Below are 54,872 nucleotides of genomic sequence, written 5' to 3' on the forward strand. Positions count from 1 at the left end.
CTCGGAGTTACTGCATTATCAGCGTCGGCGGTGCGCCGCTCTCGGTGCTGAAGCACTACATCGAGCAACAGGAAGCGCCGGAGTGATCGCGCTGCGCGCCATGCGCCGCTTCACCACCCCCTAAGCCGCATAGCGGCTATAGGCGGAGCACTGCGGCGCGGATTGGTAGTGCAAGATCAGGGGATGGTCACGGTAACAAGGGAGTCAGGGTGATGAGCGACGCGCCGGATGACGAGAAGACCTCCACTGCCCGTTTGCAGACGCTGCTTGAGCCGGTCACCCGGGCGCCGTCCAGCCACAACACCCAACCCTGGAGGTTCCGTATTCGAGATGGCGTCATTGAGCTGTATGCGGATCGCACCCGGGCGCTGCCGGTGAACGACCCGGAGGATCGGGAGCTGACTATCAGCTGCGGCTGTGCGTTGATGAACCTGCGGGTGGCGGCGGCGCAGGCAGGCCTTCGGGTGGATTGCACGCTGCTGCCAGAAGCGGAGGACGAGGACCTGTTTGCCCGAGTCTCCTTGCAGCCGGGGGAGGCGGAGGCCTCGGCGGCCGATGCCGGACTGTTCCCCGCCATCGATATCCGGCGCACGTTCCGGAAGCGTTTCTCTGACGGCGACGTCCCGGCAGATGTGCTGGAACCGCTTTCCCGCGCGTCGGAGGCGGAGGGTGCCTGGCTGCATGTGGTGGAGCCTGACGACCAACGCCATGGACTCGCGGCGCTGGTGGCCGAGGGCGACGGCATCCAATGGTCGGACCGGCATTGGCGCCGGGAGCTCGCCGCGTGGATGCACCCGCGGCGGCGTGGTGACGGGCTGACGGTCCCGGGGCTGGTGGCTCCGTTCGCCCAGGCCGTGGTCCGCACCTTTGATATGGGCAACGGTGTCGGTGCCAAGGACCGGGAGCTCGCGGATGCCTCTCCGGTGCTGGCGGTCCTCGGCACGGGTGGGGACGGCGTCGCGGACTGGCTCCATGCCGGCCAGGCCCTGGAGCGGTTGCTGCTCACCGCCGCCGGCGCGGGGCTGCAGGCTTCCTATCTCAATCAACCGGTGCAGGTGGCCTCCCTGCGGCCTAAACTCCAGCACCTGCTCGGCCGGGACGGATTCCCTCAGGCGGTCCTGCGCCTGGGCTACCCGATGGAGGAGCTACCCGCTGCGCCGCGCCGTCCCCTCGAGGCGGTGATCGATCCCTCCTGAGCTGGCGGGAACGATCTGGGCCATGCATTCCGAAGGGGCGTCATCGCAGGGAGGACGTTCCCCATGGGGTCGCGCTGGCGCTGGCCGGATTCAGCGCCCTGCGTCCAGCTTGTCCAGGGACTGCTGCAGCGTCGCGCGGGAGAGCTCGCCGAGGTGCACGTCGGCGAGCTTTCCGCTGGCGTCGTAGAACAGGGTGGTTGGCAGCCCACCGGCGCCGACGGTTTCGCCGAGCTCGCGGTGGCGGTCCATGAGGACGTTGTCCAGGCCCAGTCCCTCGTTGTCCAGGTAATTACGGATGGTCCCCGGACCTTCGCCCTGGTTGGCGAATACGAAGGTGATATCGGTGCGCTGGCGTTGCGCGGCCTCGAGCACCGGCATCTCGCGGCGGCAGGGCGGGCACCAGGAGGCCCAAAGATTCACCACCAGGGGTTGCTCCGAGAGCTCCGCCAGGGTCACGGTTTTGTTGTTTAGCGTGGTCATTTCCGTGGCCGGCAGCGCCCGGCTCTCGGACTCGATCATGGTGATGACGCCCGCCGTCAGTCCCCAGGTCAGGCCGCCGGCGAACAGGGCATTGGCGAGCGGCCGGCACTTCACGGGCGCCTGCCAGAGCCGCCAGGCCAGGAAGGGGGCGGCGGCGAGCCCACCCCAGACGGGCAGGAAGCCGCCGTCGCGGATGTCGAGCATCCCTAGCCAATCCTGCTGGTACTGAGGCAGGTAGCGCACCACGAAGGCGATGCGGGCGGCCGCCAAGCCGATAAGCAGCGCGTCCACCAGGAGGTGGGCCACCCGCTCCTCGGGCCGCCGGGCACTCGCCCAGGCGGTGAGCAGTGCCACGGCCAGCGCGCATGCGAGGAGTAGCTGACCAACCGAGATGGCTATCGGCCCGATGGCGGTCGAGAGCATCAGCGCTCCTCCCGGCGCACTATACTGCGTGGCGGTCCAGCCGGGGCCGCAGCACCGCCTTTTCCGCCTCCACCATCAGCAGCAGTGCAATGCCGAAGCCAACCACCCGTAGCCATTCGGCGGCGCCCATGGCGGTGGTGCCGAAGAGGTATTGCAGCGGCGGGGCGTAGGTGAAGGCGAGTTGCAGCGCCACCAGCGCGGCGATGGCGAGTAGCACCGGCCGGCTGCCGAACAGGCCGCGGCGGCTGAGCACCGGCTCGAGGACATGGCGGCTGTTGAAGAGATAGAACATCTCTCCGACCACCAGGGTGTTGATGGCCACCGTTCGTGCCAACGGCACATCGGCCCCCTGCCATTCGATCATCCAGGCATAGTGGCCGAAGGTGCCGATCAGCAGCAGCGCGGAGACGAACAGCACTCGCCAGATCAGGAAGCCGGTGAGCAGGGGGACGCCGGGCGGTCGTGGCGGCCGTGCCATCAGCCCCGGCTCCGGGGGTTCGAAGGCCAGCGCCAGGGCGAGGGTCACGGCAGTGACCATGTTGACCCATAGGACCTGGACCGGCTCCAGGGGCAGGGCGAGGCCCAAGAGCACGGCCGCGACGATAGTGAAGGCCTGGCCGCCGTTGGTGGGGAGGATGAAGAGGATGGCCTTCTTGAGGTTGTCGTAGACCGTGCGGCCTTCCTCGACGGCGTGGGCGATGGAGGCGAAGTTGTCGTCGGCGAGGACCATCTCCGAGGCCTCCTTGGCCGCCTCGGTGCCCTTCACGCCCATGGCCACGCCCACATCGGCGCGCTTGAGCGCCGGGGCGTCGTTGACGCCGTCCCCGGTCATGGCCACGACCTGGTTGTCCGCCTGCAATGCGGTGACCAGGCGCAGCTTGTGCTCCGGGGTGGTGCGGGCGAACACCGCCACTTCCCGGGCCCGTTCTCGCAGGGTGTCGTCGTCCAGGTCGTGGATCTCGTGGCCGGCCAGGGCCCTGTCGGCACCCTGCAGGCCGAGCGCCTCACCGATGGCCCGGGCGGTGGCCAGGTGATCGCCGGTGATCATCCGTACCCGAATGCCCGCCTGCTGGCACTCGGCCACCGCATGGATCGCCTCCTCCCGGGGCGGATCGATGATGCCCACCACGCCGAGCAGTGTGAGGCCGCCATCCAGATCGTCGAAGGTGAGCTCGATGTGCTCCGCTGGTACCGGGCGCATGGCGACCGCGAGTAGTCGCTGGCCGTGGCCGGCCACCTCGTCCATGCGGCGGTGCCAGCGTTCGGGGTCCAGGGGGGCGTCCTCGCCGTTCAGGGTGCGTTCCCGAGCACACAGGGCGAGCACCGCCTCCGGGGCGCCTTTGACCAGGATCCGCGCGTGGCCCTCGTGGTCGTGGTGCAGGGTGGCCATGAATTTGTGGGCGGAATCGAAGGGGATGACGTCGGTGCGCGGTTCGGAGCGGTTGCGTATCTTGGGGTCGAGGCCGGCCTTCAGCCCGGCGGTGATCAGCGCCGCCTCAGTGGGTTCGCCCTCGATTTGCCAGCGGCCCTGCTCGCTCTGGTAGCCGTGGGCATCGTTGCAAAGGACCACGGCGTTGAGCAGCTCCCAGAGCACCGGGTGCTCGTCGGGTTCCACCTCGATGTCGCGCTCGTCCAGGCAGAAGCCGCCCACGGGCTCGTAGCCTACGCCGGAGACGTTGTAGTGGCGCTCACCGGTGATGATCTCCTGGACGGTCATCTCGTTGCGGGTCAGCGTCCCGGTCTTGTCGGAGCAGATCTCGGTCACCGAGCCCAGGGTCTCCACCGCCGGGAGCTTGCGGATGATCGCGTTGCGCCGGGCCATGCGCTGCACCCCGATGGCGAGGGTGATCGTCATGATTGCCGGCAGCCCCTCGGGGATGGCGGCCACCGCGAGGCTGACCGCGGCCAGGAACAGCACCATGGGGTCGCCGCCGCGGGCGAGCACCCCAAAGGCGAAGGTGGCGGCGGCGAGGACGATGATGGCCCCGCTCAGCCAGCGCCCGAACTGGGCCACCTGGCGGAGCAGGGGCGTGGTCAGCTGCTCCACCTCCGAGAGCATGGCACTGACCCGGCCTATCTCGGTGGCCGCGCCGGTGGCGACCACCACGCCCAGGCCGCGCCCGAAGGTCACCAGCGAGCCCGAATAGGCCATGGCGCTGCGATCGCCCAGCGGGGCGTTTGTGGCTACCGGTGCAATGGATTTCTCCGCGGCAACGGATTCACCGGTGAGCACCGCCTCGTCGATGCGCAGGTTGCGGGCCTCGATGAGCCGCAGGTCGGCGGCCACCCGATCGCCGGGCTGGAGCAGGACCACGTCGCCGGGCACCAGGGTCTCGGCGTCCACCGTGCGGCGGTTGCCGTCGCGCAGCACCGTGGCCCGGGGCGAGAGCATGCCGCGGATGGCGTCCATGGCCTTCTCGGCCTTGCCCTCCTGGAGGAAGCCGATGAGCGCGTTGATGAGCACCACGCCGAGGATGACGCCGGTATCCACCCAGTGCTGCAGCGCGGCAGTGCCCGCGGCAGCGGCGATCAGGATGTAGATGAGGACGTTGTGGAACTGCCGCAGAAAGCGCCGCAGGCCACTCTCCCGCGCCTGTTCCGCCAGGCGGTTCGGTCCATGGCGCGAGAGCCGGGCGGCGGCCTCCTCGTCGTTGAGCCCGTCCCGAGCGGATTTCAGCCGATCCAGGGCCTCGGACGCCTCCAAGGCATGCCATACGCTTGCGTCGCGATCCGGTGATTCCTCGGCCGCCATGTGCCTCCCCGTGGCCCGGCCGTGCTGGGCCCGTTAGTCGGTTCGATGCAGTGCAACATAACTCGCCGCGGGCAGCGGTGTCATCCACCGCTAGCGGCGGACTCCCGCTCGAAGACATAGTCCAGCCAGTGACTGGCGAGGCGGTCGGTGAGGCGGTTCTGCTGCTGGCGGGCGGAGAGGTTGTCGATGTCGATCCACGACAGGGGCTGATCCTGGCCGGCGCAGGTGAACACGGGGCGCGTCCGCTCGCCGGTCTCCGGGTCCACCTGCCACTGCAGGCACTGGGCGCAGACCCCTTTCAACATGCACTGCATGGGCGCGCCCACGGTGCCGAAGGCCTCCGCGCCAGGGGCGAAGTAACCGGCCAGATCCCGCTCCAAGGCAGTCTGGAAGCCCTTGAGCAGGCCAGTGCCCCCCATGACCATGATCCGGTCGACGTCGCTCAGCGGGATGCCGCCGGATTCCGGCACGATCTCGCCATCGCCGTAGCGGCGCACCAGATCCAGCATATCGGTGGCCACAAGGCTCATATCCTGGGACCGGCGGGCCTCGATGCGGGGCTCGGAGGCGGTGCACCAGATGACCTGGTCGGCGCCGGCCTCCAGCTCCTCCTGGTGGTCCACGTCGGCAGCGCTGCCGAAGGCGGCGACATAGAGCACCCGGTTGCCGGCGGCGCGCAGGGCGGCGCCAATGTCGAGCATCACTGCCGCCCCCCAGCGCCCGGCCACCACCATGATGGTCTTGCCCGTGGGCATGTCCGTGGGGGCGCCGGTGGGGCCCATGAGCACCAGCGGATCACCCGGTTCGAGGCGGCCCACCAGGCGCGGGCCGGTGCCCCACTGCAGCACCATCAGGCGGATGCAGTCGCCGTCCACGCCGGTGCCGCTCACCGTCAGCAACGGCACCTGCAGGCGGGTGTCCGCCACCACCGGGCTGGTGGACTCAAAGGTTTGCAACCGGAAGAACTGACCGGCCCGGAAGTTGCGCGCCGCCAGTGGCGCGTGGACCCAGACCTCGGTCATCGCTGGGTTGTCGCGGTTGACCGAGACCACCCGGGCGGTGAAGGCGTCGTCCATGGTGGCCAGAAACGCCTCCGTCGGCGCCGCCTCGGGGGAGAGGGCGAGCGCGGAGCGTAATACCTGGGGGTAGCTGCGCTTGGCCGAGGCGATGGCCTTGACCACGCTGCCGTTGAAGGCCGGATGGGTATCGCCGATAAAGCTCACGTGCCGGCCGTCGTCTTCGTAGGAGGTGAACGGGCCGAACTCCCGGGACTTGCAGTGATCGGCGTCCTCCACCGGTTGCAGGCCCTCGCGGTGGGCCACGTGGGGCAGGAAGTGGTTGCCGTTGAGCGCGAAGGTGCGCGGGTATTCGCGCTCGTAGATGGTGTTGGGCACGGTGCCGGCGGCCACGAAGATGGCCCGCGCGGGGAGAGTGACCTCCTCGCCGGTGGCGAGCCACCGCCCCTCGACACGGTCCATGCGCCGGCAGACCAAGGACTTTACGTGCTGGTGCTCGTCGACGTCGGCGTATAGGGGCTCGAGACCCTCGGCATAGTACAGGCCTTCTTCCATGGCCTTGGTGAGCTCCTCGTGGTTGCGGGTGTAGGCCGGCGAGGCGTTCATGCCCTTGCGGTAGGCGATGGTGACGCCACCCCATTGCCGCAGCAGGGCCACGAAGTCCGGGCTCTCGCTGGCAGCGGCGGCGCGTTTGCGCTCGGCGCGCACGGCGCGCCCGTGCTCGAGGAACTCCGTGAGGATATCCCGGTCCTCGTCACTCAGGCCGGCGGTAACGCGCTCCTCGCCCCAGGCGGTGGTAAGGGTCTCGTAGCGGTGCAGGACCTTCTCCACCTGGCGGATGTAGTAGGCCTGGACCTCCGTGGCGGTATCCACGCCGGTGAGCCCGCCACCGATGATCACTGCCGGTAGCCGCACCTGCAGGTTGGCCAGGCTCGAGGCCTTGCCCGCGCCGGTGAGCTGTAGCGCCATGAGGAAGTCGCTGGCCTGGCGCATGCCGCGGGCGAGGCTGTTGCCCATGTGCAGCACCCGGGGCAGCCCGGCCCCGGTGGCGATGCTGACGTGATGGAAACCGAGCCGCCAGGCGTCCTCCAGCGTGACCGTGCCGCCCAGGCGGGCGCCGCCATAGACCCGGAAGTTGGGTCGGCGGGCGAGGGTTAGGTAGATGAGCTTGAGGAAGTTCTTGTCCCAGCGCACGGTGATGCCGTACTCGGCCACGCCGCCGAAGCCCATGAGGATGCGCTCGTCCAGGTCCTCCACCAGATCCGACCAGCGCTCGACAGGGCGCTCGAGGAGCTCGTTTGGCAGGGGCTCGATCTTCAGCCCGTCGATGCCCACCACGGTGCAGCCGCCCTGGGTGAGGTGATGGGCCATGGTGAAGCCCGCCGGGCCCATGCCTGCGACCAACACCCGGCGGCCGTTGTCTGGCGCCGGCAGGTACTGCTCCGCGCGCAGCGGGTTCCAGCGGGTGAGCAGGTGATAGATCTCCACGCCCCAGGGTAGGTCCAGGACGTCGGTGAGGCAGCGGGTCTCGATCTGGGGGATATCCACCGGGTCCTGCTTCTGGTAGATGCAGGCCTTCATGCAGTCGTTGCAGATGCGGTGGCCGGTGGCCGGGATCATGGGGTTGTCCACCATGGCCGCCGCCAGCGCGGCCAGGGTGCGCCCGTCGCGCTTCAAGCTGTGCATCTCCGAGATCTTTTCCTCCACCGGGCAGCCGGTGAGGGTATTGCCGAGGGGGTCCTCCTTGAGCCCGAGCTCCGGGCGGCCCTTCTTCTCGGGGAAGCCCTTGGAGCAGAAGTCGCCATCGTGGTCGTGACAGTAGATGCAGTAGTGGACCTCGGAGTGCACCTGGCGGGCATCGGCGCGGCCGTCGGTGAGCGAGAACCCATCCCGGCGTCGCAGGCGTTCCTCCGGGGCGGTCTCCGAGCGGGCGGCGTCATGCGTATGCACCAGCGCCACCAGATCCTCGTGGTTGACCCGCTGGGGCAGCCGGAAGCTCGCCCAGTCGGCGACGCCGGCGGCCCCCGGGTCTTGGCGGGCGAGCTTGCACCAGGCGGTGACCGCCCCGATAGCCTCGGCGTTGGCGTCGCTGTCGTCCAGCAGTGCCATGGCGTAGGCGGCGATGCGGCGTTCGCGGTCGCCGTCGTGGTCGGCGCTGGCCTGTTCCAGCCAGTCGCCCAATGTCTCCAGGGATTGCTCCACCGGCCGGCGGTGCTTTTTCACCCGACGCTGAACGTACTCCTGCTTGAAGGCCATGACCACGTCATGAGACAGGGTGGCGGCACGCGCCCGGTCCACCGCCGCCTCGATACCGAAGGCGCCGGCAATGAAATCCTCCACCGCCGGCCCCAGGGCGAGTAGGAGATCGCTGGTCTCGGTGGCGGAGAGCGGCTCGCCGGTGCGGTAGTGCGCCAGGCGTTCATCGAGACTTGGATCCTCGGTGGCGAGGTGTTCGCGGAAGCAGCGGTCGAGGCGTTCCAGCCCCGCCGGGGTCTGCAGGTCGGCGAAGCTCAGTTCGAAACGGGCGAGTGCGGCATCAAGGCTCATGGGTTCGGTGTCTTTCGGGGGTTCGGGGGTGGCGGCATTGCAAGTCGAGGCCAAGCATGGTGGCGCCGTGGGCGCTCATCAAGGCAGACGGCGTAGGGTTTTCCCCTCGCGTGCCGGCAGGGGTATCCTTGATCGGCTCTATGCCCGATTCCAGGACGACGAGGAAACAGGCGCGCCGCCGGCTGCGGCGGGCCACTGCGGGGGTGGCGTTGGCCCTGGCCATGGCAGCGGCGGGGGTGCACGCCTTCGCGCCTGTGGTGCCCATGGCCGCCGCGGGCCTGCCGGCCTGGCTGGCCACCGCACTCCTATGGCCGGACGTGGCCCGCCGCACCCGGATCCAGGCGCTAGCCCTGCTCGGCGCCGGCGGCCTGGGCTTTGCCTGGACCCTCGCCTGGGGAGCCGCCCCCGCCTGGGGCACGGCGCTGTCGGGCAACGCCGCACTCATCGGCATGCTCGCCGCGGTGGGCTTTCTCCGCCTCATCGCCGCTCCGCAGGGGGAGCAGGAACGCCTGCCGTCGGGGCGGCGCGGCATCGGAGGGACGCTGCTCGGCCTGCACCTCTTTGGTGCTGTGATCAATATCTCCACGGTGTTCATCATGGGCCATCGCATGGCCCGGGAAGGTCGGCTTGACGATCAGCAGCTACGGGTGCTTACCCGGGGGTTCGCCGCGGCGGCGTTTTGGTCGCCGTTTTTCGCCGCCATGGCCGCGGCGCTTACGTATGCCCCCGGCGCCCGGTTGGACCAGATCATCCTGGTGGGGCTGCCGCTTGCGGTGGTGGCGCTGATGGTCACCGCGGTGGAGCTGGACCGGGAGCCGCTGGAGGATTTCCGCGGCTATCCGCTGCACCCGCGCAGCCTCGCGCTGCCGGCGGTGCTGGCGGCGGTGATCCTGTTCGTCCATTCCCGGGCCCCGGAGCTGTCCGTGCTCGGCATCATCACGGTGTTCGCGCCGTTGCTCACCGCCGTGCTCCTGCCGTTTCGGGAGCAGCGACCGGCCTGGCTACTCGGCCGCCAGGTGACCGCCCGCCTGCCGTTGATGGCCAATGAGCTGACGTTGTTCCTCTCTGCCGGCGTGCTTGCCGGCGGGCTCGCCGGGGTGGTGGATACCTTCGGTGGTTGGGTGCCTTTCGCCGCATTCGGCGGCTGGCAGGCAGGGGTGGTGCTGGCGATCATGGTGTTGATGGCCCTGCTGGGGGTGCACCCGGTCATCGGCATCGCTGCCTTCGGCACGCTGCTGGCGCCCCTGGACCCGGACCCGAGCCTTCTGGCGATGACCTTTGTCGCGAGCTGGGCCATCGGCGTCACTGTCAGCCCGCTGTCCGGGCTCAATCTCGCCCTCCAGGGGGCCTACGATATCGCCCCCGGCCGGGTGCTGCGGGCGAACTGGCGTTACGGCGTGATCATGGTGTCGGTGAGCACCCTCGCGTTCATGCTCTATTATCGGCTGGTGGGGTGAGCCCGCCGCTTCAGTGGTAGCGGCGCATCTGCCCTACCACCACCCCCTGGATGGTGACCCGCTCCGGGGCGTAGCGCTGGGGCGCGTAGTCGGCGTTGGCCGGGTGGAGCACCACCTCGTCGGGGCGTTGCTCAATGCGCTTGAGGGTGGCCGCATCCTCGTCGATGAGCGCCACCACCAGCTCGCCGTTGCGGGCGTGGCCGCGATGCTCGACGATGACCCAGTCCCCGTCGTGGATGCCGTCGTCGATCATCGACTCGCCGCGTACCTGGAGGACGTAGCACTCGCTGTTACCGCGAAGCACCTCCGGGACGGAAATGCGTTCGGTGCCGGGGACGGCCTCGATGGGTTCGCCGGCGGCGATGCGGCCAAGCAGCGGCAGGCCCTCGCCCTCGCGGGCGGCATCGGTGAGATGAACCCCGCGGCGGCGGCCCTGCATCGGCTCCACCAGGCCGGCCTCCACCAGGGCGATGACGTGCTTGTGCAGCGAACCGCGGGAGCGGAGTCCGAAATGGCGGCAGATCTCCTCCAGGGTGGGGGCGTGCCCGTCGCGGGCGCAATCCTGCAGGAAGGCGAGGATATCCTGTTGGCGGCGCGTCAGTCCGGGCATGGCGCTTCTGGTTCTCCCTCGGTTCTTCTGTTCTGCTATTCTGAGCGGACCACGGCGGTGGCGCAAACTTCGTGAAGCGGAGAGGTCGATGGGCAAGGTGGCACAGATCCGGGAAGCGCGAACCGAAGACCCCGTCCACCGCCTGGCCGCTCGCTTAAAGGGCAAGTATAGCGCACGGATCACCGGTGAGCTCACCATCCCGACCCGGGAAGGGCGCTATGCGGATTTCCCCGACGAGCTCTCCCCGGCGCTGGCCACTGCGCTACGCGCGCGGGGCATGGAGCGGCTCTACAGCCACCAGCGCGAGGCCTGGGATCGGATCCGTGCCGGCCGGCACACGGTGGTGGTCACACCTACCGCCTCGGGCAAGACCCTGTGCTACAACCTGCCGGTCCTGGATGCCGCGCTTAGCAATGGCGCCAAGGCGCTGTATCTCTTCCCCACCAAGGCGCTCTCCCAAGACCAGGTGGCCGAGCTCACCGAGCTCAATCAGGCCGGCGAATTGGGCATCCGCGCCTATACCTTCGACGGCGACACCCCCGGAGACGCGCGCAAGGCGGTGCGCACCAAGGGGGATATCGTCGTCTCCAACCCGGACATGATCCACCAGGGCGTGCTGCCCCATCACACCAAGTGGGCGCAATTCTTCGAGTCGCTGCAGTACGTGGTGATCGACGAGACCCACACCTACCGTGGGGTGTTTGGTTCCCATGTGGCCAACGTCATCCGGCGGCTGCGTCGAGTGTGTCGGTTCTATGGCTCGGAGCCGGTATTCATCCTCTCCTCGGCGACCATTGCGAATCCCGCCGAGCTGGCCTCAACCCTGGTGGGGGAACCCGTGGGGGCGATCACCGAGAGCGGGGCGCCGGCGGGAGAGAAGCACCTGCTGCTGTGGAATCCCCCGGTGGTGAATCCGGATCTCGGTATCCGCGCCTCGGCGCGCTCGCAGGCGACCCGCATCGCCCGGGCGGCGGTGCGTGGCGGGATGAAGACCATCGTCTTTGCCCGTTCGCGGTTGATGGTCGAGGTGATCACCAAGTACCTCAAGGACGTCTTCGATCGGGATCCGCGCAAGCCGACGCGGGTGTCCGCCTATCGTGGCGGCTATCTGCCCACCGAACGGCGGGGCACCGAGAAGGCCCTGCGCGGCGGCAAGGTGGATTGCGTCATCGCCACCTCCGCCCTGGAGCTGGGTGTGGATATCGGCGCCCTGGACGTCTGCGTACTCAATGGCTATCCCGGCACTATCGCCGCCACCTGGCAGCGCCTCGGGCGTGTCGGCCGGCGCAACCGCCCGGCCCTGGGCGTGCTGGTCGCCTCCAGCGAACCGCTGGACCAGTACATCGTCCGCAACCCGGATTTCTTCCTGGGCGCCTCGCCGGAGCACGCCCGCATCAGCCCGGACCAGCTGTTGATCCTGCTGGACCACGTCCGCTGCGCCGCCTTCGAGCTGCCCTTCCGCGCCGGCGAGCGCTTCGGCGGTGAAGACCTGGAGACACTCCTCGACTATCTCGCCGAGCAGGGGGTGCTCCACCGCGAGGCGGACACCTGGCACTGGATCGAGGACAGCTATCCCGCCAACGCGGTAAGTCTGCGCTCGGTGGCCGAGGGCAACTTCGTGGTGGTGGATACCACCGATGGCGGGCGCCGGATCATCGCCGAGGTGGACTACTCCAGCGCCGCCGAGACCCTCTACGAGGGGGCCATCTACCTGGTCCAGGCGAGCCCCTACCAGGTGGAGGAGCTGGACTGGACGGGCCGCAAGGCCTATGTGCGTGAGACCCGGGTGGACTACTACACCGATGCCATCGATTACACGCGCCTGAAGATCCTGGAGAACTTCGAGGCCGCGCGGGCGAGACGCGCGGAGACCGCCCACGGCGAGGTGCACCTGGTCCGGCGCATTGCCGGCTACAAGAAGATCCGCTATTACACCCATGAGAACGTCGGCTTCGGGAACATCGATCTGCCGGACCAGGAGATGCACACCACCGCGGTGTGGTGGCAGGTGGCGCCGCACGCCCTGGCTGCCGCGCTTCCGGGCCGCCAGGAGGCCATCGACGGCTTCCTCGGGGCGGCGTATGCGATGCACCACGTGGCGGCGCTGCGGGTGATGGCCGAGCCCAATGACCTGGGCCGCGCCGTCGGCGACGGCGATGCCCGCTGGTTCGCCACCGTGGGCCCGGCGGGGCGTGGCAGCCTGCGCACCCTGGACGGCGGTGAGCTCGATCCGGAAGAGCAGCGCCACTTCCGGCCGGCGGTGTTCCTCTACGACAATTACCCCGGTGGCGTGGGGCTCTCCGAGCCCCTGTACCGCCGCCGCGACGACGTGGTCCGTGACGCCCGGGAGCTGGTGGCCGCCTGCGGCTGCGACCACGGCTGTCCCGGCTGTGTGGGCCCCATCCTGGCCTCGGACGAGGTCCGGGGTTTCTCCCCCAAGGGCGCGGCGCTGACCGTGCTGGACCTTTTTGGCGACCATGAACCTGAAGTCCCGGCTTGACGCCCTGCGTCGCCAGGCGGGCGCCGATGCGGCCGCGGCCGAACCGCGGGCGGCCGATAGCGCGCTGGCGGAGCGGCTACGTCGACTGGGTCGCGGCCGAGGCACGGCGGGCGGGCCGCCCGCGGTCACGCCGGAGGTAGTGGCGGGGCATCTGGGCGGTGAGGCCCTGGAGGACGGGGTCGTCCGTGTCACCCGGCGGTTGCCCCTGCCCGATGCCGTGCCACGCGATGATGGAGGTGTGCTGCCGGGCATCGGCGCTTTCCCCGGGGAGCGGGCGGTGTTCCTGGACACCGAGACCAGCGGCCTCGCCGGTGGTACCGGCACCGTGGCCTACCTGGTGGGCCTCGCCCGCATCGATAGCGGTGCGCTGGTCGCCGATCAGTTCCTCATGACCCGCTTCGGCCACGAGCCCGCCTTGCTGGCGGCGGTGCGGGCCGCCCTCGGGGACGACGCAGTACTGGTGAGCTACAACGGCCGTAGCTTTGATGCGCCGTTGCTCCGCGACCGCTTTCGACTGGCCGGCCAGGATCATCGCCTGGAGGAGAGCGGCCACGCGGACCTACTGCATCCCGTGCGGCGGTTGTTCCGCCACACCTGGCCGGACTGCCGCCTGGCCACCGCGGAGGAGCGGCTGCTGGGACTGCACCGGCAGGGGGATCTGCCCGGCAGTGCGGCGCCGCTGGTGTGGTCCGAGCTCCTGCGCCTGGGGCGAATGACCGACCTGCCCCGGGTGCTGGAGCATAACCGCCGGGACCTGCTTTCCCTGGCGGCCCTGTGGCCGCTGCTGGCCGATGCCTTTCGTGCTCCCCATGCCCTGGGGGCCTCGCCCCTGGCGGCGGCCCGGGCCTGGTACCACTGGGGCGAGGAGGGGAGGGCCCGTTCGGTGCTGGAATACAGCCCCGGGCTGGATACCCCGGCACGCCGTGAGCTCGCCCGCCTTCGCCGCCGCGCCGGCGATTGGCAGGGTGCCCGGCGGCTGTGGGAGGACCTGGCGGCGGAGGGGGATCACCATGCGGTGGAGGCGCTGGCCAAGTACTACGAGCACGTCCGGCGGGACTGGGACGGCGCCCTCGCCTGGACCGGCCGGCTGCCGCCGGGCCCGGCGGTCGCCCATCGGCGCCGCCGTATCGAGCGCAAGCGCGGCGGTGCCCAGCGGGAGCTCTTCGCCGGGGAGATGGGCGCCGGCGGCGCTTTGGCCTATCCTCGGGGAGAGGGGGAAGACACGGACAGCCGATGAGGTGAGTCATGAGGGAGCATGAGGCCAGCGCGCTGAGTGGCGTGATCCTGGAGCATACCGAGGGATGGACCCTGGACGATGTCTGCGGCCTCTGTCGGGTGGAGCAGCGCTGGGTGATCTCTTTGGTCGACGAGGGGGTGGTCGAGCCGGCAGGGGGGAGCCGACCGCCGGAATGGCGCTTCCCCGGTGATGCCGTGGTCCGGGTGCAGCGCGCCGCCCGGCTGATGCGGGATCTCGGGCTTAACGCCCCGGGTGCGGCGTTGGCGTTGGAGCTCATGGAACAGCTCGGCGACTCGCAGCGACCCTAGGAGGCCTCCCCGAGCTGGGCCAGGGGCACCGCTGTGGTCTCCTTGAGCCGCTGCAGCAGGATGTTGGACCGCACACTCGCCACCATGGACAGCTCGAGCAGGCCGTGGAGCAGGAAATCCGAGAAGCGCTCCAGGTCCGGCGCCACCACGCGCATCAGGTAGTCCGAGTCCCCGCTCACCGCCCAGCACTCCAGCACCTCCGGGTAGTCGGCCACCGCGCGGGCGAATTCCGCCGCGGATCCCGCGCCGTGCTGCTCCAGGGAGACGTTGACGAAGGCCATCACCCCCAGTCCCACCCGGCCGCGATCGAGCAGCCCCACATAGCCGCGGATCACCCCGGCCGTTTCCAGGCGCTTCAGCCGCCGCTGGCACTGGGAAGGGGAGAGATGGACGCGCTCGGAGAGCTCCACGCTGGAGAGCCGGGCATCGTCCTGGATGGCGGTGAGCAGGCGGCGGTCATAGGTGTCAAAGGAGATCTCGTGCATGGTCATTGCGTTTTGATCCGTATCAATGCAGGAAATCTGCATATTCTTTCCTCTGCTGCGCCAATCTGCAAAAACCCCGCGACCCTCCGGCGGTATTCTGGTCGTCACATCCAGGTCGAGGGGAAGGAGGTCGTCATGACCGCCACTGCCGAGAATCTCCGCCTCTGGGACAACCCGGTGGGCACCGATGGCTTCGAGTTCGTGGAGTTCACCGCGCCGGAGCCCGATGAGCTAAAGGCCCTGTTCCGCCGCATGGGCTTTGTCGAGGTGGCACGCCACCGGCGCAAGGCGGTGAGCCTGTTCCGCCAGGGCGGTATCAACTTCATCGTCAACGCTGAGCCCGACGGCCAGGCCGCGGACTTCGCCCGGGAGCACGGCCCCTGCGCCAATGCCATGGCGTTCCGTGTCCACGACGCCGCAGCGGCCATGGACGAGCTGGTGGCCCGCGGCGCGAGGCCGGTGGCCGCCAAGGCCGGTCCCATGGAGCTCAACATACCCGCCATCGAGGGCATCGGCGGTGCCCTGATCTACCTGGTGGACCTCTACGGCCAGCGCTCCATTTACGACGTGGACTTTGTGCCCATCGAGGGGGTGGACCCGGAGCCTGCCGGGGTGGGTCTCACCTATATCGACCACCTGACCCACAACGTGGGACGCGGGCGGATGGATCACTGGGCGCGCTACTACGAGGATCTGTTCAATTTCCGCGAGCTCCGCTATTTCGACATCGAGGGCAAGCGCACCGGCCTGCATTCCCGGGCGATGACCAGCCCGGACGGCAAGATCCGCATCCCCATCAACGAGTCGGCGGACGAGAGGAGCCAGATCGAGGAATTCCTGCAGGAGTACAACGGCGAGGGCATTCAGCACATCGCCCTGGGTACCGATGACATCTGCGCCACCGTGGACCGACTGCGGGACAACGACCTCGGTCTGATGAACACGCCGGATACCTATTACGAGAGGGTCAATGAGCGAGTGCCCGGCCACGGCGAAGACCTGGAGGCGTTGCGCGAACGCAGCATCCTCATCGACGGTGCCCCTACCAAGGGTCAGGGCCTGCTGCTGCAGATCTTCAGCGAGACGGTGATCGGGCCGATCTTCTTCGAGTTCATCCAGCGCAAGGGCAACGAGGGCTTCGGCGAGGGCAACTTTCAGGCGCTGTTCGAGTCCATTGAGGAGGATCAGATCCGAAGGGGCGTCCTCGACGACGATGCGTAATGGATGAGCAGGCCCGCGGCCAGCGCCGCATGGGCTGGGGCATGATGGCCGCCTTCTGGGTCCTCGCCCTCGGGATGGGAACTTGGTGGTTCCAGGGGATGGTCGCCGAGCGTTACAACCCCAACGCCCAACTGGCGAGCGGGGAGCCCGGTGAGCCGGTGGTGCTGGAGCGCAACCGCTCCGGACACTTCGTCGCTACCGGCCATATCAACGGTGAGCCGGTGCAGTTCCTCGTGGATACCGGGGCCACCTACGTCTCGGTGCCCCGGCAGATCGCCGCACGGCTGGATTTGGAACAGGGCCGGGCGGTGACGTTCCGCACCGCCAACGGACGGGTCCGCGGCCATCTCACCAACCTGGAGTCCGTGCGCCTCGGTGGCCTTGAGGCCCGAGACGTCCGCGGCTCCATCAATCCCGGGTTGGACGGGGAGACCGCCCTGCTCGGGATGAGCTACCTGGATCGTTTCGACCTGGAGTTCCGCGACCGGCGGATGGTCCTACACCCCCGCTGACGGTGTCGGCTCAGCGGAGCTGGCTGCGCCGCACCCAGCCGGATTCCCCATTGCGGGTGCGCACCCGTACCCAGCGGCCGTCCCGGCCGATCACGCGGACCGGCTCGCCGGCCTCGAGTCGGCGGTGGCGCTCGCCGCCGGCGCCCGGCGATTCCACCAGATAGGGCTCCGCGTAGGAAGCCTTGCGCTCCTCCGCCAGGGAGATCGCAGGCAGGGCCACGGCAGTGGCCAGGATCAGAGAGAGTGCGTGGCGCGACATAAACACCTCCGTGTGGTCGCTGGGTTGGAAAGGGGCTAGCCGGTGCCGGCGTAAAAGCGCATGGACAGGTCCACCGCCCGCACGTTCTTGGTGAGCGCCCCGGTGGAGACGTAGTCAACGCCGGTGGCAGCGATCCCGGCAATGGTCTCAAGCTCCACGTTCCCGGAGGCCTCCAGTCGGGCGCGGCCCGCATTCAGGGCCACCGCCTCCCGGAGCCCGTCGAGGGGGAAGTTGTCCAGCATGATGATATCGGCGCCGGCGGCGAGGGCCTCGCGGACCTCGTCGAGGTCCTCCGTCTCCACCTCGATACTCACCCCCGGGTGGAGCCGCCGGGCGGTGGTTACCGCTGCGGTGATGCCCCCGCAGGCCATGATGTGGTTCTCCTTGATCAGGATCGCGTCGTACAGGCCCAGCCGATGATTGACCGCCCCGCCGCAGGCAGTGGCGTACTTCTGGGCGTGGCGCAGGCCGGGAATGGTCTTGCGGGTGTCGAGCACCTGGCAACCGGTGCCGGCGACGGCATCCACGTACCGTCGGGCGGTGGTCGCCGTCCCGGAAAGCAGCTGCAGGAAGTTGAGCGCGGTGCGCTCGCCGGTGACCAGGGCGCGGGCACTGCCGCGCAGCTCGCAGATGAGGCTGCCCGCCTTCACGGGCTCTCCCTCGCCGCTGCGCCAATCCACCGTGATCGAGTCTTCGAGCTGCCCGTAGGCCTCCTCGAACCAGGGCGCGCCGCAGAGTATCGCGTCCTCGCGCACCACCACGGTGGCGGTGTCCCGGCGCCCCGGAGGGAGGAGGGCGGCGGTGAGGTCACCATCGCCTACGTCTTCGGCGAGTGCCCGGCGGACGTCGTCGGCGACGCGGTCGCTGTCGATCATCGGCTTCCGCCCCACCCCCTACTGCAGGGCAAAGAGCACCAGCAGGACGGCGAGGACGACCATGGTCCAGAAGGCCATGGAGCCCGTCGGCCAACTCTGGGCGAGCCGGCCGCCGTGGCCGAAGCGCTCGCGGCTGACGGCGAGGGCTCGCCCGAGCAGCATCATCGAACCGGCACGAACCCTGCGATCGGCGGCGGTGACCGCATCGCGCAGGGCCACCGCCACCACCGGGCCGGCACGGCGGTAGAACCAGTCGGTGTCCAGGCTGATCTTCGGATCGCCGCCGACGTGCTTGAGCAGCAGGAAGAAGCCGAGCCCGGTGAACAGCAGCAGCTGCATCTCCTTGAGCAGATGCCCCGCGGTGTAGGCATGGTAGTCCACCTCGTGGGGCAACAGCGCGTACAGCGCGCCGGGGAAGACGCCGAGGAGGAAACAGAACGCCGCCGCGATCCCCATCGCGATGAGCATGTTGCGCGGGGCCTCGTTGGGCCGCAGCCCGGAGTCCTTGCCGAGGAAGGTGAAATACGGGAGCTTCAGCCCCGTGTGCAGGAAGGTGCCCGCCGAGGCCATGGTGAGCAGCAGCCAGACCCAGCCCCGGTAGTCCACGGCCGCTGCCTCGACGATCATGGTCTTGCTCACGAACCCGCTGAACAGTGGGAAGGCGGAAATGGACAGCCCGCCGATCATGTAGAGCAGGAAGGTGATCGGCATCCAGCGATAGAGCCCGCCGAGCTCGGTGAGCTTACTGCGCCCGGTCATATGCAGCACCGCGCCGGCGCCCATGAGCAGCAGGGCCTTGTAGAGGATATGGGTGAAGGCATGGGCGGCGGTGCCGCTCAGTGCCAGGGTGGTCCCCATGCCCACGCCAGCGACCATGTAGCCCACCTGGCTGACGATGTGATAGGCGAGCAGGCGGCGGATGTCGTTGGCAAGCACCGCGTAGACGACGCCGTAGAGCGCCATGACCACGCCCAGCCAAACGAGCAGCTCGGTGCCGGGGAAGCCCCGCACCAGGGTGTACACCGCGGTCTTGGTGGTGAGCGCGCTGAGGAAGATGGTGCCGGTCACCGTGGCCTCGGGATAGGCGTCGGTAAGCCAGGCGTGCAGCGGCGGTACGGCGGCGTTGATTAGGAAGGCCACCAGGATCAAATAGAACCACCAGCCGTCGGGGTCGAACGCATTGAAGGCGATGGAGCCGGTGGCCTGGTAATGGGCCAGCAGCCCGGCGAGCAGGAGCATGCCGCCGAAGGCATGGACCAGCATGTAGCGCATGCCGGCGCGGTAGGAGACCTCGGTGCGCCGTTGCCAGATCAGCCACACCGAGGAGATGACCATCAGCTCCCAGAACACGTACAGGCTCACCAGGTCGCCGGCGAGGACCACCCCGAGGGCCCCGGCGGCATACACCATTGCGGCCACGTGCTGGATCCAGTCGTCCACGTGCAGGGCGTAGATATTGCCGACGACGAGGATGATGCCGAAGACGTAGGCGAACACCAGGCTGAGCTTGTCCACACGCCCCGGCAGCAGCTCCAGGGCGCCGACGCTCAGCCGCCCGTACTCCCCCGGTTCCAGGCCGAGGAGAATGAGGAGGACGAAGGCGGGCAGGGCTATCTGCCAGATCTGCCGGGAGCGCCCTTCCAGGAAGGGCAGCAGCAGTGCGCCGGCGATCAGGACCAGCGAGGGATGGATCCACTCAAGCATCCCGGTCCTCCGATTCGCCGTAGTAATCCTCCTTGCGGTAGAGGAAGGCGTAGCCGAGGGCCTTGGACACGACGATGATCAGCACGCAGGAGACGAAACCATAGAGGGCCGCGAAGCCACCGATGCCGTCCCAGGGGAAGCGCTCATAGTGGGGCTCTTTGAAGAGATCGGCTACCACCAGCAGCGCCATCACCACCAGTATCGCGTTGCGCAGCGGCCGCCGCCTTGCCACCAGGGCCTCGAGGATCTTGCCTGTGCTCATGCTCGCGATCGCTCCTAACTCCGCTATACGGGTCAGTTGATGCCTAGGGACAGCAGCCCGAAGGCCTGGCCGGCGAGGAAGAACAGCACCAGCGTGCCGATGGCGGTCAGGCACAGTGGCACCACGCAGAGCATCGGCCCTTCCCGAACCCGGGCGGGCTCGCCCTCCGGCAGCGGCCGCAGGAAGGCACGCATCACCGGTGGCAGCAGGTAGCCGATGTTCAGCAGCGTACTCAGCACGAAGGCGGCGACCACCAGCGCCTCGCCGGTGTCATAGGCGCCCATGATCAGATGCAGCTTGCTCCAGACACCCCCCGTGGGTGGCAGCCCGATCACGCACACCGCACCGATGAGGAACGCCAGCATGGTAAAGGGCATACGGCGGCCGACGCCGTCGAGCTCGCTGACATTGGCCTTGTGGGTAGCGACATAGATGGCGCCGGCACAGAAGAACAGCGTGATCTTGCCGAAGCCGTGCATAAGCATGTGCATACCGCCGCCAATGGCCGACCAGTGGCTCGCCAGCAAGGCGCCGACCACGATGTAGGAGAGCTGGCTTACCGTGGAGTAGGCGAGCCGCGATTTGAGGTTGTCCTGATGCAGGGCGACCAGGGAGGCGGCGAGCATGGTGAAGGTGGCGACGTAGAGCACCAGGTCCCGGGTGGCGAGCTCACGGAGGTAGTCCAGCCCAAAGACATACACCGCCAGGGTGAGCACCACGAAGACGCCGGCCTTCACCACGGCGACCGCGTGGAGCAACGCCGAGACCGGGGTGGGGGCCACCATGGCCGCCGGCAGCCAGCGGTGGAAGGGCATCAGTGCCGCCTTGCCGGTGCCGAACATGAACAACACCAGCAGGAGCGCGCCGGCGCGGGGGTCCATGGCGCCGCCGAGGATCCCGCCGGGGCGCAGGTCCAGGGTGCCGGTGGCGTGCCAGGTCCAGATCATCGCGGGCAGCATCAGGCACACACTGGTCACCAGAAGCAGGGCGATGTAGGTGCGACCGCCCTGACGGGCCTTGTCCGTGCCGGTGTGGGCCACCAGCGGATAGGTGGATACCGACAGGATCTCGTAGAACAAGTACAGGGTCAGCAGGTTGTCGGCGAAGGCGATGCCCGCCGCCGCACCCAGCGCGATGGAGTAGCAGGCGAAGAAGCGGGCCAGGTTGCCGTAACCCTCTGCCCGCATGTAGCCGATGGCGTAAGGGGTCGCCAGCAGCCACAGGGTGGAGGCCAGCAGCGCGAACACTAGCCCCAATGGTTGTACGGAGAACGTGATGCCGAGACCGGGCAAGACCTCCACTAGGTGCTGCGGTGGCACCCCGCCCTCGAGCACCGGCGCGATCTGGCCGAGGACCCCGAGGAAGAAGGGGATCGGGAACAGCCAACAGAACGCGTCGCGCAGCCGCGGAGCCCGGGCGGCCAAGGCGATGGCGATGGCCCCGATGAACGGGATGAGCACGACCGTGAAGGGGGCGAGTTGGGGCAGCAGGGTCATTGCGCGCCTCCGGTGACGCCGCCGAGCAGGGCCTGTGCGGCGGCGGTGGCGCCCCCCACGTTGAGGCGGGTGTCAATGCCGAAGTAGAAGTTCGCTGCCACCAGCACCCACACCGGGAACACCAGGCGGAAAGGGGCCTCGGGGACGGTGGCGGCGCCCTCGGGGGGTTGCTGGAACCAGGCGGCCTCCACTACCCGCCAGATATAGATCAGCGCCATCATCGAGGTGATCACGATGAGCGCCACCAGCCAGCCGTGCCCCGCCTCCACCGCGGCACTGATCAGGTACCACTTGCTGATGAATCCCGCGGTGGGGGGCAGACCGATCAGGCTCACCCCGGCGAGGGAGAAGGCCGTGAGCGTCCACGGCATCTGCTTGCCCAGCCCGCGAAACGCCTCGATGCGCACGCTGCCTACCTGATAGGCCACCACACCGAGCGCCATGAATAGCGCAGCCTTCATCAGGGCGTGGTTGAACAGGTGCAGCAGCCCCGCCGTGAGCCCCGTCACCGAGACCAGGCTCACGCCGAGCACCATGTAGCCCACCTGTGCCACCGAGGAGTAGGCGAGCATGCGCTTGATGTTGCTCTGATAGATCGCCACCCAGGAACCGGCGACCATTCCGGCCACGGCCAGCGCCATGAGCACGAGCGCCAGGGGCAGGGCGATGAAGCTGTAATCCGGCGCGAACACCGTAAACGTGAATCGCAGCATCACGTACAGCGCCACCTTGGTGGCGGTGGCGGCGAGGAACACCGAGATGAAACTCGGGGCGTAGGTGTAGGCGTTGGGCAGCCACAGATGCAGGGGCAGCAACGCCAGCTTCAGGCCCATCCCCACGATGATGAAGGCGAGCGCCGCCTTGACGGTGGCGGTATCCCGTAGCTCCGGCAGCCGTTCGGCGAGGTCCGCCATATTGAGCGTGCCGGTCATCATGTAGAGGAAGCCGATGCCGATGAGCAGGAAGGTTGCGCCGACGGTGCCCATGATCAGGTAGCGGAAGGCGGCCAACAGCGCACGCCGGTCCTGGCCGTGGGCGATCAGCGCGTAGGTCGACAGCGAGGAGATCTCCAGGAACACGAACACGTTGAAGGCGTCGCCGGTCAGCGTGATGCCCATGAGCCCCGCGAAGGCCAGCAGGAACAGCGCATAAAACGGCCCCTGGCGTTCGGGGACCTCGTGGTCGACGCTGGCCCTTGCCCAGGGCAGGATCACTGCCGCGACGGCGGCCACCAGCAGCGCGACGAAGGCGTTGGCGGCATCGATGCGGTACTCGATGCCGATGGGCGGCTCCCAGTTGCCGAAGGCGTAGGACAGGGGCGCCGTCATCGCCGCCGGTAGCGTGACCGCCGCGATTACGGCGCTGGCGAGCGCGGCGGCGAAGGTCAGCAGCCAGGGCCATCGCCGGCCCGGCAGCAATGCGCACACACCGGAGGCGATCAGCGGCACGAGCACGCTGAACGGACTGAGCTCGACGATCGTCATTGAGGTGACTCGCTTTGTTCTCTTTCCTCGGCCGCCTCTTGCTCGGCGATGTGATCGTCCTCGATGGAACCGTAGGCCTCCTGGATGCGCACCGCGAGTGCCAGGCCCACGGCCACGGTGGCCACGCCGACGACGATGGCCGTGAGGATCAGCACATGGGGCAGGGGGTTCGTGTAGACCGTCACCCCCTCACGCAGGATAGGGGTGGAGCCACCGATGACCTTGCCCGCGGAGATGAAGAGGATGAACACCGAGGTCTGGAACACGTTCAACCCCATGATCTTCTTGGCCATGTTCCCGCGGGCGATCACCCCGTAGAAGCCGATCATCATCAGCGCGACCACGATCCAGTAGTTGAAGTAGCCGAGCCACTCCATCACTGATCCCCTTCTTCCGCTCCGGCCTCGATCTCCGCCTCGTCCCACCAGCCGCGGCGACGGGCGAACAGCGTGAAGATAAGCATGATCACCGTGGCCACGGTGACGCCCACCCCGAGCTCCACGGTGATGATGCCGGCCTGTTGCGCCGCATGGGGCCAGGGCAGCAGGGGGTAGAAATCCAGGAAGTGCCCGCCGAGGGCCACGCCGGCCAACCCCACGGCGCAGTACAGCAGCACCCCCAGGGCGGCGAGGCGGTACATCACGCCCTCCGAGATCACCCGGAGCGCCGCGTCGAGACCGTAGATCAGCGCGAACAGGATCCAGCCGGCGGCGAAGACGACCCCCGCTTGGAAACCGCCGCCCGGGGAATACTCGCCATGGAACTGGATATACAGCCCGAACAGGAGGATCAGCGGGATGATGAAGCGGGCAATGACCCGGAGGATGCCGTTCTCCCTCATGAGTTGTTCCCCTCTTCGTCCTCCGGGCGCCGTCGGCGATGCCGGGACGGTCGCACGGACAACAGGGCGAATACCGCCAGGCCGGCGGTGAAGATCACAAACGCCTCGCCGAGGGTGTCGATGGAGCGGTAGCTCGCGAGTACCGCGGCCACCATGTTGGGCACCCCCATGTCCTCATAGGTCTGCTCGGTGTAGTAGCTACCCACATGGCCGTGTACTGGATTGTCAGGATTGCCGAACTCCGGCAGGTCCATACTCGCGTATACCAGCCCGGCACCGGTGACCAGCACCACGGCAAGCGCGAGGAGGTTGTGGCCCCGAATGGGGTGCTCGTAGCGCCGGGCCAGGGTGAGCACCGCCAGCACCAGTATGGTGCTGATGCCGGCACCCACCGCGGCCTCCGTCAGGGCCACGTCACCGGCGTCCAGCACCGCGAACAGCGCCGCCGAGAGCAGCGAGTAGATGGCGAATAGCATCGCCGCTGCGAACAGGTCGCGGACCCGGATGACGGCCAGCGCCACCACCACCAGGAAGACCAGCAGGGCGATATCAATCAGGTATTCGATGACCCGCCTCCGTTTTGCTCGGCCCCCGCGCCCTCGGGCCGGAGACCGTCCGCGAGGGCGGCCCGCGCCAGCGCATGGGTCGCCGTGGGGGTGGTGAACAACAGAAACAGCAGGATCAGTGCCAGCTTGATCGTTAGCAGGCTGAGCCCGGACTGCAGGGCGAGGCCCACGACGATGAGCAGCGCGGTAAGGGTGTCGGTGATGCCCCCGGCGTGGAGGCGCGTGTAGAAATCGGGAAAGCGGATCAGCCCGATCCCGCCGATGAGCGCGAAGGCGCCGCCGGCGAGCAGGCAGAGCCAGGAGAGGAGATCCAACAGCTCAGCCATCGGTGATGTCCTGTTCGCCGGCCTTGGCAAGGTCGCGCATCTTCACCAGCTTCAACACCGTGACGATGGCGATGAAGTTGATCAACGCATAGACCAGGGCCACGTCGATGAGATCGGCGTGGCCGGTGATGTAGGTGATCAGCGCCACCACGAGCACCGTCTTGGTGCCGAAGACGTTCACGGCCACGATCCGGTCATATACCGTCGGGCCGAGCAGGGCGCGCGCTAGGGCCAGCCCCATGGTGGCCAGTACCGCCAGGGTGGTGATCACCAGTACGGTGGTCATGACTGCCCCCCCTCCGTCGAGCGCCCGGATTCCAGCCAGACGATGCGCTCCGCCATCTTGCCGCTCTTGAGGTCATCCGCCGCGTCCTGGTGGAGGGCATGGGCGGTGAGCTCGTCAGGGGCCAGGAGCAGGGTCACGGTCCCGGGAGTCAGGGTCACGGAATTCCCGTAGGTGACTTTTGCCACCGCCGTACGGTGGGGCACCGGCACGCGCACCACCTGCGGCCGCAAGCGGGAGGGCTGCAGCGCGCAGGCGGCGACCTGGAGATTGGCGAGGGCGATCTGCCAGAGCAGCCAGCCCCAGTAGACCGGCAGCCGCCAGGAGTAGAGCACCGGGTTGTGCTCCACGCCGACCACGTCCATGCGCCGTGCGATCCACACCACCAGGGCGATAGACGCCGCTCCCAGCCCGAGGATCAACGGCTTGTAGACCCCGGAAAGGCCCAGCCAGAGCAACACGAGAACAGCGGCGAGGGAGCTGGCGTAACGCATGACGGCAGAGTCTACCAACAGCCGCTGAAGACTGCCAAAGTCGTGTATCCCTGCCGAAGGTGTGCACCGGTTCTCGGTCACACTGTGGGACAAACGATGAAATAATACGACAATAACGAGGCCACGCCGGGCGCAGGGCGAAGGGAGGTCTATGGGCCCCGACGACAAGGTGGTGTATCTCCGCGGTGGCGGCCGACGCTACAGCGTCGACGTCATGGAGGAGATCCGCCATCTGGCCACAGAGCGCTTGGTGCGGGCGGTGACCCGCACGCTGGATCGCAGCGACGACGCGCTCTTCGAGCGGGCGGACGGGGCGGGCGAGTCCACGGTACAGGAGTCGTATTTCACCGCCATGCGCGAGCTGCGCCTGCAGCGCCGGCGTATCGTGGCCCGCTACCGCAGGTCGCTGGAGGGTCTGTTCCGCGATCTGGCCCGGGGCACGCCTGCGCCGCTGCAGGGCGTCGACACCGCTTCCGAGTCGGACGAGCTCGCCCTCGTGGACGACCATCGGCTCGAGGAGGAGGTGGCGGTGGAGTCCATCGGGACGCGGTTGCAGGGCCATCACCGTATGCTCGTCGAGCAGGTGGAGGGGCGGCTGCGCAACCTCGTCGGTGCCGCACTCCCCCCCACCGCCAATCCGTTGCGCCCCCAGACCGCCGCCATCGCCTTCTCGTTGTCACTGGAGGGGGTGGAGGTGGCACTGGCCGCCCGGCTCATCCTCTACAAGCTCTTCGAACGGGCCCTGGATGGGGAGCTGCCGCGGCTGCTGAAGGCCGTCGACGGCAGGCTCGAGGCGGCGGGGGCGGAGGTCAAGCCAGCCCCGGAGGCAGACCAGGTGGCGGACACGGACGAATCGCCGCCGTATGCTGATCCCACTGCGGCCGCCCCGGAGGTCCCCCCGCCGCAGGATGCGCAGGGTGGTGGAGAAGAGGAGGAGGACGGGACGGGCGCATTGCTGCAGCGGCTGATACGCCGCGCCAAGCGCCACGGTGAGGGCACGGGTACGGGTCGGGGCCCGACCGCGGCATCCAGGCAGATGGCGGACGCGCGCACTGTACTGCGGGCACTGGCGGCGCTGCAGCTGGAGATCCTCGACGCCATCGACATCGCGCCGGCTGATATCAAGGCCCGGGTCAACGACTGGCTCGAGCGCCAGGGCCAGGCCAGCGCCCTCCAGCCCCCGGTGGACGACACCATCGACCTGGTGGGCATGCTCTTCGAGAACCTCCTCTCCGATCCGCGCCTGTCGCCGGCGCTGCGGGCGGTGATCGCACGTCTGCAGGTCCCGGTGCTTCGGGTCGCGCTCCGCGATCGGGCGCTCTTCGACCGGGCCGATCACCCGGCACGGCAGCTGATCAACGAGCTCGGCCTCGCCGCCGCGGGTTGGACGGAGCCGGCCGACCCGCCGAGTGATCCGCTGTATGCCAAGGCGGTGGAGGTCGTGGAGCGGGTGGTGGCCCGCTACCGCGAGGACGTGGACGTATTCGACCGCGCCCTGCGGGACCTGCGCGCCTTCCTCGAGCGCGAGCGCGAGCGCGCCCGGGTGGTCGAGCAGCGCACCCGCCAGACCGCCGAGGGCAACCTCCGTGTGGAGATGGCCCGGGAGGCGGTGCAGCGGGCGGTCGACGAAAGGCTGGCCGAGGGCGTCCCACCGGTGGTGGAACGGCTGCTCGGTGAGGCCTGGTTTCGGGTGATGTTCATCACCGCCGTGCGCGAGGGCGAGGACAGCGAGGCCTGGCAACGCCAGCTGCGCTTGATGGACGAGCTGGTCTGGAGCGTGCGGCCCAAGCGCGAGGCCGGCGAGCGCCAGCGCATGCTCCAGGTCATGCCGCAGTTGCTCCAGGACCTGCGCGAGGGCCTCAACGGCATCATGTACAATCCCCATGACATGACCGAGCTGTTCCGGGAGCTGGAGGCCGAGCACCTGCGTTGCCTCGATCCCGACAGCGATCCCCCGGGGCCGGCGTCAGGCGCCGGCACGGAGGTAGCGCAACCCGAAGGGCCGGATGGCCCCGCGGCCCAGGTCCTGGATCCTGCTACCCGGGCACGCCTGGAGGCCGTGCCCGTGGGTAGCTGGTTCGAGCTGCGCGGCACCGGCGAGCCGGTACGCGGCAAGCTCTCGGCGCGACTCAACGAGGGTGATCGGTTCGTGTTCGTCAATCGCTCCGGCTTCCGCGTCGCAGAGTATTCGGCCACGGAGATGGCGGCGGCGCTTCGTGATGGCGAGGCCGTGGAGCTGACGGACGCGGACGCCTTCGACTACGCACTGGAGCAGGTGATCGAGGCCCTCAAGGAGAACAGTGGCGGATGATGCGCTGGATCCGGGTGGTGAGCGTGGCGCTGTACACCCTGTTCGGCGGGCTGGCTATCGTACTCGCCGTGGCCGCCGATCGGCGCGACCGTGTGCCGCCCCATGGCCTTGGCCGGTGGGCGCAGCGGCAGTGGTGCCGGGGGCTGTGCCGGCTGCTCGGTGTAACGGTGTCCGTGGAGGGCAAGCCTTTGGCCGGGCCGCCGGCACTGCTGGTCGCCAATCACCTCTCGTGGCTGGATATTGTCTGCATCGCCGCGCGCTGGCCGGTGGCCTTCCTCAGCAAGACCGAGGTCCGCCGCTGGCCGGTGATCGGCCAGGCGGCGACTGCCCTGGGCACGCTGTATATCGACCGTGGGCGCCCGGCCGCGGCGGCGGAGGCGGTGACCGCCATGCGCCGGCGCCTGGAAGCCGGCGGTTATGTGCTGTTCTTCCCCGAGGGTACCACCGGTGATGGCAGGCGCGTGCGCCCCTTCCGTGCCCGGCTGTACCAGGCCGCCGTGGACGCGGCCGCGCCGGTGCAGGCCATCGCCTTGGAATACCGCCACCGTGATGGAAGTACCGTGGCATCGTTCACCGGTGACGAGAGCCTGGTGGCCAATGTATGGCGTCTGGCGGCGTGCCCCCAGATCGAGGCCCGTCTGGCGGTGGGCGCGCCGCGGCGGAATCACGAGCGGGGTCGCAGCGAGCTCGCGCGGCTCACGCGGGCCGACGTGGTGCGGGCGTTGGAGATCAGCGAGACCGAATCGGAAGAGGCGGCCACGGCCAACGCCTAACGCCGGCGCTGTCATGGCCCTGTCATCTCTGCAGGGCATAATCCCGGCGGTTGTCCGGAGGACGGGAGATCCATGGCTGCGAGCATACTGATCGTTGAGGACGAGTCCCCCATTCGCGAGATGATCGCCATGGGGCTCGGGCGTGCCGGCTTCGAGGTGCGGCACGCGGAATCCGCCGAGGACGCGGAGGCGGCGCTGCGCCTGAGCCGTCCGGACCTGGTGCTGCTGGACTGGATGCTGCCGGGCCGCAGCGGCCTGGAGCTTGCCCGTGAGCTCAAGCGTCGCCCTGAGTACAAGGACATCCCCATCGTCATGCTCACCGCACGGGGGGAGGAGGAGGATCGCGTCCGCGGCCTCGACACCGGCGCCGATGACTACATCAGCAAGCCCTTCTCGCCGCGGGAGCTCATCGCCCGGATCAAGGCGGTGCTGCGGCGCACCCTTCCCACCGCCACCGAGGCACCGGTGGAGCTGCGGGGGCTGCGCCTGGATCCGGTCAGTCACCGGGTACGCGCCGGCGACGTTCCGGTGGATCTCGGTCCCACGGAGTTCCGGCTGCTGCACTTCCTGATGACCCACCCCGACCGGGTATTCACCCGCACCCAGCTGCTGGATAACGTCTGGGGCACCAATGTCTACGTGGAAGAGCGCACAGTGGACGTCCACGTCCGCCGGTTGCGCAAGGGCCTGGAGCCGACCGGCCACCATACCCTGGTGCAGACGGTGCGCGGGGCGGGATACCGGCTCTCCGCGGAGGCCTGAGCGGGGGCACATCGGCGATGATGCCGCGTAATCCCTGGCCGGAGGCGTGGCTGCGCCTCGTCGCCGTCGTGGCGGCGGCACTGCTGGTGGGGTTATTGCTCGGCCGGCCCTGGCTGGTGCTCTCGCTGGTGCTGCTGGCATGGATCGTCCGCCAGGGGTGGCTGCTGATGCGTCTGGAGCGCTGGGCGCGGCGGGGCCAGCGTATGCCCCCGCCGGAATTGCCCGGCCTGTGGGGGGACCTCGCCGGCCAGCTCGAGCGCCACCGGCGCGGCCAGGTCCGTCGCCGTCACGGGCTGGTGGCACTGCTGCACCGGTTTCGGGCCTCCATCGACGCCCTCCCGGACGCGGTGTTGGTGATCCGCTCCGACGGCGGCCTGGAATGGTGGAATCCGCGGGCGACCGAGTTCCTGGGCCTGCGCTGGCCCGTGGACCAGGGACAGCGACCGGGGAATCTGCTCCGCCATCCCGAGTTCACCCGCTTCCTCCGCGAGGGGGGGGGCAGCGAGTCGGTGACCGTGCCGTCGCCGCTGGACGAGGACCTCATCCTCGAGATCCGGATGGTCTCTTATGGGGATGGCCGGCGTATGTTGGTCGCCCGAGACGTCACCCGCATCCATCGCCTGGAGGGGATGCGGCGTGACTTTGTCGCCAACGTCACCCATGAGCTGCGCACCCCGTTGACGGTGATCCAAGGTCTCTCGGAGACCCTGGCGGAATACGGTGCGGAGCCCGAGGATTTGGCGAACTCCCTGGGCATGATCGATACCCAGGCCCAGCGCATGCGCCGGCTCATCGACGACCTCCTGGTGCTGTCGCGGCTCGAGACCGCGGCGCGCCCCGCGCGCACGGAGCCCGTGACCGTGGCTGCCCTGTTACGGGAGCTCGTGGCGGAAACGGAGACCATGGACGAGGGGGCGCACGCCATCCATCTGGAGGCGGAGGAGGACCTGAGGGTCCGCGGCAACGAGCAAGAGCTGCGCAGCGCCTTCTCCAACCTACTGGTCAATGCGGTAAAGTACACGCCCGCCGGGGGGCGTATCGATGTCCGCTGGCAGCGCAGCGGCGAGGGGGCCTCGCTGTGCGTTGCCGATACCGGCCCCGGGATTCCCGCCCACCACATTCCCCGGCTGACGGAACGCTTCTATCGCGTGGACAAGGGCCGCAGCCAGGCCGCCGGCGGTACCGGGCTGGGTCTCGCCATCGTCAAGCACGTGCTCTCGCGCCACGGTGCTCGCTTGGAGATCCGTAGCACGCCGGGTCAGGGCAGCACCTTCTGCTGCGTCTTCCCGGAGTATCAGCGCTCTGGGGCCGATAGGGCGCGTTCCTTTCCGCGGAGCTGATCACACCTCAGGTGGAGTGTATATCCGTTCTGGCGTATATACGGGAAAGCAGATATATTCGTCGGAACATGAGCACTGGAGGGCGCAGCCTTGGATGAACAGCCCCATTATCATGTCTTGTTCCTGTGTACCGGGAATTCGGCCCGCAGCCAGTTCGCGGAGGTGATACTCAATACCCTCGGCCGCGGTCGCTTCACCGCGTACAGCGCGGGCAGTCACCCGGAGGCGGCGGTCCACCCCCAGGCGCTGACGCTGCTGGAAGCGATGAGCCTGCCCACCGCCGGCCTGTACCCGAAGAGCTGGGAGGAGTTCACCGGTCCGCAGGCGCCGTCCATGGACTTCGTGTTCACCGTCTGCGATCGCGCTGCAAGGGAGCCTTGCCCCGTCTGGCCGGGACAGCCCATGACCGCGCACTGGGGTATCGAGGATCCGGTACGGTCGATAGAGCCCCCGGAAAAGGCCTTTCGTCGCGCGTTCTACGGGCTGCGGAACCGTGTCAGCCTGTTCCTGAACCTTCCCCTGACCTCCCTGGACCGGATGCGGCTGCAGCGCGAGCTCGACGCCATCGGCCGCGACGACGACGGGGGGGATGCATGAGCGCCTCGGTTACCGAATTGGGCACGAGCGTCGCCTTCCCGGCTTTCTTTCGGATGCTCGGCGACGAGACCCGATTGCGGGCCCTGGTGCTGCTCCAGTCCGAGGGTGAGCTCTGCGTCTGCGAGCTCACGGAGGCGCTGGGGGTGAGCCAGCCCAAGATGTCGCGGCACCTCGCCGCGCTACGGGAGGCCGGAGTGGTCAGCGACCGGCGCGAGGGCGCCTGGATCCATTACCGGATCGCCCCCTCGCTGCCCGCCTGGCAGGCCCGCGTGCTTGCCTGTGCCTGCCAGGAGCTGTCGGGGCAGGCGCCGTTTGCCGCCGACCGCGAACGCCTGGCGGCGATGCCGGAACGTCCCGGCGGTCGCTGTTCCACCAATCCATAAAGGAGGACCCCAATGAGCGACGCGGTGCGCCATATCCTGTTCCTATGCACCGGGAACTCCTGCCGTTCGCAGATGGCCGAGGGCTGGGCCCGCCATCTCGGCGGCGATGAGGTCTCGGTGCGCTCTGCGGGTATCGAGGCCCACGGGCTCAATCCGCGGGCAGTCGAGGCCATGGCGGAGGTCGACGTGGACATCTCCGGGCAGGCCTCCCACCGGTTGACCGACGAGGACCTGCAGTGGGCCGACCTGGTGGTCACCGTATGCGGCCACGCCGACGAGCATTGCCCCATCCTGCCTCCCGGTACCCGCCGCGAACACTGGCCCCTCGACGACCCGGCCCGCGCCGAGGGCGACGAGGCCGCGATTCGCGAGGTCTTCCGTGCCTGCCGTGACGAGATTCGGGCGCGCGTGAACGAGCTGTTGCAGCGGAGTGAAAATGGACCCGCTTGAGGATCTGCCGAATATCGACCCGGATCTCTTCCGGGTCCCCGAACCGGCCCAGCTGGGTCTCGCCCCCATGCATGCCCATCCCCCGCGGATCCTCCTTCTTTACGGTTCCCTGCGGCGGCGCTCGTTCAGCCGGTTGGCGGTGGAGGAGGCGGCGCGTCTGCTGCGCGCCATGGGGGCTGAGCCGCGCATCTTCCATCCTCGGGGATTGCCGTTGCCCGACGCCGAGGATGCCTCTCACGAGAAGGTCGTCGAGCTCCGCGAGCTCGCCACCTGGGCGGAGGGCATGGTGTGGTGCTCACCGGAGCGTCACGGGGCGATGACCGGGATCATGAAGGCCCAGATCGACTGGATACCGCTGGCGCTGGGGGCGGTGCGTCCCACCCAGGGCAAGACCTTGGCGGTAATGCAGGTCTGCGGAGGGTCGCAGTCGTTCAATGCCGTCAATCAGCTGCGGGTGCTCGGGCGCTGGATGCGCATGCTCACCATCCCCAACCAGTCGTCGGTGCCCAAGGCCTTCATGGAGTTCGACGACAACGATCGCATGAGGCCGTCACCGTACTACGATCGGATCGTCGACGTAATGGAGGAGCTAGTGCGCTTTACCTGGTTGATCCGTGACCGCGTGGACGCCCTCACCGATCGCTATTCCGAGCGGATCGAGAGCGCTGATGCGCTGTCGCGCCGGGTCAACCAACGCGCCATCTGAGCCGCATTACAGAGGAGTTTTTGCATGAGCGTGCGCCAGGAGACCGATATCCCGGATACCCGTGAGGGCATGGGGTTATTCGAGCGCTTTTTGTCGGTGTGGGTGGCCCTGGCCATCGTCGCCGGCGTGGCCCTGGGACAGCTCGTGCCGGCGGTTCCCGAGGCGTTGTCGCGCTTCGAGTACGCCCAGGTCTCCATCCCGGTGGCCGTGCTGATCTGGGCGATGATCTTCCCGATGATGGTGCAGATCGATTTCACCTCCATCCTTGGGGTGCGCCGCCAGCCCAAGGGGCTGGTGATCACCACCACCGTGAACTGGTTGATCAAGCCGTTCACCATGTTCTTTATCGCCTGGTTCTTCCTCAAGGTGGTGTTTCAGCCCTTCATCCCGGAGGCGCTGGCAAGTCAGTACCTGGCCGGGGCCATCCTGCTCGGCGCCGCCCCGTGCACGGCCATGGTCTTCGTCTGGAGCTATCTCACCCGGGGCGATGCCGCCTACACCCTGGTGCAGGTGGCGTTCAACGATTTGATCATGCTGTTCGCCTTCGCGCCCATCGTGGTGTTCCTCCTCGGCATCTCGGATATGGCGGTGCCCTGGGACACGGTGGCGCTGTCGGTGGTGCTCTACATCGTCATCCCGCTGACCGCCGGCTATCTCACCCGCGTGGCGGTGATCCGCCGCCGTGGCACCGATTGGTTCGACAACGTGTTCATGAAGCGGCTGGCACCGGTGACGCCGGCCGGGCTGTTGCTGACGCTCATTCTCCTGTTCGCCTTCCAGGGGGAGGTGATCCTGCGGCACCCGCTGCATATCGTGCTCATCGCCATCCCGCTCATCGTCCAGACCTTCCTGATCTTCCTCCTCGCCTACGGCTGGGCCCGGGCCTGGCGGGTACCCCATCCCGTGGCCGCCCCCGGCGCGATGATCGGCGCGAGCAACTTCTTCGAGCTGGCGGTGGCCGCCGCCATCTCGCTGTTCGGGCTGCAGTCAGGGGCCGCCCTGGCCACGGTGGTGGGGGTGCTCGTGGAGGTGCCGCTGATGCTGGCGCTGGTGCGCATCGCCAATGCCACCCGGGCGCATTTCCCCGCCGCCCCGGCGCAGGCTTGAACCCGTGGCCATCCGGCTGACGGAGCAGGCCCGGGAGTGGATCTGTCACCGCGGTGGCCGGGTTACGGTGCGGCTGTCACCGCGTCACGGTTGCTGTGGGGGCGGGGCGCGGGTGGCCGTTGCCGAGGCCGCTGCGCCAGCGAATCCGGCGGCGTTCGTGCACGAGGAATGCGAGGGCGTTTCCGTGGCCCTGGATCCGGATCTCGCCGGTGAGGACCTGCTCATCGATGTGGAAGGAATGCTGGGGCTGAAACGGCTCTTCGTCGAGGGGAGCAGCCCGAAACGACTCAGGGAGTAATGGCATGTTTGATCATGTTTTGGTTGCTGTGGATTTCTCCGAGGCGTGGCCAATGCTCCGGCGGCGCCTGCAGCGGCTGAAGCCGTGGGGCGTGGAGCGGATCACCCTCGTGCACGTACTGAGCAGTCGCTATCCTGCGACCCCGGAGGAAAGCCACCGGGGCTACTACGAGAGGCGGCTTGCGGAAGAGGCCGGTACCCTGGCGGAGGATGGCTGCCGTGTCGAGCAGCAGGTGTGTATCGGCGAGCCCGGGGCCGAGGTCACCAACTGCGCCACGGAGGTGGGCGCCGATCTAGTATTGCTCGGCTGCCGTGGCCATAGTCGTGTCTATGAGTTCCTGCTGGGCAGCACCGCGTTGGATGCGGCCCGGCTCACGCCAGTCCCCCTCTGGCTGGAGCCGGTGGACGGTAAGCGGCCCGAGACAGACACCCGGCTGTTGATGCTGGCCACCGACGGCTCGGGCGCCGTCGCGGGGGCCGAACGCGTTGCCACATTGCTGGCGCCGAGGTTTCAGCGTGTCCTCGCCGTTACGGCAACCTGCGCCTCCGAAGGCTGTGACCGCGAGATCGCCGACGCCCAGCAGCATCTGGACGGGCTGGCCGGCGCCATCGACGGTCTGGAGACCCGTGTGCTCGACGGGGACCCCCGACGGGTGCTCGTGGAGACGGCAAAGCAGGAAGATGCGGACCTGGTGGTGATCGGCAAGCGCGGCCGTAACCGCATCGGTGAGCTGTTGCTCGGGAGCACTGCCGAGGCCGTATCCCGTGGGGCCCATTGCCCTGTGTTGGTGGTGCCCGGGCGGTGAGGGGTACACGCGGTCCGCCAGTCGGTGGCCGCACGCCCGGGTGGGCATACTAGGATAGGAAAGGGAATCGTGGCCGGCGGGCCTCTCCCTCAATCACAGCAAGACCAGGAGGTTGGTCATGGAACAGCGTGAGATCGTGCTCTGCCACCCGGTGCGTACCGCCATCGGCACCTACGGCGGCACCCTCAAGGACGTGCCGGCTACCCGTCTCGGTGCCGTTGCGGTAGGCGAGACGATACGGCGGGCCGGGCTCGAGCCCGCTCAGGTACAGACCCTGGTGATGGGTAACGTCATCCAGGCCGGCAACCGCATGAACCCGGCCCGCCAGGCCGGCGTTGGGGCGGGGCTGCCGGTGGAGGTGCCGGCGATGACCGTCAACCGCGTCTGTGGCTCCGGCGCTCAGGCCATCGTTACCGCGGCGCTGGAGGTGGGCGCGGGCATGATCGACTGCGCCGTCGCCGGCGGCATGGAGAACATGGACCGGGCCCCCTACCTGCTGCCGACCGGTCGCTGGGGCGCCCGCATGGGGGATGCCACCGTCTACGACAGCATGCTCCTGGACGGACTGAATGACGCCTTCAGCGGCAAGCATTCCGGCTGGCATACCGAGGACCTGGTTACCCGCTACGAGGTCTCCCGGGAGGACCAGGACCGCTGGGCGGCGCGTTCGCAGCAACGCTTCACCGCCGCCCAGGAGAAGGGCCTCTACGAGGCCGAGATCGTCCCCGTGGATATCGAGACCCGCAAGGGCACGGTCCGTTTCGAACGCGATGAGCACAATCGCGGTGACACCACCGAGGAGTCACTGGCGCGGCTGAAGCCCGCCTTCCGCAAGGATGGCACCATCACCGCGGGCAATGCCCCGGGCCTCAACACGGCGGCCGCCGCCATGGTAGTGGCGGGGCGGGATTGGGCCGAGCGCAACGGCCTGAAACCGGTGGCGCGGCTGGTCTCCTACGGCGTCGCCGCCGTGGAGCCGGATTACTTCGGCATCGGCCCGGTCCCGGCGGTGAAACAGGCCCTGGACCGCGCGGGCTGGAGCGTCGGCGACCTGGAGCGCGTGGAGATCAACGAGGCCTTCGCCGCCATCGCCCTGGCGTGCCTGCGTGAGTTGGGTATGAACGAGGATGTGGTCAACCCAGAGGGCGGCGCCATCGCCCATGGCCACCCCATCGGCGCCACCGGGGCCGTCCTGACCACCCGCCTGCTCCACGGCATGGAGCGTGACGGCCTCCGCCGTGGCGTCGTGACGATGTGCATCGGTGGGGGGCAGGGCATCGCGCTCGCCCTGGAGCGCCTCTGACGGGCTACCCAGCCGCGGCGCATGGGGGTAGGGAGGTCCGCTCCGTGCGGACCTCCTCCGGCCATCACCTCGTAGCCCGGCGTTCATATCTTTGTCATTTCCAACGGCTACACTCCGCTCCCGAGTCGCCCGGTCATGCCGGGCCACGTTGCCAGGCCCCGACCGAGGGGCAATCTGCCCGACGTCAATGAGGAGTCAGCTGATGCAGACCTGGAAGACGACCGCCATCGCCGCGGCTACTGCTGTCACCCTGGGGGCCGCGACCGGCGCCCAGGCACGGGATCAGATCCGTATCGTGGGCTCGAGCACGGTGTATCCGTTCGCGAGCTACGTGGTTGAGGAATTCGGTGCCACCACCGAGTACCCCACTCCCGTGATCGAGTCCACCGGCTCGGGTGGTGGCATCCGGCTGTTCTGCGAGGGCGTGGGCCTGAGTACGCCGGATATCACCAACGCCTCGCGGCGCATGAAGCCCAGTGAGTTCGACCGCTGCCAGGATAACGGGGTGGAAGACATCACCGAGGCGATGATCGGCTCCGACGGCATCGTCCTCGCCCAGAGCGTGGATAACGAGCCGCTGGCGCTGACCCGCGAGCAGGTGCTTCTGGCCGTGGCCGCCAAGGTCCCCCAGGACGGTGAGCTGGTAGACAATCCCTACACTAATTGGAACGAGATCGATTCGAGCCTGCCGGACCGCGAGATCGAGATCCTCGGCCCGCCGACCACCTCCGGCACCCGCGACGCCTTCGAGGAGCTGGTGATGGAGGCCGTCAGCGAGGAGGTAGGCTATCCCAAGGAGTACAGCACCGTACGCTCCGACGGCGCCTACGTGGATTCCGGTGAGAACGACAACCTCATCGTCCAGCGCATCCGTGAGAACAAGGAGGCCGTGGGCGTGTTCGGCTACAGCTTCCTCGAGGAGAACACCGATACCATCCAGGCCGCGAGCATCGACGGTGTCGAGCCCACCCCGGAGAATATCTCGGAGGGCGAGTATCCGGTGGCCCGGAGCCTTTGGTTCTACGTGAAGAAGGACCACGAGGGCCAGGTCCCGGGTATCGGCGAGTACGTCGGCCTGTTCATGGATGACCTGATGATCGGATCCGATGGCCTGCTCCGCGACGTCGGCCTGATCACCCTGCCGGACGATGTCCGTGCCGAGTGGCAGCAGCGCGTCGCCGATCGCGTCGAACTCCAGCGCAGCGACCTGGAGTAGGCTGATCCGGTGGGGGCGGTGACTCGTCCGCCCCTACCGCTGCGATCCCTGTCGCTAGCCGGCAGGGGTCTTTTTTGTAGCCATTCCGTATGACGTTTATTCTTCGCCTGCCGTCGCACTGGCGGCTCGGAATATAGGCCTGCTCCAGGAGGGCGTCTTGAGCATAGGCGAGACCTTACTGCTGTTCATCGGGGGCCTCGTCCCCCTCGGCTACGCCGCCTATTATCTGGGTCGGCGCAAGGCCGTGGCCACGGTGGCCGGCGGGGTGCGCATGCACTCGCGGCCCCAGCAGTACGGTTGGTACTCGGTGGTATGGATGGCGCTGCCCGCCATCAGCGTCGCCATCGCTGCCTCGCTGTTGAGCCTGCTCGGGGTCGTCACCCCACCCCGTGAGCTGGTCCTGCTCATGGCGCTGGTTACCGCCGCAGCGGGGCTCGCCACGGGGCTGCGGGTGATTCGTCCCAGTCTGCGGGCCCGCAACACCCTGGACAATCTGATCCGTTGGTTGCTGTTGGGAGCGGCCCTGATATCCATCGTCACCACCGTGGCCATCGTGTTGTCGGTGGTCTTCGAGGCGATGCGATTTTTCCGGGAAGTCAGCGTCTGGGAGTTCATCACCGGGACCGTCTGGTCCCCCGGCGATACCTTCCTGGAGGCGGCGGGCCGTGCCGATGAGGTGGGCGAGTCGGGTGCCGCCTTCGGTTCGGTGCCGCTGTTCGCCGGCACCTTTATGGTAACGGCCATCGCCATGCTGGTGGCCGTGCCGGTGGGTCTGTTCTCCGCGATCTTTATGTCCGAATACGCCAGCCACCGGGTGCGGGGCATGGCCAAGCCGATGCTGGAGATCCTGGCCGGCATCCCGACGGTGGTCTATGGCTTCTTCGCCGCGATAACCGTGACGCCGGTGGTGGTGAGCGTGGCGGGTTTTTTCGGGCTGGACGCCTCCTATAGCAATATCCTCTCGCCGGGCATCGTGATGGGGATCATGATCATTCCATTCATCTCTTCGCTGTCCGACGACGTAATCAACTCCATCCCCCAGAGCCTGCGCGAGGGTGCCTATGCCCTGGGCACGACGCACTCGGAGACCATTCGCCACGTGGTGTTGCCGGCGGCGTTGCCCGGCGTGATCTCGGCGTTCCTGTTGGGGGTCTCCCGGGCGTTGGGCGAGACCATGATCGTGGTGATGGCCGCCGGGGTGCGGCCGAACCTTACTTGGAACCCCCTTGAGGACATGACCACGGTCACCGTGAACATCGTCTATTCGCTGACCGGCGATCAGGCCTTCGATAGCCCCCAGACCCTCTCCGCCTTCGCCCTGGGGTTGGTGCTTTTCATCGTCACCCTGACCCTGAACCTGATCTCGGCGATCATGGTGCGGCGGTTCAAGCAGAGCTACGACTGAGCGAGTGCGTTAGCCATGGCAAGACTCACCGGTTCCGTCAATGACCCGCGGCTGCGAGCACGCTATCGCGCCGAGCGCCGCTTCCGGTTGTACTCGATCTCCGCGTTGCTGTTGGCGCTCGCGATCATCGTCACCTTCTTCACCAATATCATCGGACAGGGCTACACCGCGTTCTGGCATGGCGAGGTACAAGTCACGCTGGACTACAATGATCGGGCGGCTCGAATCGGCCGTTTCGCCCTGGACGAGGATATGCGGGAGATCGCCTCACGGGGTGCAACCCGGTCCATCCCCCTGGAGATGAAGAACGATCCCTCGCTGGCGGGGACCACGGCAGAGAAGTGGGTGCCGGTGCGCGGCGATATCGACCAGTATCTCAAGGGGAACAAGGCGTTGGAGTCGGAGCTGCGCGAGCGAGTGGAGGCCCTGCGCGAGGGCGGGACGTTGCGCAGCAGCTTCAACATGCGCTTCTTCACCGCCGGCGACTCCAAGCTCCCGGAGCTGGCGGGCATCCTCTCGGCGGTGGTGGGCTCGCTCTACGTGCTCTTCGTCACGCTACTGTTCGCTTTCCCGGTGGGGGTGATGACGGCGGTGTATCTCGAGGAGTTCGCCCCCGACAACCGCTTCACCCAGGCCATCGAGGTCAACATCAACAACCTCGCCGCCGTGCCTTCCATACTCTTCGGTTTGCTGGGCCTGGCGGTGTTCATCAATTTCTTCGGCGTGCCGCGGTCCTCGGCCCTTGCCGGCGGGTTGACCCTTGGCCTGATGACATTGCCGATCATCATTATCTCCACGCGGGCGGCGCTGCGCGCGGTGCCGGATCCGGTCCGCCTAGGGGCATTCGCCATGGGCTGCTCACGCTGGCAGGTGGTGCGCGATCATGTCCTGCCCATGTCGCTGCCCGGGATCTTCACCGGCACCATCATCGGGCTCGCCCAGGCCATGGGGGAGACGGCGCCGCTGATCATCATCGGCATGATCGCTTATATCCCGGAGGCGCCGACGAGCCTGCTGGAGTCCGCTACGGTGTTGCCGGCGCAGATCTTCACCTGGGCGGGCGAGCCGGAGAAGGCCTACGTCGAGAAAACCGCCGCGGGCATCATTGTGCTGCTTACGGTGCTGCTGAGCATGAATGCCGCGGCGGTGCTGCTGCGCCGCAAGTTCGAGCGCCGCTGGTAGCGGCAGGGAGAACCCATGTATTCTGAAACGACACTGGAGCAGGGACAGGGACCCGAGGTTGTGGTGACCGAATCACCGGAGCAGCGCACGGAGCCGGCGACGGACGCCGTGGCGAGTAAGATCCGGGTGGGGGATCTCAACCTGTGGTACGGCGAGACCCAGGCGCTGTTCAATCTGAATCTTGAGATTCGTGATCGCCGGGTGACCGCGTTAATTGGCCCGTCGGGCTGCGGCAAGTCATCGTTTCTGCGCTGCATCAACCGAATGAATGACCTCATCCCGGGGGTTCGCGTCGAGGGCCGGCTGGAGCTGGATGGCGAGGATATCTACGACCCGAGCGTCGATGTGGTTCAACTGCGCGCCCATGTGGGCATGGTCTTCCAGAAGCCCAACCCCTTCCCTAAGAGCATCTACGAAAATATCGCCTATGCGCCCCGTCTGCATGGGCTGGCGTCGTCGCGCGCGGCGCTGGACGATCTGGTGGAGGGGTCGCTCAAGCGCGCCGGGTTGTGGAACGAGGTCGCTGACCGGCTGCACACCCCCGGTACGGAGCTATCCGGTGGTCAGCAGCAGCGGCTGTGCATCGCCCGGGCGATCGCGGTGAATCCTGAGGTGATCCTCATGGATGAGCCGGCCTCCGCACTCGACCCGATGGCGACGGCCACCATCGAGGAGCTCATCGATGAGCTCAAGGAGAACTACACCATCGTCATCGTCACCCACAACCTCCAGCAAGCGGCGCGGGTGGCGGACTACACCGCGTTCTTCCACCTCGGGCGCGTGGTGGAGTTCAACGACACCGATACGCTGTTCACCAACCCGCGTGAGCAGAAGACCGAGGATTACATCACCGGCCGCTACGGCTGAGACGGTCGGTGGGAGAGGGCCGAACATGGTGGACAAGCGATCGATTACCCAGCACATATCCCAGCAGTTCAACGAGGAGCTCGAGGAGATCCTCAACCGCGTGATGGCCATGGGCGGGCTCGTGGAGCAGCAGCTCAATGACGCGCTCACTGCGCTTGTCGAGGGGGATACCGACCGCGGTGAGCGGGTGGTGACCAGCGATTACAAGATCAACGCCATCGAGGTAGAGCTCGATGAGGCCTGCACCCAAGTGCTGGCAAGACGCCAGCCTGCGGCCAGCGACCTGCGCTTGGTGTTGGCGGTGATCAAGACCATCACTGACTTGGAGCGTATCGGCGATGAGGCGGAGCGCATTGGCCGGATGGCGCTGCACCTGCTGGAGGCCGATCGTCAGCAGAGCCCGATGGACGAGATCGAGGCGCTCGGCGAACACATCAAGCATATGCTGCGAGGGGCCCTGGATGCCTTCGCCCGCATGGACGCGGAGCAGGCCGCGCGCGTGGCCCAGGAGGACATCACTGCCGACGCCCAGTACGACAGCATCATGCGGCACCTGATGAAGTACATGGAGGAGCACCCGAAGTCCATCTCGCCGGTGATGGACGTGATGTGGTCGGCACGCTCCCTCGAGCGCATCGGTGACCGCGCCCGCAACATCTGCGAGTATGTCGTCTACTTCGTGCGCGGCAAGGACGTCCGCCACACCAGCTTCGAGCAGATGGCCGCCGAGGCCACCGGCGACCGCCGGTAACCCACAGCGGTTCCTGCTCCCTGCTGTAGGCGTGCGGCCCGCGGGCGAACCGTTCGCCTGCAGGCAGGCTCTTACGGCGGGGCGTTTCGGGTGTAGGAGCACGCCTTGCGCGCGAACCGTTCGCCTGCAGACAGGCTCCTACAGCAGGGGTAGGGCGGACGAAGGCCGGAGGCCGTAGTCCGCCGAAGGATGGCCGGCACGAAGAGCCGGTTATTCCCCCAGCAGCAGGAACTCCAGCAAGGCCTTCTGGGCGTGCAGGCGGTTTTCGGCCTCGTCCCAGACCAGGCTTTGTGGCCCCTCCAGTACCTCTGCGGTGACCTCCTCGTCGCGGTGGGCGGGTAGGCAGTGCATGAACGCAGCGTCGTCCGCGGCATGGGCCATAAGCGCCGCATTTACCTGGTAGGGGCGGAAGGCGTCCAGGCGCTGCTGCTGCTCGTCCTCGAAGCCCATGCTCGCCCAGACGTCGGTGACCACCAGATCGGCGTCACGGACCGCTTCGACCGGGTCGGCAACGACTTGAATGCGTTCTCCGTCGATCCCGCTATCCTGGGGCGCGTATTCGGCCGGGCAGCCGATGCGGAGCCCGAAGTCAAAGATCTGTGCGGCGCGGATATAGGAGCGGCACATGTTATTGCCGTCACCCAACCAGGCCACGGTGCGCCCGCGGATGTCGCCGCGATGCTCGATGTAGGTCTGCAGGTCGGCAAGCAGCTGACAGGGGTGGGCGTCGTCGGTGAGACCGTTGATCACCGGCACTCGGGAGTACGCGGCAAAGCGGGTGACGTTGTCGTGGGCCGCGGTGCGGATCATGACCACATCCACCATCCGCGAGAGGACCCGGGCAGTGTCCTCGATGGGCTCGCCCCGGCCGAGTTGGGTGTCCCGCGGTGAGAGGAAGATAGCACTGCCGCCGAGCTGGGTCATGCCCGCCTCGAAGGACACCCGGGTGCGGGTGGAGGACTTCTCAAAGATCATCCCCAGCACCCGCCCGCGCAGCGGCTCATGGGGCGTGCCCTCAGTGTGCACGCGCCGCAGTTCCGAGGCGCGCCGGAGGATGCCAAGGAGCTCTTCGGCGCTGCAGTCCTCCAGGGTCAGGAAATGTCTTGGCTGCATGCTCGTTGTGCCTCACTGCCGGAACGAAAAAAGGCAGCCCCGGCGGCTGCCTTCGGTTCCGGATTATAGGGAGCGCCGCGGGGGGCGGCAACCGCCCCCCGCGCGGCCGCTCAGGAGTTGTAGTTGTCGTTGACGAAGTCCCAGTTGACGAGGTTCCAGAAGGCCTCGAGGTACTTCGGCCGGGCGTTACGGTAGTCGATGTAGTACGCGTGCTCCCAGATATCGCAGGTCAGCAGCGGCGTGACGCTGGTGTCGGTGAGCGGGGTCTGGGCGTCGTCGGTCTCGCGGATCTCGACACTGCCGTCGGCGTTCTTGACCAGCCAACCCCAACCGGAGCCGAAGTTCGCGGCGGTCTTCTCGTTGAACTCCTTCTTGAAATCCTCGAAGGAACCGAACGCCTGCTTGATGGCGTCGGCTACCGGGCCATTGGGCTCGCCGCCGCCGTTGGGGCTCATGGAATTCCAGTAGAAGGTGTGGTTCCACACCTGGGCCGCCTGGTTGAACAGGCCCCCGCTCGCCTTGCGGATGATGTCCTCGAGGGGCATCTGCTCGAATTCCGTACCCTCGATGAGCGCATTGGTCTTGTCCACGTACGTCTGGTGATGCTTACCGTAGTGGTACTCGAGGGTCTCCTGGGAGATGTAGGGCTCGAGCGCATTCATCGCATAGGGGAGTTCGGGCAGTTCGATCTTCATGGGTAGCTCCTGTGCGCTATGGCTTTCGTGCGTTGATCGTTGGCTTGCCGGATGCCGAAGTCTAGACAGCCCGCGTTGCGCAAGGCAACACCGTATTCTCGGGGTGGGGATGGCGGCCAGGGAGTTCAAGCCCGCCCCCGCGCTTGCGGGGGCGGGTAGGGACGGTCAGTGGCGGGTGAGCTGGTCCCGCAGGTGGGCAAAGGGATGGTGCGTGGCGCCGGTGTCACCGCGACGGCGCCCGCCCTCGCCAGCGGCGCCGGCATCATGGCCGGGTGGGCCGGACTCGGCCTCGTGGGCCTCCTCCCAGGCCTCGACGACGAGCTCGTCGAAGCGGTTGCCCTGGATATCACGGTCCTGGAGCTTGCGGGGATCCCAACTCTTGATCGCCATGCTTTCGTCCTCCTATGCAGGGTTCCCAGTAGATAAAATTAGCCAATACCGGCGCGCCTGCCACCGCGGACCGATGAGCGTGTCCGTTTCTGTGGCATCATCGGCACTGGAGACGTGATCCCCACGGCGCAAAAGGATGGTCATGCCAGCGCTTTCCCCCATCGATCTGCACTGTCACAGCACGGCCTCGGACGGCGTCCTCTCGCCCGCGGACGTAGTGGCCCGCGCCGCCGTCAACGGTGTGCGGGTGTTGGCGCTCACCGATCACGACACGGTCGCCGGGTTGGAGGAGGCGGGGAAGGCGGCGCAACGCCTTGGCGTACAGCTGGTGTCGGGCTTGGAGCTCTCGGTCGCCCGACCCGGTGGGGATCTGCATGTCGTGGGCCTGGGTGTGGATCCCGCCGATGCAGGATTGCGGCGGTTGCTGGCCGCTCAGGCGTCGGCCCGGCGGGAACGCGCCGAGCGGATCGCGGGGAAGCTCGCCGATGCGGGAGTGCCCGACCCCCTGGCCGGGGCCGAGCGCGAGGCCGGTGGTGCGGATATCGGCCGGGTGCATTTCGCACGCCATCTGGTCGCCACTGGCATGGTGGAAACGCTGCCCGCGGCGTTCCGCCGCTACCTGGCCGGCGGCCAGCGGGCCCACGTGGCGACACGCTGGGTGGACATGGCGGAGGGTATCGCGGTCATCCAGGCCGCCGGTGGCCGTGCCGTGCTCGCCCATCCGACCCGCTATGGCCTCAGCGCCGGTGCCCTGAGCCGCGCCTGTGAGCAGTTCGCCGCCGCCGGCGGTGACGCCATCGAGGTAATCGTCGGCGGCGGTGGGAGCGGTGATCGGGATGCCGCCCGGCGCCGTGCCCAGCGGTTGGGCCTGATGGCCTCCCAGGGATCGGACTTTCATGACCCCACCCATAGCTGGCGCGACCTGGGCCATCTCGGCCGCTTGCCGCCGGACCTACCGCCGGTATGGCAGGGATGGCCCGATGTGGAGGCGGCCCTGGCGTGGGAGCGGGAAGGGATTCCGGCGGAGGGGTGAAACCCTGGTCAGTCGTTTTCCGGCGGCAGGTGGCAGCAGACGCGCCCCTGTTCGTCGAAGCGTACGCGGCAGTGGCGGATCAGGCGCTTGCGCAGGCGTTGGCGGGCGCGGAACAGCCGGGTCTTCACGGCACCCACCGTTAGGCCGCGCTCGGCGGCGTAAATGCGTTGGGGGGTGCCCGCGAGATCGCAGTGGCGGATGATCTCCCGGTCCGTCTCCGGCAGGTCGGCGAGATTGCGCTCGAGACAGGCGCTCAGCGTGTCCACCGGCGGGGTGTCCGGGTCTTCATCGGCGAGGTCTTCGGGAACAGGCTCAAAAGGACGGCCGCGGCGCTCCCGGTCCACCGCGGCATTGCGCGCTACCCGGAACAGCCAGGCCCGGGGGCGCTCCAGCCGGCAGAAACCCTCGCCCTCGTGCATGGCGCGCAGGAAGACCTCCTGGAGGAGGTCTTCGGCGGCGTCGTGGTCACCGAGGCGGTTGATCAGGAAGCCGCGTAGCTCCCGTTCGTGGTCGTGCCAGGCCCCGAGGACGCAGCCATAGGACGGTGCCTCGACGGGATCCTCCTCGGGGTCATTCCGTTGTATCTGTAACCTTTCGGCCATTGCTGCGTCCTCTTCAGTGAGAGGCCTGGAAGGGCCGTGTTCGGAATACAGGCAGCAAGAGGTTTCGGATGTTCGAGATCTTCACGGTGATCGCCGATTGGCTCGCCTACGGCATGCTCGGGCTGGAGCCCGCCAGCCGACTGGGCGCCGCGGTGCATTTCTTCATCGAGGATACCACCAAGATCTTCGCGTTGCTGGTGGTGATGATCTATGTCATCGCCATGGCACGCGCCTCGCTGGACCTCGAGCGGGTGCGGGCCTATCTGCACAAGCGTCACCGACTGGCCGGCTATTTCTTCGGCTCCGGGTTCGGTGCGGTTACGCCGTTTTGCTCGTGTTCGAGCATTCCGCTGTTCCTCGGGTTCACCAGTGCGGGCATCCCGCTGGGCATCACCATGGCCTTCCTGCTCACCTCGCCGGTGATCAACGAGGTGGCGGTGGTCATGCTCTGGGGGTTGCTGGGCTGGAAGTTCACCCTCGCCTATGTGGCCATCGGCATGGCCGTGGGCATCATCGGCGGCATGCTGCTGGACGCGATGCGCGCCCACCGCTGGTTGCAGGACTTCGCAGCGAAGGCGTATCAACAGGCACAGGCCGCGGCGCCGCAAGGCAGCGACGACAGCGGGGAGCCAGTGCCGGCGAAGCGGCTCACCCTTGGAGACCGGCACGCCTTTGCCCGGGACGAGCTCAAGGAGATCGTCGGGCGCATCTGGAAGTGGATCTTCATCGGCGTCGGTCTCGGCGCGGGGCTCCACGGCTTTGTCCCCGAGGGATGGTTCGCCGCCAACCTGGGTGCCGGGCAGTGGTGGAGTGTGCCGGCGGCGGTGGTGGCCGGCTTGCCCCTGTACTCCAACGCAACCGGGGTCATCCCGGTGCTGGAGAGCCTCATCGGCAAGGGGCTGCCGGTGGGGACCACGCTCGCTTTCTGCATGAGCACGGTGGCGGCGAGCCTGCCGGAGTTCACCCTGTTGAAACAGGTGATGCAATGGCGGTTGCTGGCCACGGTGTTCCTGATCCTTCTGATTAATTTCACGATAATGGGGTGGGTGTTCAACGGCATCGCGCCCTGGCTTTCCATTGGAGGTGCATGATGAAGATCGAAGTGCTGGGTACCGGCTGCAAGAAGTGCGTCAACACCGCGGAGCAGATCAGTGAGGCGGCCGAGTCGTTGCACGTAGAGGCGGAAGTCGAAAAGGTCACCGACCCGGCAGTGATCATGCGTTATGGGGTAATGGCCACCCCGGCGGTGGCCATCGACGGCAAGCTGGTCCACAGCGGCTCCGTCCCCGACCGGGAGACCATCGAGGGCTGGCTGCGCGGCTGACATTTGCGGAGCGATCCAGCCGTGACGATATGATGTGCCCGGGCCCGTCGGAGGCGGGTCGGGCCTTTATGATTCCGGAATGGCGTCCCGATGTTGGGCCGCGCACAAACGAAGCGAGGAGGGGTAATGCGGACCATGGGGTTGTCGGCGGTGTTGGCGGCGGCGCTGGTGGTGACGGTAATGGCCGGCCCGGCGGCGGCCGCGGAGCTGCGCATCGCCGCGGCCTCGGACTTGAAGTATGCCCTCGCGGAGATCGCCGAGGGGTTTCGGGCGGAACACCCGGACGCACGGATCGATGTCATTTACGGCTCTTCGGGCAAGTTCGCCACCCAGATCCGTAACGGCGCGCCGTTCGATCTCTACTTCTCGGCCGACATCGCCTACCCCCGCTCCCTCCACGAGGAGGGCTACACCGGCGGCCCGCCGCGGCCGTACGCGGTGGGCCGGGTGGTGCTTTGGGTCACCCAGTCGGGGCTGGAGGGGCTGTCCCTTGCCGGGTTACCCGAGCAGGAAGAGATCCGCAAGTTAGCCATCGCCAACCCGCAGCATGCCCCCTATGGCAAACGCGGCAAGGAGGCGTTGGAGCATGCGGGGGTCTGGGCGGAGATACAGCCGCGGTTGGTGATGGGCGAGAACATCGCCCAGACCGCACAGTTCGTCGACAGCGGTGTGGCGGAGGCGGGTATCGTGGCGTTGTCCCTGGTCAAGAGCCCACCCCTGCGCGATAAGGGGTCGTGGTCGCTGATCCCGGCGGAGTGGCACCAGCCGCTGGAGCAGGGTTATGTCGTCACTGCCCGTGGCGCGGACAACCCACTGGCGGGGGCCTTCGCGGAGTACATCGCCGACGAGTCCGCCCGGGCGGTGATGCGCCGCTACGGTTTCGCACTGCCGGGGCGGTGAGTCCGTGAGCGCCGCGGATTGGTCGGCCCTGTGGGTCACCCTAGAGCTTGCCGCGCTCACCACCGTGCTGTTGCTGGTGGTGGGTACGCCGCTGGCCTGGTGGCTGGCCCGGACGTCCTCCCGTGTGGCGGTGGCGGTGCAGTCCGTGGTGGCGCTGCCGCTAGTGCTGCCGCCGACGGTGCTCGGCTTCTACATGCTCGTGGCCCTGGGCCCCCAGGGTCCCATCGGTGGCGCCCTGGAGGCCCTGGGCGGGTATCACCTCGCGTTTACCTTCGAGGGCCTGATCATTGCCTCCATGCTCTATTCGCTGCCGTTCATGGTGCAGCCGCTGGAGAACGCCTTCTCCTCGGTGGCCTCCGGTTTGACCGAGGCCGCGGCGACCCTTCGGGCCGGTCCCTGGGATGTCTTCTTCACGGTGGTCTGTCCGCTGGCCCGCCGCGGCTTTCTCACGGCGGTGACACTGACCTTCGCGCATACGGTCGGCGAATTCGGAGTGGTGCTCATGGTCGGCGGCAATATCCCGGGCGAGACCCGCGTCCTCTCCATCGCCATCTATGACCATGCCGAGGCCTTCGACTACGCCGCTGCCCACACCCTGGCCGGCGGCCTGCTGGTGGTCTCCTTCCTGCTCCTGCTCGGGGTCTACGCCGTCAACCGGCGCTATCAGGTGATGCGGCTGTGACGGTCCTGCACGGCAGTGGGGATCTCCGGCTCCGGTTCCTTTGGCGCCGCGGGGGGTTCGCCCTGGATGTGGATCTGACCCTTCCCGGCAGCGGTGTCACCGCCGTGTTCGGCCCCTCCGGGTCCGGCAAGACTACCCTGTTGCGGTTGATCGCTGGCCTTGAGCAGGTGCCCGGCGGCTATGTCGCGGTTGACGGCGAGACCTGGCAGGGGGGGGCGTGTGTCGTACCCGTGCACCGTCGCCCAGTCGGCTACGTCTTCCAGGATGCGCGCCTGTTCCCACACCTCAATGTGGCCGACAACCTAGAGTACGGGCGCCGCCGCAGTACCGCGGCCATGGATGAGTCGGGCCTGGCGCATGCCATCGAGCTGTTGGGCATCGGCCATTTGCTCGAGCGCATGCCTTCCGGGCTCTCCGGCGGCGAGCGCCAGCGGGTCGCCATCGCCCGAGCCCTGGCCCTGCGGCCCCGCCTGCTGCTGATGGACGAGCCGCTGGCCGCGCTGGATGCGGAACGCAAGCGCGAGATCCTACCGTACCTCGAGCGGCTGCGTGGCGAGCTGGATGTTCCCATGCTCTATGTGAGCCATTCCCCCGACGAAGTGGCGCGGTTGGCGGATCACCTGGTGGTGTTAGAGCAAGGGCGCGCGCTTGCCAGCGGTCCCTTGCGGCAGATCTTGGCCCGGCTCGACCTGCCCATCCGGCTCGGCGACGATGCCGGGGTGGTGCTCGATGCCGTGGTGGGGGCCGTGGACCGGGGCTGGCACCTGATGCGCCTCGACTTCGCCGGCGGCGCGCTATGGGCCCGGGACCACGGGGTGGCTGCCGGCCGGGCCGTGCGGGTTCGGGTGCTGGCCCGGGATGTCAGCCTCGCCCGGCAACGGCCGGCTCCGAGCAGCATCCAGAACGTCCTGCCGGGGCAGGTGGATGCCCTCGGGGACGAGGAGCACCCGGGGACCATGCTGGCCCGGGTGCGGGTGGGCGAGGATTTGCTGTTGGCGCGGCTGACGCGCCGGGCGGCGGCTTCCCTGGGGATCGCCCCGGGTGCGGACGTATGGCTGCAGGTGAAGTCGGTGGCACTGCTGGAATGACGGGGTCCGTCCCCCGACCGAGAGGGTTCCTCCGGTGGCGTCCGATGGCCGCCGCACACGTGTGGGCCCATCTCGTATAGACTTTGGCGGAAACGCATATTGAGGAGGAGTCCAGCATGTCCGTTCGTGAGATCCCCATGTACATCGACGGTGAGGCCGTCGCTTCCCGCAGCCAGGATTGGCGCGATGTGCTCAATCCGGCCACCCAGGAGGTGGTGGCCCGGGTCCCGTTCTGTACCGCCGAGGAGGTGGATCGGGCGGTGGCCAGCGCCAAGGCCGCCTTCCGGGAATGGCGCCGGGTGCCCTTGGCCAAGCGCCAGCGCATCATGCTCAAGTTCCAGGCCCTGATCCGCGAGCACAGCGAAGAGCTGGCGGCACTGATGACCGAGGAGCACGGCAAGACCCTGCCCGACGCCGCCGGCGAGGTGGGCCGTGGGCTGGAGGTGGTGGAGCATGCCTGTTCGATCACTAGCCTGCAGCTCGGCGAGCTCGCCGAGAACGCCGCCAATGAGGTGGATGTCTACACCATGCACCAGCCCCTAGGCGTGGGGGCCGGCATCACCGCCTTCAACTTCCCCGTGATGCTGCCCTGTTTTATGTTCCCGCTGGCCATCGCCACGGGTAACACCTTCGTGCTCAAGCCCTCGGAGCAGGATCCGAGCTCCACCATGCGTCTGGTCGAGCTCGCCCACGAGGCGGGCATCCCGCCCGGGGTGCTCAACATGGTCCACGGCGGCCCCGATGTGGCCAACCAGATCGCCGACCACACCGATATCAAGGCGCTGTCGTTCATCGGCTCCACCCACGTGGGCACGCTGCTGTACAACCGCGCGGCGGCGGCGGGTAAGCGCATGCAGTCGATGATGGGGGCGAAGAACCACTGCGTGGTCATGCCCGACGCCAACCGCAGTCAGGCCATCAACAACCTGCTCGGCTCCGCCTTCGGTGCGGCCGGACAGCGCTGCATGGCCAACTCCGTGGCGGTGCTGGTGGGTGAGGCCCGGGAGTGGCTGGACGACATCGTCGAGGGTGCGCGCAACATGAAGGTGGGGCCGGGTACCCAGCGCGACGCCGACCTCGGGCCGCTGGTCTCCCCGGCGGCCAAGCAGCGTGTTGAGGGTCTGATCGCCACCGGCGCAGAGGAGGGGGCGAGCCTTTTGGTGGACGGCCGCGGCTACGAGGTGGACGGTTACCCGAACGGCAACTTCGTCGGCCCGACGGTGTTCGCCGACGTGACCGCCGAGATGACCATCTACCGCGAGGAGATCTTCGGGCCGGTGCTTTGCGTGGTGAGCGTCGATACGCTGGATGAGGCCATCGAGTTCATCAATGCTAACCCCAATGGCAACGGCACCGCCATCTTCACCAATTCGGGCTGGGTGGCCCGGCGCTTCGAGACCGATATCGACGTGGGCCAGGTCGGGATCAACGTGCCGATCCCGGTCCCGGTGGCCTACTTCAGCTTCACCGGTTCCCGTGCCTCCAAGCTCGGTGATCTCGGCCCCAATGGCAAGCAGGCCATCACCTTCTGGACCCAGACCAAGACGGTGACCGCCCGCTGGTTTGAGCCGGAGAACGTCTCCAGCGGGATCAACAGCACCATCTCGCTGCGCTGATCCCGGAGCGGCAATGCATGGGCCCCGGCTTCCCCACGGGATGCCGGGGCCTTTTCCGTGCCGGGGACCGATAGCGGCCCGAGTCAGCCCGCCGGGTCGGTGGCCTCCCGCTGTGCCTCCAGGGCCTCCCAGCGCTCGTAGGCGTGGGCCAGCTCCGTTTCCAGACGCTCCAGTTCCGCCTTGAGCTCGGCCACCCGATCACCCTGGTCGCCGCTGTAGAGCGCCGGGTCGGCGAGGGTGTTCTGGGTCTCCTCCAGCTCCGCTTCCAGCGATTCGATCCGACCGGGGAGGGCGTCGAGCTCGCGCTGGACTTTGTAGGAGAGCTTGCGGGGCCGGCGTGCCGACGCCTTCCCGGGCTCCGGCTGTCGGGTCGGCGTGGACTGCTTCCCGGTGTTGCCCGCCACCGGTGCCTCGCGGCGCTGACGCAGTGCGCTCTCCCAGTCGCTGTAGCCCCCCACGAACTCGCTGATGCGCCCGCCACCCTCGAACACCAACAGGCTGGTGACGGTATTGTCGAGGAAGCGCCGGTCGTGACTGACCAGCAGCACCGTGCCCGGGAAGGCGGCGATACGCTCCTCAAGCAGCTCCAGGGTCTCGATGTCGAGATCGTTGGTGGGCTCGTCCATGACCAGGATGTTGGCCGGCTCGGCGAACAGCCGGGCCAGCATCACCCGGCTGCGCTCACCGCCGGAGAGCGCCGAGACCGGCGTGCGTGCCCGCTCGGCGGGAAAGAGGAAGTCGCCGAGGTAGCTGATCACGTGGCGGCGCCGGCCGCCCACACTGACGTGGTCGCTGCCGCCGGCGACGTTGTCGATGACGCTGGCGTCCTCGTCCAGGGCGCCGCGGTGTTGGTCGAAGTAGGCCACCTGGAGGTTGGTGCCCAGTCGCACGCGGCCGCTGTCGGGGGCGAGCTCGCCGAGCAGGAGCCGCAGCAGGGTGGTCTTGCCCGCGCCGTTGGGCCCCACCAGGCCCACCCGGTCGCCGCGCATCAGCAACGTGGAGAAGTCCCGAACAACTGGATCGCCGTCGTAGGCGAAGGAGATGTGTTCCGCCTCGGCGACCAGCTTCCCGGAGCGCTCGGCCTCTTGGATGTCGATCCGGGCCTGGCCCATGCGTTCGCGGCGTTGGGCGCGCTCGCGGCGCATCGCCTCCAGGTTGCGGACCCGCCCCTGGTTACGGGTACGCCGGGCCTTAATCCCCTGACGGATCCAGCGCTCCTCCTGGGCGAGCTTGCGGTCGAACTCCGCGTTGGCCTTTTCCTCGGCGGCCAGGGCCTCGGCCTTGCGCCGCTCGTAGTCGGCGTAGCTGCCCGGCCAGCTGGTCAGCCACCCGCGATCCAGCTCCACGATGCGGGTCGCCACGCCCTCGAGGAAGCGCCGGTCGTGGCTGACGATGACCTGGGCGCAGTCCAGCCCCCGCAGGAAGCCTTCCAGCCAGTCGATGGTGGCTACATCCAGGTGGTTGGTGGGCTCGTCGAGGAGCAGCACGTCGGGCCCCGCCACCAGGGCACGGCCGAGCAGGGCGCGCCGGCGCACCCCGCCCGAGAGCTCCGCGAACTCGGTATCGGCGGGTAGGGCCAAGTGCTCCAGCACCGTCTCCACCCGGTAGGCGGTCTGCCAGGCGTCCCGGGCCTCGAGCTGATCGTGGAGGCGCTGGAGCTCGCCGGCAGCGCCCTCGTCACCGGCGGCGAGCCGGGTCGCCGCCTCGTGGTGGCGGCGCACCAGCGCCGCGGTGTCCCCGAGGCCGGCGGCCACCACGTCGAACACCGAGCCGGTGAGCCCCGTCGGGGCTTCCTGGTCGAGGAGCGCTACCCGAAGATCACGGCGATGCTCGAGCTCGCCGTGGTCCGGCTGTATCCCGCCGGCGAGGACCCGCAGCAGGGTGCTCTTGCCGGTGCCGTTGCGTCCGATAAGCGCCACCCGTTCCCCCGCATCGAGAACGAAGTCGGCGCCGTCGATCAAGGTCCTCGGGCCGAGGGTGACAGTGGCGTTGCGTAATTGCATCAACATTGCGCCATTGTACCGTGCCGCTGCCGCATTGCGTGACCGGCGGTGCCCGGGCATGCTGTCTGACCGGTAGCAGTGAGGGCGGTCCATGACCCCGGAGAGCGTCGAGCACCCCTATGCGCGACTCGGCCCGGACACGGTTCTGGACGCGCTGGAGTCCGTGGGCTTCCCCGTGGATGGCCGGCTGTTGCCCCTGAACAGCTACGAGAACCGGGTCTACCAGGTGGGCGTCGACGATGGCCGCCGGGTGGTGGTGAAGTTCTACCGTCCGGAGCGCTGGAGTGATGCGGCCATCGCCGAGGAACACGACTTCGCCGAGGCCTTGGTGGCCCGGGAGATCCCGGTGGTCGCGCCGATCCGCCATCGCGGCGAGACCCTGCACCGATACGCCGGTTTCCGCTTTGCCGTGTATCCAAACCGCGGTGGGCGCGCGCCGGAGCTGGATGATCCGGACACCCTCGAGTGGCTGGGCCGGTTTATCGGCCGGATCCACGCGGTGGGCGAGACGTGCAGCTTCCAGCACCGCCCCCGGCTCGACCCTACCGCAGGGGCTAGCGCCCGCGACTACCTGCTAGCGACGGACTGGGTCCCCCCTTATCTCCGTCCGGCCTACGAGAGCGTTACCGAGGACCTGCTCGCCCACATCGACGCAGCGTTCTCCCGCGCGGGGACGGTGCGCTACATCGGCATTCACGGGGACTGTCACCCGGGCAATGTGCTCTGGACCGAGGAGGGGCCGCATTTCGTGGATCTGGACGACTGTCTCACGGGCCCCGCCGTCCAGGATCTTTGGATGTTGCTCTCCGGCCCCCGGGAGGAGATGACCGTACAGCTCTCCGACGTGCTCGCCGGCTACGAGGACTTCCGTGACTTCGACCGCCGCGAGCTGCATCTCGTCGAGGCCCTGCGCAGTATCCGGGTGATGCGCTATGCGGCCTGGCTCGCCGAGCGCTGGGAGGACCCGGCCTTTCCGCGGACCTTCACCTGGTTCGGCGATGAGCGCTACTGGGAGGAGCACCTCCTGGGACTGCGCGAGCAGCTGGCGGCCCTCCAGGAGCCGCCCTTGGTGGCCTGAGGTGCTACCCCAAAGCATCACCGTAGGTGGCCAGGCCATCCCGCTGCGGCGGCGTGCCCAGCGCCGGCGCACCATCGCGCTGCATCTGCTGCCCGGCCCGGTGTTGGAGCTGCGCCTGCCCCGGGGCTGCCCGGAGGCGGTGGCCCGGCGTTTCCTGGAAAGCCGCCGGGAGTGGGTGGCGCGGACCCTGCCGAGCCTGCCCACGCCGCGGCCCCTCGCCGCCGGTGCACTGCACCCGTATCTGGGCGAGGAGTACGTGCTGCGCCCGGTTCGGGCGCGCCGCTACGGTGCCAAGCTCAGTGGCGGGAGCCTCTGGTTGTCGGTGCCGGAGCTGGACGAGGGGCGGCTCCGGGAGGGCCTGCATCGCTTCTACCGCCGGCGTGCCGAGGTGGTGTTCGCCGGGCGGCTGCGCTGGTGGCGCGCGCACCTCGCCGACTGGGGCTTCGGTGAACCACGGCTGCGCCTGCGGCGCATGCGTCGACGCTGGGGGAGCTGCTCCAGCCACGGCGAGATCACCCTGAATATCCGCCTGGTCGAGCGCGCCACCGAGCTCATCGATCTGGTGGTGGTCCACGAGCTTTGCCATCTCGTCGAGCTCAATCACTCCCCGCGCTTCTATCGCCTGATGGACCGGGCCTTGCCGGACTGGCGCGCCCGCGCCGAGGCCTTGGACGAGGGCTGTCTGGGGATGCCGCCTACCGTCTCCCGTGACCGCGATCGGCGGATCGCCCCCGCGTAAAAGGATAGGAAAATCCAAC

At 68.0% G+C, this 54,872-nt stretch carries 55 protein-coding genes; 33 read left to right on the top strand and 22 right to left on the bottom strand.

Annotated features, from left to right (window positions below; genetic code table 11):
* The first annotated feature begins 212 nt into the window (after positions 1-212).
* On the top strand, positions 213-1,196 hold the full coding sequence (locus tag ACQ754_RS14030; RefSeq protein ID WP_440997661.1) for an Acg family FMN-binding oxidoreductase: 984 nt from the start codon (positions 213-215) through the stop codon (positions 1,194-1,196).
* Positions 1,197-1,286: 90 nt separating this feature from the next.
* On the opposite strand, the gene ACQ754_RS14035 is transcribed toward ACQ754_RS14030, so the two are convergent.
* From ACQ754_RS14035 to ACQ754_RS14045, 3 genes are all read right to left on the bottom strand, one after another.
* Positions 1,287-2,099, bottom strand: a complete 813-nt coding sequence (locus tag ACQ754_RS14035) for a prolipoprotein diacylglyceryl transferase family protein (RefSeq protein WP_440997662.1) — start codon at positions 2,097-2,099, stop codon at positions 1,287-1,289.
* Between the two features lie 19 nt (positions 2,100-2,118).
* The gene (locus ACQ754_RS14040) at positions 2,119-4,851 is read right to left on the bottom strand and encodes a cation-transporting P-type ATPase (protein ID WP_440997663.1); all 2,733 of its coding nucleotides are present in this window, start codon (positions 4,849-4,851) and stop codon (positions 2,119-2,121) included.
* 80 nt (positions 4,852-4,931) lie between these two features.
* Positions 4,932-8,414 (bottom strand): FAD-dependent oxidoreductase, encoded by a 3,483-nt coding sequence (locus tag ACQ754_RS14045; protein WP_440997664.1) that lies wholly within the window; start codon positions 8,412-8,414, stop codon positions 4,932-4,934.
* A gap of 140 nt (positions 8,415-8,554) precedes the next feature.
* Here ACQ754_RS14045 and ACQ754_RS14050 point away from each other — a divergent pair, with 140 nt between their 5' ends.
* Positions 8,555-9,871, top strand: a complete 1,317-nt coding sequence (locus ACQ754_RS14050) for a hypothetical protein (protein ID WP_440997665.1) — start codon at positions 8,555-8,557, stop codon at positions 9,869-9,871.
* A gap of 10 nt (positions 9,872-9,881) precedes the next feature.
* Here ACQ754_RS14050 and lexA read toward each other — a convergent pair whose 3' ends face one another.
* Positions 9,882-10,481: a transcriptional repressor LexA gene (lexA, locus tag ACQ754_RS14055; protein WP_440997666.1), complete on the bottom strand. Its 600-nt coding sequence runs from the start codon at positions 10,479-10,481 to the stop codon at positions 9,882-9,884.
* Positions 10,482-10,569: 88 nt separating this feature from the next.
* Here lexA and ACQ754_RS14060 point away from each other — a divergent pair, with 88 nt between their 5' ends.
* The 3 genes from ACQ754_RS14060 to ACQ754_RS14070 are packed head-to-tail and all read left to right on the top strand — an operon-like array spanning position 10,570 to position 14,526.
* Positions 10,570-12,981, top strand: a complete 2,412-nt coding sequence (locus ACQ754_RS14060) for a DEAD/DEAH box helicase (protein ID WP_440997667.1) — start codon at positions 10,570-10,572, stop codon at positions 12,979-12,981.
* Positions 12,959-14,218, top strand: coding sequence for a ribonuclease H-like domain-containing protein (locus tag ACQ754_RS14065; protein WP_440997668.1), 1,260 nt, complete (start codon positions 12,959-12,961; stop codon positions 14,216-14,218). The genes ACQ754_RS14060 and ACQ754_RS14065 overlap by 23 nt, the downstream gene beginning before the upstream one ends.
* 8 nt (positions 14,219-14,226) lie before the next feature.
* Positions 14,227-14,526: a chaperone modulator CbpM gene (locus tag ACQ754_RS14070; RefSeq protein ID WP_440997669.1), complete on the top strand. Its 300-nt coding sequence runs from the start codon at positions 14,227-14,229 to the stop codon at positions 14,524-14,526.
* Here ACQ754_RS14070 and ACQ754_RS14075 read toward each other — a convergent pair.
* Positions 14,523-15,017 carry an Lrp/AsnC family transcriptional regulator gene (locus ACQ754_RS14075; protein WP_440997670.1) on the bottom strand — a complete coding sequence of 165 codons (495 nt, stop codon included), beginning with the start codon at positions 15,015-15,017 and terminating at the stop codon, positions 14,523-14,525. The genes ACQ754_RS14070 and ACQ754_RS14075 overlap by 4 nt on opposite strands.
* Before the next feature lie 129 nt (positions 15,018-15,146).
* On the opposite strand from ACQ754_RS14075, the gene hppD reads away from it, so the two are divergent.
* Positions 15,147-16,232: a 4-hydroxyphenylpyruvate dioxygenase gene (gene hppD / locus ACQ754_RS14080; RefSeq protein WP_440997671.1), complete on the top strand. Its 1,086-nt coding sequence runs from the start codon at positions 15,147-15,149 to the stop codon at positions 16,230-16,232.
* Positions 16,232-16,744: a retropepsin-like aspartic protease family protein gene (locus tag ACQ754_RS14085; protein ID WP_440997672.1), complete on the top strand. Its 513-nt coding sequence runs from the start codon at positions 16,232-16,234 to the stop codon at positions 16,742-16,744. Before hppD ends, ACQ754_RS14085 begins: the two co-directional genes overlap by 1 nt.
* 10 nt (positions 16,745-16,754) lie before the next feature.
* Here the strand turns inward: ACQ754_RS14085 and ACQ754_RS14090 are convergent, their stop codons facing one another.
* The 12 genes from ACQ754_RS14090 to ACQ754_RS14145 are packed head-to-tail and all read right to left on the bottom strand — an operon-like array spanning position 16,755 to position 25,334.
* Positions 16,755-17,003, bottom strand: a complete 249-nt coding sequence (locus ACQ754_RS14090; protein WP_440997673.1) for an SH3 domain-containing protein — start codon at positions 17,001-17,003, stop codon at positions 16,755-16,757.
* Between the two features lie 35 nt (positions 17,004-17,038).
* Positions 17,039-17,878, bottom strand: a complete 840-nt coding sequence (nadC, locus tag ACQ754_RS14095) for a carboxylating nicotinate-nucleotide diphosphorylase (protein ID WP_440997674.1) — start codon at positions 17,876-17,878, stop codon at positions 17,039-17,041.
* An 18-nt stretch (positions 17,879-17,896) separates the two neighbouring features.
* Complete coding sequence (locus ACQ754_RS14100) at positions 17,897-19,582, bottom strand: Na(+)/H(+) antiporter subunit D (RefSeq protein ID WP_440997675.1); 1,686 nt, start codon at positions 19,580-19,582, stop codon at positions 17,897-17,899.
* Positions 19,575-19,844, bottom strand: a complete 270-nt coding sequence (locus tag ACQ754_RS14105) for a hypothetical protein (RefSeq protein ID WP_440997676.1) — start codon at positions 19,842-19,844, stop codon at positions 19,575-19,577. The genes ACQ754_RS14100 and ACQ754_RS14105 overlap by 8 nt, the downstream gene beginning before the upstream one ends.
* 32 nt (positions 19,845-19,876) lie before the next feature.
* Entirely contained in the window at positions 19,877-21,340 is a 1,464-nt protein-coding gene (locus tag ACQ754_RS14110; RefSeq protein WP_440997677.1) for a proton-conducting transporter transmembrane domain-containing protein, read from the bottom strand.
* Positions 21,337-22,824, bottom strand: coding sequence for a monovalent cation/H+ antiporter subunit D family protein (locus ACQ754_RS14115; protein WP_440997678.1), 1,488 nt, complete (start codon positions 22,822-22,824; stop codon positions 21,337-21,339). Before ACQ754_RS14115 ends, ACQ754_RS14110 begins: the two co-directional genes overlap by 4 nt.
* Positions 22,821-23,201, bottom strand: a complete 381-nt coding sequence (locus tag ACQ754_RS14120; protein WP_440997679.1) for a cation:proton antiporter subunit C — start codon at positions 23,199-23,201, stop codon at positions 22,821-22,823. The genes ACQ754_RS14115 and ACQ754_RS14120 overlap by 4 nt, the downstream gene beginning before the upstream one ends.
* Complete coding sequence (locus ACQ754_RS14125) at positions 23,201-23,665, bottom strand: Na(+)/H(+) antiporter subunit B (protein ID WP_440997680.1); 465 nt, start codon at positions 23,663-23,665, stop codon at positions 23,201-23,203. The genes ACQ754_RS14120 and ACQ754_RS14125 overlap by 1 nt, the downstream gene beginning before the upstream one ends.
* Entirely contained in the window at positions 23,662-24,192 is a 531-nt protein-coding gene (locus tag ACQ754_RS14130; RefSeq protein WP_440997681.1) for a DUF4040 domain-containing protein, read from the bottom strand. Before ACQ754_RS14130 ends, ACQ754_RS14125 begins: the two co-directional genes overlap by 4 nt.
* Before the next feature lie 26 nt (positions 24,193-24,218).
* Complete coding sequence (gene mnhG / locus ACQ754_RS14135; protein WP_440997682.1) at positions 24,219-24,557, bottom strand: monovalent cation/H(+) antiporter subunit G; 339 nt, start codon at positions 24,555-24,557, stop codon at positions 24,219-24,221.
* A complete protein-coding gene (locus tag ACQ754_RS14140; RefSeq protein ID WP_440997683.1) occupies positions 24,550-24,843 on the bottom strand; it encodes a monovalent cation/H+ antiporter complex subunit F in 294 nt (97 codons plus the stop codon). The genes mnhG and ACQ754_RS14140 overlap by 8 nt, the downstream gene beginning before the upstream one ends.
* Positions 24,840-25,334 carry a Na+/H+ antiporter subunit E gene (locus tag ACQ754_RS14145; RefSeq protein WP_440997684.1) on the bottom strand — a complete coding sequence of 165 codons (495 nt, stop codon included), beginning with the start codon at positions 25,332-25,334 and terminating at the stop codon, positions 24,840-24,842. The genes ACQ754_RS14140 and ACQ754_RS14145 overlap by 4 nt, the downstream gene beginning before the upstream one ends.
* Before the next feature lie 151 nt (positions 25,335-25,485).
* Here ACQ754_RS14145 and ACQ754_RS14150 point away from each other — a divergent pair, with 151 nt between their 5' ends.
* The 17 genes from ACQ754_RS14150 (at position 25,486) to phoU (ending at position 41,590) form a co-directional block, all read left to right on the top strand.
* Positions 25,486-27,645: a DUF1631 family protein gene (locus ACQ754_RS14150; protein WP_440997685.1), complete on the top strand. Its 2,160-nt coding sequence runs from the start codon at positions 25,486-25,488 to the stop codon at positions 27,643-27,645.
* Positions 27,642-28,418 (top strand): lysophospholipid acyltransferase family protein, encoded by a 777-nt coding sequence (locus ACQ754_RS14155; protein ID WP_440997686.1) that lies wholly within the window; start codon positions 27,642-27,644, stop codon positions 28,416-28,418. The genes ACQ754_RS14150 and ACQ754_RS14155 overlap by 4 nt, the downstream gene beginning before the upstream one ends.
* A gap of 72 nt (positions 28,419-28,490) precedes the next feature.
* Positions 28,491-29,180 (top strand): phosphate regulon transcriptional regulator PhoB, encoded by a 690-nt coding sequence (phoB, locus tag ACQ754_RS14160; RefSeq protein WP_440997687.1) that lies wholly within the window; start codon positions 28,491-28,493, stop codon positions 29,178-29,180.
* Between the two features lie 17 nt (positions 29,181-29,197).
* On the top strand, positions 29,198-30,520 hold the full coding sequence (gene phoR / locus ACQ754_RS14165) for a phosphate regulon sensor histidine kinase PhoR (protein WP_440997688.1): 1,323 nt from the start codon (positions 29,198-29,200) through the stop codon (positions 30,518-30,520).
* Positions 30,521-30,610: 90 nt separating this feature from the next.
* The gene (locus ACQ754_RS14170; protein WP_440997689.1) at positions 30,611-31,117 is read left to right on the top strand and encodes an arsenate reductase ArsC; all 507 of its coding nucleotides are present in this window, start codon (positions 30,611-30,613) and stop codon (positions 31,115-31,117) included.
* Positions 31,114-31,500, top strand: coding sequence for a metalloregulator ArsR/SmtB family transcription factor (locus ACQ754_RS14175; RefSeq protein ID WP_440997690.1), 387 nt, complete (start codon positions 31,114-31,116; stop codon positions 31,498-31,500). The genes ACQ754_RS14170 and ACQ754_RS14175 overlap by 4 nt, the downstream gene beginning before the upstream one ends.
* A 12-nt stretch (positions 31,501-31,512) precedes the next feature.
* Positions 31,513-31,950, top strand: a complete 438-nt coding sequence (gene arsC, locus ACQ754_RS14180) for an arsenate reductase (thioredoxin) (protein WP_440997691.1) — start codon at positions 31,513-31,515, stop codon at positions 31,948-31,950.
* Entirely contained in the window at positions 31,937-32,656 is a 720-nt protein-coding gene (gene arsH, locus ACQ754_RS14185; protein WP_440997692.1) for an arsenical resistance protein ArsH, read from the top strand. Before arsC ends, arsH begins: the two co-directional genes overlap by 14 nt.
* A gap of 24 nt (positions 32,657-32,680) precedes the next feature.
* Entirely contained in the window at positions 32,681-33,763 is a 1,083-nt protein-coding gene (gene arsB, locus ACQ754_RS14190; RefSeq protein ID WP_440997693.1) for an ACR3 family arsenite efflux transporter, read from the top strand.
* A gap of 4 nt (positions 33,764-33,767) precedes the next feature.
* Positions 33,768-34,061 (top strand): CC/Se motif family (seleno)protein, encoded by a 294-nt coding sequence (locus tag ACQ754_RS14195; protein ID WP_440997694.1) that lies wholly within the window; start codon positions 33,768-33,770, stop codon positions 34,059-34,061.
* Between the two features lie 4 nt (positions 34,062-34,065).
* Positions 34,066-34,866, top strand: a complete 801-nt coding sequence (locus ACQ754_RS14200; RefSeq protein ID WP_440997695.1) for a universal stress protein — start codon at positions 34,066-34,068, stop codon at positions 34,864-34,866.
* A gap of 118 nt (positions 34,867-34,984) precedes the next feature.
* Entirely contained in the window at positions 34,985-36,169 is a 1,185-nt protein-coding gene (locus ACQ754_RS14205; RefSeq protein WP_440997696.1) for a thiolase family protein, read from the top strand.
* Between the two features lie 202 nt (positions 36,170-36,371).
* Positions 36,372-37,385 (top strand): PstS family phosphate ABC transporter substrate-binding protein, encoded by a 1,014-nt coding sequence (locus tag ACQ754_RS14210; protein WP_440997697.1) that lies wholly within the window; start codon positions 36,372-36,374, stop codon positions 37,383-37,385.
* Between the two features lie 157 nt (positions 37,386-37,542).
* Entirely contained in the window at positions 37,543-38,790 is a 1,248-nt protein-coding gene (gene pstC, locus ACQ754_RS14215) for a phosphate ABC transporter permease subunit PstC (protein WP_440997698.1), read from the top strand.
* A gap of 15 nt (positions 38,791-38,805) precedes the next feature.
* On the top strand, positions 38,806-39,972 hold the full coding sequence (gene pstA, locus ACQ754_RS14220; RefSeq protein ID WP_440997699.1) for a phosphate ABC transporter permease PstA: 1,167 nt from the start codon (positions 38,806-38,808) through the stop codon (positions 39,970-39,972).
* Positions 39,973-39,987: 15 nt separating this feature from the next.
* A complete protein-coding gene (gene pstB / locus ACQ754_RS14225) occupies positions 39,988-40,839 on the top strand; it encodes a phosphate ABC transporter ATP-binding protein PstB (protein WP_440997700.1) in 852 nt (283 codons plus the stop codon).
* A gap of 28 nt (positions 40,840-40,867) precedes the next feature.
* Positions 40,868-41,590 (top strand): phosphate signaling complex protein PhoU, encoded by a 723-nt coding sequence (gene phoU, locus ACQ754_RS14230; RefSeq protein WP_440997730.1) that lies wholly within the window; start codon positions 40,868-40,870, stop codon positions 41,588-41,590.
* A gap of 210 nt (positions 41,591-41,800) precedes the next feature.
* On the opposite strand, the gene argF is transcribed toward phoU, so the two are convergent.
* The 3 genes from argF to ACQ754_RS14245 all read right to left on the bottom strand — a co-directional run bounded on the left by argF (position 41,801) and on the right by ACQ754_RS14245 (position 43,788).
* Positions 41,801-42,703 (bottom strand): ornithine carbamoyltransferase, encoded by a 903-nt coding sequence (gene argF / locus ACQ754_RS14235; RefSeq protein WP_440997701.1) that lies wholly within the window; start codon positions 42,701-42,703, stop codon positions 41,801-41,803.
* Between the two features lie 110 nt (positions 42,704-42,813).
* Positions 42,814-43,398, bottom strand: a complete 585-nt coding sequence (locus ACQ754_RS14240) for a superoxide dismutase (protein WP_440997702.1) — start codon at positions 43,396-43,398, stop codon at positions 42,814-42,816.
* A 165-nt stretch (positions 43,399-43,563) separates the two neighbouring features.
* Complete coding sequence (locus tag ACQ754_RS14245) at positions 43,564-43,788, bottom strand: hypothetical protein (protein WP_440997703.1); 225 nt, start codon at positions 43,786-43,788, stop codon at positions 43,564-43,566.
* A 142-nt stretch (positions 43,789-43,930) separates the two neighbouring features.
* Here ACQ754_RS14245 and ACQ754_RS14250 point away from each other — a divergent pair, with 142 nt between their 5' ends.
* A complete protein-coding gene (locus ACQ754_RS14250) occupies positions 43,931-44,821 on the top strand; it encodes a PHP domain-containing protein (protein ID WP_440997704.1) in 891 nt (296 codons plus the stop codon).
* An 8-nt stretch (positions 44,822-44,829) separates the two neighbouring features.
* Here the strand turns inward: ACQ754_RS14250 and ACQ754_RS14255 are convergent, their stop codons facing one another.
* Positions 44,830-45,423, bottom strand: a complete 594-nt coding sequence (locus ACQ754_RS14255) for a sigma-70 family RNA polymerase sigma factor (RefSeq protein ID WP_440997705.1) — start codon at positions 45,421-45,423, stop codon at positions 44,830-44,832.
* A gap of 68 nt (positions 45,424-45,491) precedes the next feature.
* On the opposite strand from ACQ754_RS14255, the gene ACQ754_RS14260 reads away from it, so the two are divergent.
* The 6 genes from ACQ754_RS14260 (at position 45,492) to ACQ754_RS14285 (ending at position 51,033) form a co-directional block, all read left to right on the top strand.
* Positions 45,492-46,514 carry a permease gene (locus tag ACQ754_RS14260; RefSeq protein ID WP_440997706.1) on the top strand — a complete coding sequence of 341 codons (1,023 nt, stop codon included), beginning with the start codon at positions 45,492-45,494 and terminating at the stop codon, positions 46,512-46,514.
* Positions 46,511-46,747 carry a thioredoxin family protein gene (locus ACQ754_RS14265; protein WP_440997707.1) on the top strand — a complete coding sequence of 79 codons (237 nt, stop codon included), beginning with the start codon at positions 46,511-46,513 and terminating at the stop codon, positions 46,745-46,747. Before ACQ754_RS14260 ends, ACQ754_RS14265 begins: the two co-directional genes overlap by 4 nt.
* A gap of 135 nt (positions 46,748-46,882) precedes the next feature.
* Positions 46,883-47,647 carry a molybdate ABC transporter substrate-binding protein gene (gene modA, locus ACQ754_RS14270; protein ID WP_440997731.1) on the top strand — a complete coding sequence of 255 codons (765 nt, stop codon included), beginning with the start codon at positions 46,883-46,885 and terminating at the stop codon, positions 47,645-47,647.
* Between the two features lie 4 nt (positions 47,648-47,651).
* The gene (gene modB, locus ACQ754_RS14275; protein WP_440997708.1) at positions 47,652-48,329 is read left to right on the top strand and encodes a molybdate ABC transporter permease subunit; all 678 of its coding nucleotides are present in this window, start codon (positions 47,652-47,654) and stop codon (positions 48,327-48,329) included.
* Positions 48,326-49,417: a molybdenum ABC transporter ATP-binding protein gene (gene modC / locus ACQ754_RS14280; protein WP_440997709.1), complete on the top strand. Its 1,092-nt coding sequence runs from the start codon at positions 48,326-48,328 to the stop codon at positions 49,415-49,417. Before modB ends, modC begins: the two co-directional genes overlap by 4 nt.
* Positions 49,418-49,533: 116 nt before the next feature.
* Positions 49,534-51,033 carry a CoA-acylating methylmalonate-semialdehyde dehydrogenase gene (locus tag ACQ754_RS14285; RefSeq protein ID WP_440997710.1) on the top strand — a complete coding sequence of 500 codons (1,500 nt, stop codon included), beginning with the start codon at positions 49,534-49,536 and terminating at the stop codon, positions 51,031-51,033.
* An 83-nt stretch (positions 51,034-51,116) separates the two neighbouring features.
* Here the strand turns inward: ACQ754_RS14285 and ACQ754_RS14290 are convergent, their stop codons facing one another.
* Positions 51,117-53,042 (bottom strand): ATP-binding cassette domain-containing protein, encoded by a 1,926-nt coding sequence (locus ACQ754_RS14290; protein ID WP_440997711.1) that lies wholly within the window; start codon positions 53,040-53,042, stop codon positions 51,117-51,119.
* 85 nt (positions 53,043-53,127) lie between these two features.
* Between ACQ754_RS14290 and ACQ754_RS14295 the strand changes: the two genes are divergently transcribed.
* Together ACQ754_RS14295 and ACQ754_RS14300 are read left to right on the top strand one after the other, a co-directional pair.
* On the top strand, positions 53,128-54,114 hold the full coding sequence (locus ACQ754_RS14295; RefSeq protein ID WP_440997712.1) for a serine/threonine protein kinase: 987 nt from the start codon (positions 53,128-53,130) through the stop codon (positions 54,112-54,114).
* A 1-nt stretch (position 54,115) separates the two neighbouring features.
* Entirely contained in the window at positions 54,116-54,853 is a 738-nt protein-coding gene (locus ACQ754_RS14300) for a M48 family metallopeptidase (RefSeq protein ID WP_440997713.1), read from the top strand.
* Positions 54,854-54,872: the final 19 nt, after the last annotated feature.

This window comes from Arhodomonas sp. SL1 (genome assembly GCF_052060015.1).
Lineage (GTDB): Bacteria > Pseudomonadota > Gammaproteobacteria > Nitrococcales > Nitrococcaceae > Arhodomonas.

Excerpts from the sequence above, each read along its gene's own strand:
- ACQ754_RS14155 (WP_440997686.1), top strand. The coding sequence starts at position 27,642 with ATGATGCGCTGGATCCGGGTGGTGAGCGTGGCGCTGTACACCCTGTTC.
- phoB (WP_440997687.1), top strand. The coding sequence starts at position 28,491 with ATGGCTGCGAGCATACTGATCGTTGAGGACGAGTCCCCCATTCGCGAG.
- ACQ754_RS14030 (WP_440997661.1), top strand. The coding sequence starts at position 213 with ATGAGCGACGCGCCGGATGACGAGAAGACCTCCACTGCCCGTTTGCAG.
- ACQ754_RS14145 (WP_440997684.1), bottom strand. The coding sequence starts at position 25,334 with ATGCGTTACGCCAGCTCCCTCGCCGCTGTTCTCGTGTTGCTCTGGCTG.
- arsH (WP_440997692.1), top strand. The coding sequence starts at position 31,937 with ATGGACCCGCTTGAGGATCTGCCGAATATCGACCCGGATCTCTTCCGG.
- ACQ754_RS14120 (WP_440997679.1), bottom strand. The coding sequence starts at position 23,201 with ATGGAGTGGCTCGGCTACTTCAACTACTGGATCGTGGTCGCGCTGATG.
- ACQ754_RS14150 (WP_440997685.1), top strand. The coding sequence starts at position 25,486 with ATGGGCCCCGACGACAAGGTGGTGTATCTCCGCGGTGGCGGCCGACGC.
- ACQ754_RS14115 (WP_440997678.1), bottom strand. The coding sequence starts at position 22,824 with ATGACGATCGTCGAGCTCAGTCCGTTCAGCGTGCTCGTGCCGCTGATC.
- ACQ754_RS14090 (WP_440997673.1), bottom strand. The coding sequence starts at position 17,003 with ATGTCGCGCCACGCACTCTCTCTGATCCTGGCCACTGCCGTGGCCCTG.
- ACQ754_RS14250 (WP_440997704.1), top strand. The coding sequence starts at position 43,931 with ATGCCAGCGCTTTCCCCCATCGATCTGCACTGTCACAGCACGGCCTCG.
- ACQ754_RS14065 (WP_440997668.1), top strand. The coding sequence starts at position 12,959 with ATGAACCTGAAGTCCCGGCTTGACGCCCTGCGTCGCCAGGCGGGCGCC.
- ACQ754_RS14200 (WP_440997695.1), top strand. The coding sequence starts at position 34,066 with ATGTTTGATCATGTTTTGGTTGCTGTGGATTTCTCCGAGGCGTGGCCA.
- ACQ754_RS14210 (WP_440997697.1), top strand. The coding sequence starts at position 36,372 with ATGCAGACCTGGAAGACGACCGCCATCGCCGCGGCTACTGCTGTCACC.
- ACQ754_RS14205 (WP_440997696.1), top strand. The coding sequence starts at position 34,985 with ATGGAACAGCGTGAGATCGTGCTCTGCCACCCGGTGCGTACCGCCATC.
- arsC (WP_440997691.1), top strand. The coding sequence starts at position 31,513 with ATGAGCGACGCGGTGCGCCATATCCTGTTCCTATGCACCGGGAACTCC.
- argF (WP_440997701.1), bottom strand. The coding sequence starts at position 42,703 with ATGCAGCCAAGACATTTCCTGACCCTGGAGGACTGCAGCGCCGAAGAG.
- ACQ754_RS14060 (WP_440997667.1), top strand. The coding sequence starts at position 10,570 with ATGGGCAAGGTGGCACAGATCCGGGAAGCGCGAACCGAAGACCCCGTC.
- ACQ754_RS14045 (WP_440997664.1), bottom strand. The coding sequence starts at position 8,414 with ATGAGCCTTGATGCCGCACTCGCCCGTTTCGAACTGAGCTTCGCCGAC.
- ACQ754_RS14240 (WP_440997702.1), bottom strand. The coding sequence starts at position 43,398 with ATGAAGATCGAACTGCCCGAACTCCCCTATGCGATGAATGCGCTCGAG.
- ACQ754_RS14125 (WP_440997680.1), bottom strand. The coding sequence starts at position 23,665 with ATGAGGGAGAACGGCATCCTCCGGGTCATTGCCCGCTTCATCATCCCG.
- phoR (WP_440997688.1), top strand. The coding sequence starts at position 29,198 with ATGATGCCGCGTAATCCCTGGCCGGAGGCGTGGCTGCGCCTCGTCGCC.
- lexA (WP_440997666.1), bottom strand. The coding sequence starts at position 10,481 with ATGCCCGGACTGACGCGCCGCCAACAGGATATCCTCGCCTTCCTGCAG.
- ACQ754_RS14260 (WP_440997706.1), top strand. The coding sequence starts at position 45,492 with ATGTTCGAGATCTTCACGGTGATCGCCGATTGGCTCGCCTACGGCATG.
- ACQ754_RS14110 (WP_440997677.1), bottom strand. The coding sequence starts at position 21,340 with ATGACCCTGCTGCCCCAACTCGCCCCCTTCACGGTCGTGCTCATCCCG.
- ACQ754_RS14100 (WP_440997675.1), bottom strand. The coding sequence starts at position 19,582 with ATGCTTGAGTGGATCCATCCCTCGCTGGTCCTGATCGCCGGCGCACTG.
- ACQ754_RS14105 (WP_440997676.1), bottom strand. The coding sequence starts at position 19,844 with ATGAGCACAGGCAAGATCCTCGAGGCCCTGGTGGCAAGGCGGCGGCCG.
- hppD (WP_440997671.1), top strand. The coding sequence starts at position 15,147 with ATGACCGCCACTGCCGAGAATCTCCGCCTCTGGGACAACCCGGTGGGC.
- ACQ754_RS14290 (WP_440997711.1), bottom strand. The coding sequence starts at position 53,042 with ATGTTGATGCAATTACGCAACGCCACTGTCACCCTCGGCCCGAGGACC.
- ACQ754_RS14255 (WP_440997705.1), bottom strand. The coding sequence starts at position 45,423 with ATGGCCGAAAGGTTACAGATACAACGGAATGACCCCGAGGAGGATCCC.
- modA (WP_440997731.1), top strand. The coding sequence starts at position 46,883 with ATGGGGTTGTCGGCGGTGTTGGCGGCGGCGCTGGTGGTGACGGTAATG.
- ACQ754_RS14070 (WP_440997669.1), top strand. The coding sequence starts at position 14,227 with ATGAGGGAGCATGAGGCCAGCGCGCTGAGTGGCGTGATCCTGGAGCAT.
- nadC (WP_440997674.1), bottom strand. The coding sequence starts at position 17,878 with ATGATCGACAGCGACCGCGTCGCCGACGACGTCCGCCGGGCACTCGCC.
- ACQ754_RS14285 (WP_440997710.1), top strand. The coding sequence starts at position 49,534 with ATGTCCGTTCGTGAGATCCCCATGTACATCGACGGTGAGGCCGTCGCT.
- ACQ754_RS14050 (WP_440997665.1), top strand. The coding sequence starts at position 8,555 with ATGCCCGATTCCAGGACGACGAGGAAACAGGCGCGCCGCCGGCTGCGG.
- ACQ754_RS14295 (WP_440997712.1), top strand. The coding sequence starts at position 53,128 with ATGACCCCGGAGAGCGTCGAGCACCCCTATGCGCGACTCGGCCCGGAC.
- mnhG (WP_440997682.1), bottom strand. The coding sequence starts at position 24,557 with ATGGCTGAGCTGTTGGATCTCCTCTCCTGGCTCTGCCTGCTCGCCGGC.
- ACQ754_RS14035 (WP_440997662.1), bottom strand. The coding sequence starts at position 2,099 with ATGCTCTCGACCGCCATCGGGCCGATAGCCATCTCGGTTGGTCAGCTA.
- pstA (WP_440997699.1), top strand. The coding sequence starts at position 38,806 with ATGGCAAGACTCACCGGTTCCGTCAATGACCCGCGGCTGCGAGCACGC.
- ACQ754_RS14140 (WP_440997683.1), bottom strand. The coding sequence starts at position 24,843 with ATGACCACCGTACTGGTGATCACCACCCTGGCGGTACTGGCCACCATG.
- pstB (WP_440997700.1), top strand. The coding sequence starts at position 39,988 with ATGTATTCTGAAACGACACTGGAGCAGGGACAGGGACCCGAGGTTGTG.
- ACQ754_RS14265 (WP_440997707.1), top strand. The coding sequence starts at position 46,511 with ATGATGAAGATCGAAGTGCTGGGTACCGGCTGCAAGAAGTGCGTCAAC.
- ACQ754_RS14175 (WP_440997690.1), top strand. The coding sequence starts at position 31,114 with ATGAGCGCCTCGGTTACCGAATTGGGCACGAGCGTCGCCTTCCCGGCT.
- ACQ754_RS14040 (WP_440997663.1), bottom strand. The coding sequence starts at position 4,851 with ATGGCGGCCGAGGAATCACCGGATCGCGACGCAAGCGTATGGCATGCC.
- ACQ754_RS14245 (WP_440997703.1), bottom strand. The coding sequence starts at position 43,788 with ATGGCGATCAAGAGTTGGGATCCCCGCAAGCTCCAGGACCGTGATATC.
- ACQ754_RS14075 (WP_440997670.1), bottom strand. The coding sequence starts at position 15,017 with ATGACCATGCACGAGATCTCCTTTGACACCTATGACCGCCGCCTGCTC.
- ACQ754_RS14085 (WP_440997672.1), top strand. The coding sequence starts at position 16,232 with ATGGATGAGCAGGCCCGCGGCCAGCGCCGCATGGGCTGGGGCATGATG.
- arsB (WP_440997693.1), top strand. The coding sequence starts at position 32,681 with ATGAGCGTGCGCCAGGAGACCGATATCCCGGATACCCGTGAGGGCATG.